This window comes from Micromonospora sp. NPDC005173, from assembly GCF_040608515.1.
GTDB lineage: Bacteria > Actinomycetota > Actinomycetes > Mycobacteriales > Micromonosporaceae > Micromonospora.
Genome location: NZ_JBEXIK010000021.1, coordinates 1 through 54,812, shown reverse-complemented (window position 1 = coordinate 54,812; position 54,812 = coordinate 1). Strand labels below are relative to the sequence as shown.

61 protein-coding genes (1 of these 61 running past the window's edge) are annotated in these 54,812 nt (G+C 71.7%); 33 read left to right on the top strand and 28 right to left on the bottom strand.

Annotation, left to right across the window (positions count from 1 at the left end):
• Positions 1-1,224, bottom strand: the 5' portion of a protein-coding gene (locus tag ABZV00_RS22630) for an ROK family transcriptional regulator (protein ID WP_355609351.1). Its footprint begins 15 nt before the window's first position; only the first 1,224 of its 1,239 coding nucleotides appear in the window; it begins with the start codon at positions 1,222-1,224; its stop codon lies beyond the left edge, outside the window.
• A gap of 87 nt (positions 1,225-1,311) precedes the next feature.
• On the opposite strand from ABZV00_RS22630, the gene xylA reads away from it, so the two are divergent.
• From xylA to ABZV00_RS22615, 3 genes are read left to right on the top strand one after another with little or no spacing between them, the layout of a single operon-like run.
• Positions 1,312-2,499 (top strand): xylose isomerase, encoded by a 1,188-nt coding sequence (gene xylA, locus ABZV00_RS22625; RefSeq protein WP_355609349.1) that lies wholly within the window; start codon positions 1,312-1,314, stop codon positions 2,497-2,499.
• A gap of 8 nt (positions 2,500-2,507) precedes the next feature.
• A complete protein-coding gene (xylB, locus tag ABZV00_RS22620) occupies positions 2,508-3,938 on the top strand; it encodes a xylulokinase (protein WP_355609346.1) in 1,431 nt (476 codons plus the stop codon).
• Positions 3,939-3,995: 57 nt separating this feature from the next.
• Positions 3,996-5,420, top strand: a complete 1,425-nt coding sequence (locus tag ABZV00_RS22615) for an MFS transporter (protein WP_355609344.1) — start codon at positions 3,996-3,998, stop codon at positions 5,418-5,420.
• Between the two features lie 116 nt (positions 5,421-5,536).
• Here ABZV00_RS22615 and ABZV00_RS22610 read toward each other — a convergent pair whose 3' ends face one another.
• The 5 genes from ABZV00_RS22610 to ABZV00_RS22590 all read right to left on the bottom strand — a co-directional run bounded on the left by ABZV00_RS22610 (position 5,537) and on the right by ABZV00_RS22590 (position 11,846).
• Positions 5,537-7,210: a glycoside hydrolase family 13 protein gene (locus ABZV00_RS22610; protein WP_355609459.1), complete on the bottom strand. Its 1,674-nt coding sequence runs from the start codon at positions 7,208-7,210 to the stop codon at positions 5,537-5,539.
• A 95-nt stretch (positions 7,211-7,305) separates the two neighbouring features.
• Positions 7,306-8,352: a LacI family DNA-binding transcriptional regulator gene (locus tag ABZV00_RS22605; RefSeq protein WP_355609341.1), complete on the bottom strand. Its 1,047-nt coding sequence runs from the start codon at positions 8,350-8,352 to the stop codon at positions 7,306-7,308.
• A 67-nt stretch (positions 8,353-8,419) separates the two neighbouring features.
• Positions 8,420-9,388 (bottom strand): carbohydrate ABC transporter permease, encoded by a 969-nt coding sequence (locus ABZV00_RS22600; protein WP_355609339.1) that lies wholly within the window; start codon positions 9,386-9,388, stop codon positions 8,420-8,422.
• Between the two features lies 1 nt (position 9,389).
• Positions 9,390-10,436 carry a sugar ABC transporter permease gene (locus tag ABZV00_RS22595; protein ID WP_355609336.1) on the bottom strand — a complete coding sequence of 349 codons (1,047 nt, stop codon included), beginning with the start codon at positions 10,434-10,436 and terminating at the stop codon, positions 9,390-9,392.
• Between the two features lie 66 nt (positions 10,437-10,502).
• Complete coding sequence (locus ABZV00_RS22590) at positions 10,503-11,846, bottom strand: ABC transporter substrate-binding protein (protein WP_355609333.1); 1,344 nt, start codon at positions 11,844-11,846, stop codon at positions 10,503-10,505.
• 251 nt (positions 11,847-12,097) lie between these two features.
• Between ABZV00_RS22590 and ABZV00_RS22585 the strand changes: the two genes are divergently transcribed.
• Entirely contained in the window at positions 12,098-12,871 is a 774-nt protein-coding gene (locus ABZV00_RS22585; RefSeq protein ID WP_328419705.1) for a peptidoglycan DD-metalloendopeptidase family protein, read from the top strand.
• 49 nt (positions 12,872-12,920) lie between these two features.
• Here the strand turns inward: ABZV00_RS22585 and ABZV00_RS22580 are convergent, their stop codons facing one another.
• The 5 genes from ABZV00_RS22580 to ABZV00_RS22560 all read right to left on the bottom strand — a co-directional run bounded on the left by ABZV00_RS22580 (position 12,921) and on the right by ABZV00_RS22560 (position 15,928).
• Positions 12,921-13,415, bottom strand: a complete 495-nt coding sequence (locus tag ABZV00_RS22580) for a TspO/MBR family protein (RefSeq protein ID WP_355609330.1) — start codon at positions 13,413-13,415, stop codon at positions 12,921-12,923.
• Between the two features lie 693 nt (positions 13,416-14,108).
• The gene (locus ABZV00_RS22575) at positions 14,109-14,252 is read right to left on the bottom strand and encodes a GPGG-motif small membrane protein (RefSeq protein WP_007464364.1); all 144 of its coding nucleotides are present in this window, start codon (positions 14,250-14,252) and stop codon (positions 14,109-14,111) included.
• A complete protein-coding gene (locus ABZV00_RS22570) occupies positions 14,243-15,019 on the bottom strand; it encodes a metallophosphoesterase (protein ID WP_355609327.1) in 777 nt (258 codons plus the stop codon). The genes ABZV00_RS22575 and ABZV00_RS22570 overlap by 10 nt, the downstream gene beginning before the upstream one ends.
• A 10-nt stretch (positions 15,020-15,029) precedes the next feature.
• Complete coding sequence (locus ABZV00_RS22565) at positions 15,030-15,305, bottom strand: hypothetical protein (protein ID WP_328419699.1); 276 nt, start codon at positions 15,303-15,305, stop codon at positions 15,030-15,032.
• Positions 15,302-15,928, bottom strand: a complete 627-nt coding sequence (locus ABZV00_RS22560; protein ID WP_355609457.1) for a nucleotidyltransferase family protein — start codon at positions 15,926-15,928, stop codon at positions 15,302-15,304. Before ABZV00_RS22560 ends, ABZV00_RS22565 begins: the two co-directional genes overlap by 4 nt.
• Positions 15,929-16,069: 141 nt before the next feature.
• Between ABZV00_RS22560 and ABZV00_RS22555 the strand changes: the two genes are divergently transcribed.
• Complete coding sequence (locus ABZV00_RS22555) at positions 16,070-16,870, top strand: dTMP kinase (RefSeq protein ID WP_328426053.1); 801 nt, start codon at positions 16,070-16,072, stop codon at positions 16,868-16,870.
• On the opposite strand, the gene ABZV00_RS22550 is transcribed toward ABZV00_RS22555, so the two are convergent.
• Positions 16,855-17,547 (bottom strand): SDR family NAD(P)-dependent oxidoreductase, encoded by a 693-nt coding sequence (locus tag ABZV00_RS22550; RefSeq protein WP_355609324.1) that lies wholly within the window; start codon positions 17,545-17,547, stop codon positions 16,855-16,857. The genes ABZV00_RS22555 and ABZV00_RS22550 overlap by 16 nt on opposite strands.
• A 104-nt stretch (positions 17,548-17,651) precedes the next feature.
• Here ABZV00_RS22550 and ABZV00_RS22545 point away from each other — a divergent pair, with 104 nt between their 5' ends.
• The 4 genes from ABZV00_RS22545 (at position 17,652) to ABZV00_RS22530 (ending at position 22,014) form a co-directional block, all read left to right on the top strand.
• Entirely contained in the window at positions 17,652-18,668 is a 1,017-nt protein-coding gene (locus ABZV00_RS22545) for an NAD-dependent epimerase/dehydratase family protein (protein ID WP_355609321.1), read from the top strand.
• A gap of 75 nt (positions 18,669-18,743) precedes the next feature.
• Positions 18,744-19,658 carry a MurR/RpiR family transcriptional regulator gene (locus ABZV00_RS22540; RefSeq protein ID WP_328419693.1) on the top strand — a complete coding sequence of 305 codons (915 nt, stop codon included), beginning with the start codon at positions 18,744-18,746 and terminating at the stop codon, positions 19,656-19,658.
• The gene (gene murQ, locus ABZV00_RS22535; protein ID WP_328419691.1) at positions 19,655-20,608 is read left to right on the top strand and encodes an N-acetylmuramic acid 6-phosphate etherase; all 954 of its coding nucleotides are present in this window, start codon (positions 19,655-19,657) and stop codon (positions 20,606-20,608) included. Before ABZV00_RS22540 ends, murQ begins: the two co-directional genes overlap by 4 nt.
• Before the next feature lie 455 nt (positions 20,609-21,063).
• Positions 21,064-22,014: a sigma-70 family RNA polymerase sigma factor gene (locus ABZV00_RS22530; protein ID WP_328419689.1), complete on the top strand. Its 951-nt coding sequence runs from the start codon at positions 21,064-21,066 to the stop codon at positions 22,012-22,014.
• A 71-nt stretch (positions 22,015-22,085) separates the two neighbouring features.
• Here ABZV00_RS22530 and ABZV00_RS22525 read toward each other — a convergent pair whose 3' ends face one another.
• Positions 22,086-23,063, bottom strand: a complete 978-nt coding sequence (locus tag ABZV00_RS22525; RefSeq protein ID WP_355609317.1) for an NlpC/P60 family protein — start codon at positions 23,061-23,063, stop codon at positions 22,086-22,088.
• 539 nt (positions 23,064-23,602) lie between these two features.
• Between ABZV00_RS22525 and ABZV00_RS22520 the strand changes: the two genes are divergently transcribed.
• The 3 genes from ABZV00_RS22520 to ABZV00_RS22510 all read left to right on the top strand — a co-directional run bounded on the left by ABZV00_RS22520 (position 23,603) and on the right by ABZV00_RS22510 (position 24,934).
• Complete coding sequence (locus ABZV00_RS22520; RefSeq protein WP_328419685.1) at positions 23,603-24,085, top strand: DUF6232 family protein; 483 nt, start codon at positions 23,603-23,605, stop codon at positions 24,083-24,085.
• 119 nt (positions 24,086-24,204) lie between these two features.
• A complete protein-coding gene (locus tag ABZV00_RS22515) occupies positions 24,205-24,744 on the top strand; it encodes a DUF3592 domain-containing protein (protein WP_355609313.1) in 540 nt (179 codons plus the stop codon).
• Between the two features lies 1 nt (position 24,745).
• Positions 24,746-24,934 (top strand): hypothetical protein, encoded by a 189-nt coding sequence (locus tag ABZV00_RS22510; RefSeq protein ID WP_355609310.1) that lies wholly within the window; start codon positions 24,746-24,748, stop codon positions 24,932-24,934.
• 37 nt (positions 24,935-24,971) lie between these two features.
• Here the strand turns inward: ABZV00_RS22510 and ABZV00_RS22505 are convergent, their stop codons facing one another.
• Both ABZV00_RS22505 and ABZV00_RS22500 read right to left on the bottom strand, forming a co-directional pair.
• Positions 24,972-25,304: a DUF3817 domain-containing protein gene (locus tag ABZV00_RS22505; RefSeq protein WP_355609307.1), complete on the bottom strand. Its 333-nt coding sequence runs from the start codon at positions 25,302-25,304 to the stop codon at positions 24,972-24,974.
• Between the two features lie 25 nt (positions 25,305-25,329).
• Positions 25,330-25,752: a hypothetical protein gene (locus ABZV00_RS22500; RefSeq protein ID WP_328419677.1), complete on the bottom strand. Its 423-nt coding sequence runs from the start codon at positions 25,750-25,752 to the stop codon at positions 25,330-25,332.
• 131 nt (positions 25,753-25,883) lie between these two features.
• Here ABZV00_RS22500 and ABZV00_RS22495 point away from each other — a divergent pair, with 131 nt between their 5' ends.
• The 3 genes from ABZV00_RS22495 (at position 25,884) to ABZV00_RS22485 (ending at position 27,215) form a co-directional block, all read left to right on the top strand.
• Complete coding sequence (locus tag ABZV00_RS22495; protein ID WP_355609304.1) at positions 25,884-26,228, top strand: DUF6158 family protein; 345 nt, start codon at positions 25,884-25,886, stop codon at positions 26,226-26,228.
• On the top strand, positions 26,228-26,566 hold the full coding sequence (locus tag ABZV00_RS22490; RefSeq protein WP_355609301.1) for an SRPBCC family protein: 339 nt from the start codon (positions 26,228-26,230) through the stop codon (positions 26,564-26,566). Before ABZV00_RS22495 ends, ABZV00_RS22490 begins: the two co-directional genes overlap by 1 nt.
• Before the next feature lie 109 nt (positions 26,567-26,675).
• A complete protein-coding gene (locus ABZV00_RS22485; RefSeq protein WP_355609299.1) occupies positions 26,676-27,215 on the top strand; it encodes a DUF1360 domain-containing protein in 540 nt (179 codons plus the stop codon).
• A gap of 54 nt (positions 27,216-27,269) precedes the next feature.
• Here the strand turns inward: ABZV00_RS22485 and ABZV00_RS22480 are convergent, their stop codons facing one another.
• From ABZV00_RS22480 to ABZV00_RS22470, 3 genes are all read right to left on the bottom strand, one after another.
• Complete coding sequence (locus tag ABZV00_RS22480; protein ID WP_328426051.1) at positions 27,270-27,464, bottom strand: hypothetical protein; 195 nt, start codon at positions 27,462-27,464, stop codon at positions 27,270-27,272.
• Positions 27,465-27,526: 62 nt separating this feature from the next.
• Positions 27,527-27,751, bottom strand: coding sequence for a hypothetical protein (locus ABZV00_RS22475; RefSeq protein WP_328419669.1), 225 nt, complete (start codon positions 27,749-27,751; stop codon positions 27,527-27,529).
• Positions 27,752-28,046: 295 nt separating this feature from the next.
• On the bottom strand, positions 28,047-29,141 hold the full coding sequence (locus tag ABZV00_RS22470) for a 3-deoxy-7-phosphoheptulonate synthase (protein ID WP_328426049.1): 1,095 nt from the start codon (positions 29,139-29,141) through the stop codon (positions 28,047-28,049).
• Positions 29,142-29,414: 273 nt separating this feature from the next.
• On the opposite strand from ABZV00_RS22470, the gene ABZV00_RS22465 reads away from it, so the two are divergent.
• The 6 genes from ABZV00_RS22465 (at position 29,415) to ABZV00_RS22440 (ending at position 34,703) form a co-directional block, all read left to right on the top strand.
• Positions 29,415-29,630: a hypothetical protein gene (locus tag ABZV00_RS22465; protein ID WP_328419667.1), complete on the top strand. Its 216-nt coding sequence runs from the start codon at positions 29,415-29,417 to the stop codon at positions 29,628-29,630.
• A gap of 136 nt (positions 29,631-29,766) precedes the next feature.
• Positions 29,767-31,059 carry a pitrilysin family protein gene (locus tag ABZV00_RS22460; RefSeq protein WP_355609295.1) on the top strand — a complete coding sequence of 431 codons (1,293 nt, stop codon included), beginning with the start codon at positions 29,767-29,769 and terminating at the stop codon, positions 31,057-31,059.
• Positions 31,056-32,399, top strand: a complete 1,344-nt coding sequence (locus tag ABZV00_RS22455; protein WP_355609292.1) for a pitrilysin family protein — start codon at positions 31,056-31,058, stop codon at positions 32,397-32,399. Before ABZV00_RS22460 ends, ABZV00_RS22455 begins: the two co-directional genes overlap by 4 nt.
• Positions 32,400-32,579: 180 nt before the next feature.
• Complete coding sequence (locus ABZV00_RS22450; protein ID WP_355609289.1) at positions 32,580-33,605, top strand: aspartate-semialdehyde dehydrogenase; 1,026 nt, start codon at positions 32,580-32,582, stop codon at positions 33,603-33,605.
• Positions 33,606-33,749: 144 nt separating this feature from the next.
• Entirely contained in the window at positions 33,750-34,190 is a 441-nt protein-coding gene (locus ABZV00_RS22445; protein WP_355609286.1) for a PPOX class F420-dependent oxidoreductase, read from the top strand.
• 96 nt (positions 34,191-34,286) lie between these two features.
• Positions 34,287-34,703 carry a CBS domain-containing protein gene (locus tag ABZV00_RS22440; protein ID WP_328419657.1) on the top strand — a complete coding sequence of 139 codons (417 nt, stop codon included), beginning with the start codon at positions 34,287-34,289 and terminating at the stop codon, positions 34,701-34,703.
• A 65-nt stretch (positions 34,704-34,768) separates the two neighbouring features.
• Here the strand turns inward: ABZV00_RS22440 and ABZV00_RS22435 are convergent, their stop codons facing one another.
• Complete coding sequence (locus ABZV00_RS22435) at positions 34,769-35,875, bottom strand: winged helix DNA-binding domain-containing protein (RefSeq protein WP_355609283.1); 1,107 nt, start codon at positions 35,873-35,875, stop codon at positions 34,769-34,771.
• A 214-nt stretch (positions 35,876-36,089) separates the two neighbouring features.
• Here ABZV00_RS22435 and ABZV00_RS22430 point away from each other — a divergent pair, with 214 nt between their 5' ends.
• The 5 genes from ABZV00_RS22430 to ABZV00_RS22410 all read left to right on the top strand — a co-directional run bounded on the left by ABZV00_RS22430 (position 36,090) and on the right by ABZV00_RS22410 (position 41,056).
• Entirely contained in the window at positions 36,090-36,461 is a 372-nt protein-coding gene (locus ABZV00_RS22430; protein ID WP_355609452.1) for an SCP2 sterol-binding domain-containing protein, read from the top strand.
• Complete coding sequence (locus tag ABZV00_RS22425) at positions 36,461-38,521, top strand: glycogen debranching N-terminal domain-containing protein (protein ID WP_355609280.1); 2,061 nt, start codon at positions 36,461-36,463, stop codon at positions 38,519-38,521. Before ABZV00_RS22430 ends, ABZV00_RS22425 begins: the two co-directional genes overlap by 1 nt.
• 105 nt (positions 38,522-38,626) lie before the next feature.
• On the top strand, positions 38,627-39,379 hold the full coding sequence (locus tag ABZV00_RS22420; RefSeq protein WP_355609277.1) for a lysophospholipid acyltransferase family protein: 753 nt from the start codon (positions 38,627-38,629) through the stop codon (positions 39,377-39,379).
• Positions 39,380-39,462: 83 nt separating this feature from the next.
• Positions 39,463-40,071, top strand: coding sequence for an isochorismatase family protein (locus ABZV00_RS22415; RefSeq protein WP_355609274.1), 609 nt, complete (start codon positions 39,463-39,465; stop codon positions 40,069-40,071).
• Between the two features lie 4 nt (positions 40,072-40,075).
• A complete protein-coding gene (locus ABZV00_RS22410) occupies positions 40,076-41,056 on the top strand; it encodes a DJ-1/PfpI family protein (protein ID WP_355609271.1) in 981 nt (326 codons plus the stop codon).
• Here ABZV00_RS22410 and ABZV00_RS22405 read toward each other — a convergent pair.
• From ABZV00_RS22405 to ABZV00_RS22385, 5 genes are all read right to left on the bottom strand, one after another.
• The gene (locus ABZV00_RS22405; RefSeq protein ID WP_328419645.1) at positions 40,938-41,660 is read right to left on the bottom strand and encodes a hypothetical protein; all 723 of its coding nucleotides are present in this window, start codon (positions 41,658-41,660) and stop codon (positions 40,938-40,940) included. The two genes, ABZV00_RS22410 and ABZV00_RS22405, sit on opposite strands and share 119 nt — an antisense overlap.
• A 72-nt stretch (positions 41,661-41,732) precedes the next feature.
• Positions 41,733-42,446: a response regulator transcription factor gene (locus tag ABZV00_RS22400; protein ID WP_355609268.1), complete on the bottom strand. Its 714-nt coding sequence runs from the start codon at positions 42,444-42,446 to the stop codon at positions 41,733-41,735.
• Entirely contained in the window at positions 42,419-43,531 is a 1,113-nt protein-coding gene (locus ABZV00_RS22395; protein WP_355609449.1) for a hypothetical protein, read from the bottom strand. Before ABZV00_RS22395 ends, ABZV00_RS22400 begins: the two co-directional genes overlap by 28 nt.
• 115 nt (positions 43,532-43,646) lie before the next feature.
• Entirely contained in the window at positions 43,647-44,825 is a 1,179-nt protein-coding gene (locus ABZV00_RS22390; protein ID WP_355609265.1) for an ATP-binding protein, read from the bottom strand.
• Positions 44,826-44,943: 118 nt separating this feature from the next.
• Positions 44,944-45,339, bottom strand: a complete 396-nt coding sequence (locus tag ABZV00_RS22385) for a VOC family protein (RefSeq protein ID WP_355609262.1) — start codon at positions 45,337-45,339, stop codon at positions 44,944-44,946.
• 154 nt (positions 45,340-45,493) lie between these two features.
• Between ABZV00_RS22385 and ABZV00_RS22380 the strand changes: the two genes are divergently transcribed.
• The 5 genes from ABZV00_RS22380 to ABZV00_RS22360 all read left to right on the top strand — a co-directional run bounded on the left by ABZV00_RS22380 (position 45,494) and on the right by ABZV00_RS22360 (position 50,838).
• Positions 45,494-45,943, top strand: coding sequence for a helix-turn-helix transcriptional regulator (locus ABZV00_RS22380; protein ID WP_328419637.1), 450 nt, complete (start codon positions 45,494-45,496; stop codon positions 45,941-45,943).
• A 5-nt stretch (positions 45,944-45,948) separates the two neighbouring features.
• A complete protein-coding gene (locus ABZV00_RS22375; RefSeq protein WP_328419636.1) occupies positions 45,949-46,359 on the top strand; it encodes a VOC family protein in 411 nt (136 codons plus the stop codon).
• A gap of 112 nt (positions 46,360-46,471) precedes the next feature.
• Positions 46,472-48,865, top strand: coding sequence for an excinuclease ABC subunit UvrA (locus ABZV00_RS22370; RefSeq protein WP_355609258.1), 2,394 nt, complete (start codon positions 46,472-46,474; stop codon positions 48,863-48,865).
• A 48-nt stretch (positions 48,866-48,913) separates the two neighbouring features.
• A complete protein-coding gene (locus ABZV00_RS22365) occupies positions 48,914-49,897 on the top strand; it encodes a hypothetical protein (RefSeq protein ID WP_355609256.1) in 984 nt (327 codons plus the stop codon).
• Positions 49,898-49,995: 98 nt separating this feature from the next.
• On the top strand, positions 49,996-50,838 hold the full coding sequence (locus ABZV00_RS22360; RefSeq protein ID WP_355609254.1) for an MBL fold metallo-hydrolase: 843 nt from the start codon (positions 49,996-49,998) through the stop codon (positions 50,836-50,838).
• Between the two features lie 10 nt (positions 50,839-50,848).
• Here the strand turns inward: ABZV00_RS22360 and ABZV00_RS22355 are convergent, their stop codons facing one another.
• Positions 50,849-51,697: a septum formation family protein gene (locus ABZV00_RS22355; RefSeq protein WP_355609251.1), complete on the bottom strand. Its 849-nt coding sequence runs from the start codon at positions 51,695-51,697 to the stop codon at positions 50,849-50,851.
• Between the two features lie 155 nt (positions 51,698-51,852).
• On the bottom strand, positions 51,853-52,077 hold the full coding sequence (locus tag ABZV00_RS22350) for a winged helix-turn-helix domain-containing protein (RefSeq protein WP_355609249.1): 225 nt from the start codon (positions 52,075-52,077) through the stop codon (positions 51,853-51,855).
• A gap of 394 nt (positions 52,078-52,471) precedes the next feature.
• On the opposite strand from ABZV00_RS22350, the gene ABZV00_RS22345 reads away from it, so the two are divergent.
• Entirely contained in the window at positions 52,472-52,771 is a 300-nt protein-coding gene (locus ABZV00_RS22345) for a hypothetical protein (RefSeq protein ID WP_355609246.1), read from the top strand.
• Positions 52,755-53,189 carry a VOC family protein gene (locus tag ABZV00_RS22340; RefSeq protein ID WP_355609243.1) on the top strand — a complete coding sequence of 145 codons (435 nt, stop codon included), beginning with the start codon at positions 52,755-52,757 and terminating at the stop codon, positions 53,187-53,189. The genes ABZV00_RS22345 and ABZV00_RS22340 overlap by 17 nt, the downstream gene beginning before the upstream one ends.
• A 113-nt stretch (positions 53,190-53,302) precedes the next feature.
• Here ABZV00_RS22340 and ABZV00_RS22335 read toward each other — a convergent pair whose 3' ends face one another.
• Together ABZV00_RS22335 and ABZV00_RS22330 are read right to left on the bottom strand one after the other, a co-directional pair.
• Positions 53,303-53,743: a DUF3592 domain-containing protein gene (locus tag ABZV00_RS22335; RefSeq protein WP_355609241.1), complete on the bottom strand. Its 441-nt coding sequence runs from the start codon at positions 53,741-53,743 to the stop codon at positions 53,303-53,305.
• Positions 53,744-54,026: 283 nt separating this feature from the next.
• A complete protein-coding gene (locus ABZV00_RS22330; protein WP_355609238.1) occupies positions 54,027-54,506 on the bottom strand; it encodes a GNAT family N-acetyltransferase in 480 nt (159 codons plus the stop codon).
• Between the last annotated feature and the right edge of the window lie 306 nt (positions 54,507-54,812).

Below are 54,812 nucleotides of genomic sequence, written 5' to 3'. Positions count from 1 at the left end.
CAGCCAGCCGGCGGGCCGGGCGACGATCCGGCGGACCACCGAGCCGGCCGCGCCCACCGCGGCGGCTTCCGCGCCGAGCGTCGCCGGCCGGACCGTGACCGGTGACCAGGCGGCGGTGAGCACCCGGCTGGCGATCTCGGCGAGCACCGGCGGGCACAGCCAGGGCGCCAGCGGTGCGTATCCGCCGCCGAGCACCACGGTGTCCAGGTCCAGCAGGTTGACCACGCCGGCCACCGCGACACCGAGCGCGGTCCCAGCGTCGTGCAGCGCCCGCAGCGCGGCGGCGTCGCCCGCCTCGGCCAACTCGGCCAGGCGCGCGGTCGCGGTGTCCGCGGGAAGCTCCGCCCGGGCCAGCCCGGCGGCGGCCACGATGGCCTCCTGCCCGGCGTACTGCTCCAGGCAGCCCCGCCCGCCGCAGCGGCACGGAAGGCCCTGCGGGTGGACCGGGAGGTGCCCGATCTCGCCGCTCCAACCGCGGACGCCACGGAACAGCGCCCCGTCCAGCACGATCCCGGCGCCGATGCCGACCTCGCCGGAGATGTGCAGGAAGCTGGCCGGGCCGGGCGGCCGGGAGTGCAGCTCGCCGAGCGCCGCGAGGTTGGCCTCGTTGTCCACCACCAGTGCCGGTATGCCGGGCACCTGCTCGGTCAGCGGGGGATGCCCGGCGAGCAGTGCGGGCACCGGCACGTCCCGCCAGCCGAGGTTCGGCGCGAGCCGGACCATCCCGGCGTCGTCCACCAGGCCGGGCACGGCGAGCGCGGCCCCGGCCAGGGTCAGGCCCTGCCGGGCGGCGTCGGCGCGGGCCTGTCCGGCCAGCTCGACCAGTCGGGCCAGGGCGTCGGCGGGGTCGACCGGGCGCAGGTCGGCCCGGTGCACGGTCCGGTGCCGGACCTGGCCGGCGAGGTCCACCACGCAGACCGCCAGGTAGTCGACGTTGACCTCCAGGCCGAGCCCGGCCGGCCCCTGGTCGGCCAGCACCAGACCCCGGGCCGGGCGGCCGGCGCCCGCTCGGGGCGCCGGGTCGGCCTCGCTGACCAGTTGGCCGGCGAGCAGGTCCTCGACCACCGCGGAGACGGTGGCCCGGGTCAGGCCGGTCGCCGTGGCCAAATCGGCCCGGGACGGGGGTCGGTCGGCGGCGGCGATCCGGCCGAGCACCAGGGCGAGGTTGAGCTCGCGCAGGCTGCCCTGACGGACCGCACCGGCAGGGGCGTTGGTGGGGCTCACCCCTTGACAGTGCCATACGTCGCGCAAATAATTCAATCGTTGAACAAATAGTGGACGACACCACCCCACCACCCCCGGAGGTTCCTCATGGCACCCCGTCCCACCCCCGCTGACAAGTTCTCCTTCGGGCTCTGGACCGTGGGTTGGCAGGCCCGCGATCCGTTCGGTGACGCGACCCGTCCCGAGCTGGACCCGGTCGAGGCGGTGCACCGGCTCGCCGAGCTGGGCGCGTACGGGATCACCTTCCACGACGACGACCTGGTCCCGTTCGGGGTCGACGCCGCCACCCGTGACCAGCACATCGCCCGATTCCGCAAGGCTCTCGACGAGACCGGCCTGGTGGTGCCGATGGTCACCACCAACCTCTTCAACCACCCGGTCTTCAAGGACGGCGGCTTCACCAGCAACGACCGCGACGTCCGCCGCTACGCGCTGCGCAAGGTGCTGCGCAACGTCGACCTGGCCGCCGAGCTGGGTGCCAGCACCTTCGTGATGTGGGGCGGCCGGGAGGGCTCCGAGTACGACGTCGCCAAGGACGTCCGTGCCGCGCTGGACCGCTACCGCGAGGCGGTCGACCTGCTCACCCAGTACGTCATCGACCGGGGCTACAACCTGCGCTTCGCGCTGGAGCCCAAGCCCAACGAGCCGCGTGGTGACATCCTGCTGCCCACCATCGGGCACGCATTGGCCTTCATCTCCCAGCTGGCCCACCCGGAGCTGGTCGGCCTCAACCCCGAGGTCGGGCACGAGCAGATGGCCGGGCTCAACTACGCCCACGGCATCGCCCAGGCGCTCTGGCAGGGCAAGCTGTTCCACCTTGACCTCAACGGTCAGCGCGGCATCAAGTACGACCAGGACCTGGTCTTCGGCCACGGCGACCTGCTCAACGCGTTCGCCCTGGTGGATCTGCTGGAAAACGGCGGCCCGGACGGCGGTCCGACCTACGACGGGCCCCGGCACTTCGACTACAAGCCCTCCCGGACCGAGGACATGGCCGGGGTGTGGGCGTCGGCAGCGGCCAACATGAGCACGTACCTGCTGCTCAAGGAGCGGGCCGCGGCGTTCCGCGCGGACCCCGAGGTGGCCGAGGCGCTCGCCGTCAGCAAGGTCGCCGAGCTGACCACCCCGACGCTGAACCCCGGCGAGGGGTACACCGACCTGCTGGCCGACCGGTCCGCCTTCGAGGAGTTCGACGTCGACGCGGTGGCCGCCCGGGGCTTCGGCTTCGTCCGGCTCAACCAACTCGCCGTCGAGCACCTGCTCGGCGCCCGCTGAGGCCCGCCATGCCGCTGGTCGCAGGCGTTGACTCGTCCACCCAGTCCTGCAAGGTGGTGATCCGGGACGCGGAGACCGGTGCCCTGCTCCGGCAGGGCCGGGTGCCGCACCCGGACGGCACCGAGGTCGACCCGGAAGCCTGGTGGCAGGCGCTGGGCAGCGCCGCCGACCAGGCCGGCGGGCTGGCCGACGTGGCGGCGGTCTCCGTCGCCGGCCAGCAGCACGGCATGGTCTGCCTCGACGAGGACGGCCGGGTGGTCCGCCCGGCGCTGCTGTGGAACGACACCCGCTCTGCCGACGCCGCCGCCGAGCTGGTCGAGGAGGCCGGCGGCGACGCGGTCGGACGCCGGTTCTGGGCCGAGGCCACCGGCAGCGTGCCGGTGGCCAGCTTCACCATCACCAAGCTGCGCTGGCTGGCCCGGCACGAGCCGGAGCTGGCGGCCCGGGTGGCCGCCGTCTGCCTGCCGCACGACTGGCTGACCTGGCGGCTGGCCGGCGCGCCGGGGCTGGCCGCGCTGCGTACCGACCGGGGTGACGCCAGCGGCACGGGTTACTGGTCCCCGGCCACCGGCGGCTACCGGCTGGACCTGCTGGAGCGGGCCTTCGGCCGGCGGCTGGCGGTGCCCGAGGTGCTCGGCCCGGCCGAGCCGGCCGGCACGCTGCCGGCCGGGACGCTGGGTGGGCCGGGCGGTGCGCTGCTCGGTGCGGGCACCGGGGACAACGCCGCCGCCGCGCTCGGCGTCGGTGCCGGCCCCGGCGACGTGGTCGTCTCGATCGGCACCTCCGGCACGGTGTTCAGCGTCGCCGACGTGGCGGCCGCCGACGAGAGTGGCGCGGTGGCCGGCTTCGCCGACGCAGCCGGACGATTCCTGCCGCTGGTCTGCACGCTGAACGCCGCCCGGGTGCTGGACGCCGCCGCCGCGATGCTCGGGGTCGGCCTGGACGAGCTGGCCGAGCTGGCGCTGTCCGCGCCAGCGGGGGCGGACGGGCTGGTGATGGTCCCCTACCTGGAGGGGGAGCGGACGCCGAACCGGCCGCTGGCCACCGGCGCGGTGCACGGCCTGACCCTGCGCACCTCGACTCCCGCGCACCTGGCTCGGGCCGCCGTGGAGGGCATGCTCTGCGCGCTCGCCGACGGCCTGGACGCGCTGACGGCTCAGGGCGCCACCGTCCGCCGGGTCATCCTGGTCGGCGGCGGGGCACGGTCGGTCGCGGTGCGCCGGATCGCGCCGCAGGTCTTCGGCTGCCCGGTGGTCGTTCCGCCAGCCGGGGAGTACGTCGCCGACGGCGCCGCCCGGCAGGCCGCCTGGGTCGCCCTGGGCGGTCCGACGCCGCCCGCCTGGGCGGTCGAGGGCACCGAGGAGTACGGCGCCGAGCCCGTCCCCGCCGTCCGTGACCAGTACGCCGCCGCTCGGGGGTTGGTCCTCGACCGCCGCTGACCGGCGGCACCCACCCGCATGACGCACTCGTCGGCGCGGTCTGGTTGGCTGCCGGTCATGACCGTGACCAGTGACGGGCCTCGGCGGGCCAGGGGCGGCAGCCGGGCGCACCGGCTGTACAGCGTCGTGGTGTTCGTGCTGCTCGCCTCGCTGGACAACGTGGCGATCGGGCTGGTCCCGCCGCTGTACGGGCCGATCTCCGACGCGTTCGCCGTGTCGGCGCGGTTGCTCGGCCTGGTCACCGCGGTCAGCTTCCTGGTCAGCGCGGTGGCCGCGGTCGGCTGGGCGTACGTCGGCGACCGGACCAACCGCAAACCCCTGCTCATGGTGGGCACGCTGCTCTGGGCGGCGGGCACCGGAGGCAGTGCGTTCGCCGGCGACTACCTGACATTCCTGGCCGCGCAGATGGTCGCGGCGGTCGGTCTCGGTGCGGTCGGCTCGGTGGGCTTCTCGGTGGTCACCGACCTGATCTCACCGACCCGACGAGGGCTGGTGATGAGCTTCTGGGGGCTGTCCCAGGGCGTCGGCACACTGGCCGGCACGCTGGTCGGCGGGCTGCTCGGCGCGACCGACTGGCGGCGTCCGTTCCTGGTGCTGACCGGCGTGGGCCTGGCCGCCACCATGGCCTACCTGTTCACCTACGACATCCGGCGTGGCCAGAGCGAGCCGGAGCTGGCCGAGGCACTGGAGGCCGGAGCCGAGTACGACTACCGGATCAGCCGGGCCGACCTGCCGCGAATCCTGGCCCGGCGGACCAACCGGTGGCTGATCCTGCAGGGCCTGACCGCGCAGGCCGCCTTCGGCTCGCTGGTCTGGCTGCCGGTGCTCTTCGCCGAGCGGGCCGAGGACCAGGGCTACTCGGAGTCGACAGCGGTGGTGGTGGGCAGTGTCTTCGCCACGCTGTTCCAGCTCGGCGGGGTGCTCTCCATCGTCGGCGGGCTGATCGGCGACGCGGTACAGCGGCGTACCCCGCGGGGCCGGGCACTGGTCGCCGCAGTCGGCATCCTCGCCGCGCTGCCGTTCTACCTGGTGCTGTTCTTCGTGCCGGTGACCATCGACGTGCCAAACGGCGGCAGCACCGGCGCGGTGGTCGGCGCGGTGCTGTCCAGTGTGTTCACCGAGCCGACGGTCGGGCTGAGCCTGCTGACCGCGGTGGTGGCGCTGGCGCTGACCTCGGCAAACTCGCCGAACTGGTTCGCGCTGATCGCCGACGTCAACCCGCCCGAGCACCGGGGCACCGTGTACAGCCTGGGCAACCTGGTCAACGGGGTCGGCCGGGCGGCCGGCAACGGGCTGGTCGGGGCGGCCTTCCAGGGCCTGCGTACGGCGTTCCCGCCGCCGCTGAACTTCGCCGTCGGGCTGGCCGCGTTCCAGCTCTTCTTCATTCCCACCGGCATCATGTACTGGCTCGCCTCGCGGACCTCACCGGCGGACATCGACAACGTGCACGACCTGCTGCACACCCGCGCCGACCGTCTCTGAACCGACCCCGCCCCCCGCGCTCGGCGGCGCCGTCCCGCCGCCCCCGGCCCTCGCCGGCCCATCCCGTCGGCCCGGTCAGGAGCAGGGGTCGACGGGAGGGGCCGGTCGGGTTGAGGTCAGCCGCGCAGCCAGACCGTCACGTCGGTCGGGACCGCACCGTCGTCGTCCAGCGGCGCGCTGGCGGCCAGCAACTCGGCACCGGCCGGAACCGGCACCGGGGCGTCACCGAAGTTGGTCAGCACGGTCAGCCCGCCATTGCGGAAGGTCAGCACCTCGTCGCCGGAGGACAACCACTCCAGCGTGCCGCGACCCAGCCCGTGGGCACGGCGCAACCGCAGGACCGTGCGGTACAGCTCGTACGTCGAGCCGGGCACGTCGCGCTGCCGGTCCAGGGCGTACTCCGCGAACAGCGGTGGCTGCGGCAGCCAGCTGGCGTCGGTCGGGCCGAAGCCGTACGACGGCGCGTCGGCCTCCCACGGGATCGGCACCCGGCAGCCGTCGCGACCACGCTGGGTGTGCCCGCTACGCAGCCAGGTCGGGTCCTGCCGGGCCTCGTCGGGCATCGTGGTGTGCTCGGGCAGCCCCAGCTCCTCGCCCTGGTAGAGGTAGGCCGAGCCGGGCAGGGCCAGCATCAGCAGGGTGGCCGCCCGAGCCCGGCGCAGGCCGAGTGCGGCGTCCGGCTGCGGGTCGCCGATCCCGATGCCGTTGGGCCGGCCGGCGCCGGTCGGCAGGCCGAGCCGGGAGGCGTGCCGCACCACGTCGTGGTTGGACAGCACCCAGGTGGTCGGCGCGCCGACCGAGTCGGTCGCCTCCAGCGAGCGGGTGATCACCGCGTACTGGGCCGGTGCGGTCCAGGAGGCGAGCAGATACTCGAAGTTGAACGCCTGGTGCATCTCGTCCGGGCGGACGTAGCGGGCCAGCCGCTCGGCCGGCTCCACCCACGCCTCGGCGACCAGCACCCGCTCGCCGGGGTAGCTGTCCAGGACCTGCCGCCACTGTCGGTAGATCTCGTGCACGCCCTCCTGGTCCCACATCGGCGGGCGCGGCTTGTCCACCTCGTTGCCGGAGAGGATCTCCTGCGGCTCCTGCCAGTCGGCCAGGTCGGCCTGCTTGACCAGGCCGTGCGCCACGTCGACGCGGAAGCCGTCGACCCCACGGTCCAGCCAGAACCGCAGCACGTCCAGGAACTCCGCGTGCACCTCGGGGTTGTCCCAGTTCAGGTCGGGCTGGCCGGTGTCGAACAGGTGCAGGTACCACTGGCCGGGCCGCCCGTCCGGGTCGACCGTGCGAGTCCAGGCCGGGCCGCCGAAGACGCTCTGCCAGTCGTTCGGCGGCTGGTCGCCGGCCGGGCCGAGGCCGTCACGGAAGATGTACCGCGCCCGCTCCGGGCTGCCGGGTGCGGTGGGCAGCGCGGCCCGGAACCAGCGGTGCGCCGAGGAGGTGTGGTTCGGCACCAGGTCGACGATCACCCGCAGACCGCGGGAGCGGGCCTCGGCGATCAGCTTGTCCGCGTCCGAGAGGGTGCCGAACAGCGGATCGACGTCCCGGTAGTCGGCCACGTCGTAGCCGGCGTCGGCCTGCGGCGACGGGTAGAACGGGGAGAGCCACACCGCGTCCACGCCCAGCTCGACCAGGTGGTCGAGGCGGGCGGTGATGCCCGGCAGGTCGCCGACCCCGTCGCCGTCCGAGTCGGCGAACGAGCGGGGGTAGATCTGGTAGATGGCGGCTTCGGTCCACCAGCCGGTGATCGGGTCGCCGGAGGGGATCTGCTGCGTCGGGTCGGTGTTCAGGGTCGTCTCCCGTGTCGAGCTGTGGGTGGACTGCCGGGCGCTGCTGCTGCCGGCCACGTCGCCGCCAGCCGCCGGCCGGCGGCGGATGGGTCCGTTCAGTGTGCCCGGGGTGGTGCGGTCGAGTCCCGGACCACCAGCCGAGTGGGCAGGATCACCGGGGTCTCGCAGCCGGCGGTCCGCTGACCGACGATCGGGCCCACGCTCCGGGCAGCGAGCGGGTCGAGCAGCATCCGGGCGGCCAGCCGGCCCTGCTCGGCGGCGGGCTGGGCGATGGTGCTGAGCCCGAGCACGCCGGCCAGGTCGTGGTCGTCGATGCCGATCACGCTGACGTCCTGCGGTACCCGCAGCCCGGCGTCGCGCAGCGCGGTCATCGCGCCCATCGCCATCTCGTCGCAGGCCGCGAAGATCGCGGTCGGCGGCTCGCCCCGGGCCAGCAGCTCGGCGGCGGCCCGGTTGCCGCCGTCGATGGTGAACGTCGACTCGACGTCCAGGCTCGGGTCGGGTCGCAGGCCGGCGGCCCGCAGCTCCGCCTGGTAGCCCCGGCGTCGGTCCAGGTGGGTGGTGAAGGCCAGTTCGTCGTCGGGGTCACCGGAGATGTGCGCGATCCGGTGGTGACCGAGGTCGAGCAGGTGCCGGGTGGCGGTCCGGGCGGCGGCCACGTCGTCGATCCGCACGCACGGCCAGTTGGGCACCCTGGTCCCCGAGCTGATGGTCACACCGGGCAGGTCCAGGGTGGCCAGCGCGGTCAGGTCTGCCGGCCGCAGCGGCGTGGCGACCAGCATGATCGCGTCCACCCGCTTGTGCAGGTTGGCGGTGCGCAGCACCCGTTGGCGGACCTGTTCCCGGCCGCCCAGGTTGTACAGCAGCAGGTCGTAGCCGGACTGGTGGAGGAACTCCTCGACCGCCTCGACGATGGTGCTGAAGAACCAGCGGGTGATCCGGGGGACCACCACCGCGACCGTGCCGGTCCGGCCGCCAGCGAGCCGGGACGCACTCGGCGAGACCTCGTAGTCGAGCTGCTCGGCGGCGGCGAGCACCCGGCGCCGGGTGGCCGCCGAGACCGTCGGCAGCCCGCGCAGTGCCCGCGAAACGGTGGCTGTGGACACTCCGGCCAGCCGGGCGACATCATCAATCTTCGTCACGGTTCCCCCGCTCCCTACCCGCACGCCCGCCGCCGCCCGAGGGGCCAGGCGGCGGCGGGCATGCGGGTCAGCCCTTGACGCTGCCGGCGAGCAGACCTCGCACGAAGTAGCGCTGGAGGGACAGGAACACGATGAGCGGTACGACGATCGAGACGAACGCGCCGGCAGTCAGCCGCTGCCACTCGTTGCCCCGGGTGCCGGCCATCTCGGCCAGCCGGACGGTGAGCGGAGCTGTCTCGTTGCCGCCACCAGCGAAGATCAGCGCGACCAGCAGGTCGTTCCAGACCCAGAGGAACTGGAAGATGCCGAACGCGGCCAGCGCCGGCATGATCAGCGGCAGCACGATGCTGCGGAAGATCTTCGGGTGGCTGGCCCCGTCTACCCGGGCCGCCTCCATCAGGTCTCCCGGCAGTTGCGAGATGAAGTTGTGCAGCAGGAAGACGGCGAACGGGAGCGCGAAGCAGGTGTGCGCGAACCACACCTGGGCGAACTTCTGTTCGTCGACCAGATCCCAGGCCGGCATCAGGGTCACGCCGCCGAGGGTGACGCCGGTGGAGAAGAACTTCAGCAGCGGCACCAGGGCCATCTGCAACGGCACGATCTGCAACGCGAAGATCGCGATGTAGAGCCAGTCCCGGCCACGGAAGTTGATCCACGCCAGCGCGTACGCGGCCAGGGCCGCGAAGGCGAGCGGGAAGAGCACCGAGGGGATGGTGATCGCCAACGAGTTGACGAAGTAGCTCGCGAGCTGCCCGGATGACGACGACCGCCCGAACAGGACCTGCTGGTAGTTCTCCAGCGTGAACTGCGGGTTGGTGAAGGCGGTCCACCAGCCGGTGGTCTTGATCTCGTCCTCCGGCCGGAGGGAGGAGATGAACAGGCCGAAGGTCGGGATGGTCCAGACCACCGCGATGACGACCGAGACAAGGGTCGCGGTACGGCTGTTCAGCCGCTTGCGGACCCGCCCGGCGGTGGTGGGCGTGGTGCCGTCGGTCTTCTGGGTGCCGGCGGCCACGGTGGGCGTTGCGGTGGTCATCTCAGCCCTCCCGCTGCTGACGGAGGTTGCGGATCTGGTAGATCACGACCGGGATGACCAGGATGAAGAGGAAGACCGCGAGTGCGGAGCCCTGCCCGTTCTGGCCGTACCGGAACGCCTGGTTGTACATCTCGCTGGCGATCACGTTGGTGTCGTAGTTGCCGTTGGTCGAGGTCCGGACGATGTCGAAGACCTTGAGCGTGGCGATCGTGAGCGTCACCACCACGACGATCAGCGCCGGCCGGATGCTCGGCATGGTGATCCGCCAGAACATCTGCCACGGGCTGACGCCGTCGAGGCGGGCGGCCTCCACGATGTCACCGGGGATGGACTTGATCGCGGCGGAGAGCACCACCATGGCGAAACCGGCCTGGATCCAGACCATGATGACGATCAGCAGCAGCGTGTTCAGCGGTGATTCGAGCAGCCACTGCTTGGGCTCACCGCCGAGGCTGACCACGATCTGGTTGAGCAGACCGATCTGGTCGCCGTCGCCGCGGTAGGCGTAGACGAACTTCCAGATGATGCTGGCACCGACGAAGGAGATCGCCATCGGCAGGAAGATCAGTGATTTGGCCACCGCCTCGAAGCGGGCCTTGTCCACCAGAACGGCGTAGATCAGGCCGAACGCGGTCGCAACCAGCGGGACCAGGACCACCCAGACCAGGGTGTTGATCAGGACCCGGATGATCGAGCCGTCGGAGAACAGCCAGCCGTAGTTGCGCAGCCCGACCCAGTTGTTGCTGCCCGCGTCCATGAAGGACAGCAGTGTGGTGCGGATGGCCGGAACGACCAACCCGACCATGAGCAGCAGCAGCGTGGGCAGCAGGAAGAAGAGCGCGAAGAGTCCCTCCCCCTGCTTGCGCCGGCGGGGGAGCGGGGTGCCGCTGACGGACGCGGCGACCAACTGCGCCTCCCGCCGCCGAGCGAACCAGGCCGGCACCACGTCGAGAAGCAGGAGCAGACCGCCCACCACCGCGACGAAAGCGATCAGCCCGTACATCAGCATGAGGAACTTCGGCTGTTCCTCCGCGAAGTCGAACTCCATCGACCCTCCCAGGTCCGGATCCGCCGGTGGGCCGGCCCGCGGGTGCGGACCGGCCCACCGTTCAGATCACTTCCAGCTGCTCTCGATGCCCTGGAGCACCGGTGCGGTGTCCTTGCCGTTGATCCACTCGACCATGCCCTTCCAGAACGTCCCCGCGCCGACCGCGGCCGGCATCAGGTCGGATCCGTCGAAGCGGAAGACGCCGCTCTTGTCCTGCAGGATCTGGACGGAGAGCTTGTCGATCGGACTGGCGACATTGGCGATGTCCAGCTTGTTGTTCGCCGTGACCCAGTTGCCCAGCTTCGCGCGGCTGTTGACGTACTCGCTGGAGGCGAGGTAGGTCTGCACCGCCTGGACCTCGGGGCGGTCGGCGTAGGCGACGACGAACTCGCCCGCGCCCAGCACCGGCTTGCCCTTGGCGGGGTCGATGGCCGGGAAGTAGAACGCGAACGCGTCACCGTCCTCGGCCACCTTGGTGCCCTCGGGGAACTGGTTGGCGTAGAAGGACGCCTGCCGGTGCATGGCGCACTTGCCGGTGGTGACGGGCAGGCCGGCCTCACCGAAGGCGGTGGTGCCGATGCTCTTCACGCCGCCGAAGCCGCCGTTCATGTACTTCTCGTTCTTCAGGATGGTGCCGGCCCGGTTGACCGCGTCGACGATCCGCGGGTCGTTGAACGGGATGGCGTGGGTCGTCCACTGGTCGTAGACCTCGGGGGTCTGCGTCCGCAGCAGCACGTCCTCGATCCAGTCCGTGGCCGGCCAGCCGGTGGCGTCACCGGACTCGATACCGGCGCACCACGGCTTGACGCCGCTCGCAGCGATCGTGTCGCTGAGCTTGATCATGTCGTCCCAGCTGGTCGGGACCGCCCAGCCCTTCTCCTTGAAGAGCTTCGGCGAGTACCAGACGAAGGACTTCACGTTGGCGCCGAGTGGCACACCGTAGAGGGTGCCGTTGACGGTGCCGTACTTCAGCCAGTCGGCCGGCAGGTTCTGCTCGGCCATCGTCTTGGTGTCGGCACCGAGGGACTTCAGCTTGCCCGCGTCGGCGAACCGCTTGACCAGACCCGGCTGGGGCACGAACGCCAGGTCGGGCGCGTTGCCGCCGTCGACCCGGACCGGGAGCTGCGCCTCGAACTCGGCGTTGCCCTCGTAGTCGATCTCGATGCCGGTGCACTCGGTGAACTGCGACCACGACCGCTCCAGCAGGTCGGCCTCGGCGTCACGGATGGACGCGTAGATGGAGACCTTCTTGCCGTCGTGGCCCTCGTACTTGTCGTATGCGGCACACTCCGCGGAGCCCGCGTTGTCGCTCTTCTTGTCGTCGCCGGTACCGCAAGCGGTGGCGCTGAGCGCCAGCCCGAGTACACCGGCGATCGCGAAGGCCTGGCGTGGTCTGGTAAAGACCGCCATGCCGTCCTCCTTTCTAGCCGGCGCGGTCGTGCTCAAAGGCCCGGCGCCGGTCCCGATGGGCGTGCACACATGTAAGCGCTTGCATCGGGTTCGGTCCAGCCCCTGTCAGACACGAGCGAGTAACAATCCGGAAACCTCCGGGCTGCCTCGTGGGCGCGCTCCCGGGCCAGATCTTCGACTCTTTCGAAGGATGACGATATCTGTCAGGCTGAGTACCACGCATCGAAGGTTTTCGACATAGGAGGAGCTGTATGCGTAAGCGGTGGATCAGCCTGCTGGTGACGGGTCTGCTCGTCGGGGGAGTCCTGGCCCCGGCGAGCCCGGCGCTGGCCGCGCCGACCTTCAAAGTGCCGTTCCCGTGCGGCCAGTCCTGGACCGGGCAGACCCGGACGAACCACAGCCCGGCGAACGCCGTCGACTTCAACCGCACCGACGACCTCGGTGACCCGGTGGTGGCCAGCGCGCCCGGCACCGTCGATCGGGTGACCGACCTCGGTGGCACCAGCTACGGCAAGTACGTCCGAATCAACCACGGTGGCGGTTACAGCACGTACTACGCCCACCTCAACGGCTTCAACGTCTCGGTCGGGCAGACGGTCGCCTACGGCAAGGTGCTCGGCTGGGTCGGCAGCACCGGCGGCTCGACCGGCCCGCACCTGCACTACGAGCAGCGCCTCAACGGCAGCGACATCCAGGTCCGCTTCAACGGCACCCTCGCGCTGTACTGGGGCAGCAGGAGCTACACCAGCGACAACGGTTGCAGCTCGGGCGCCGGTTCCGGCACGGTCGACACCAGCGGCACCCCGCTGACCGTCCGCTCCGGCCCCGGCACCGGGTACGCCTCGGTGGGGACCGTCGCCGACGGCACCCGGGTGACCATCGCCTGCCAGACCAGCGGCACCACGGTCACCGGCACCTACGGCACCAGCTCGATCTGGGACCGGATCGGCAGTGGCCGCTACATCGCCGACGCGTACGTGTACACGGGTCACGACGGCTACATCCCCAACGTGCCCCGCTGCTGACCGGGAACGGCACGGTCCCCGGCGGGCGCCGCCGCCGGGGACCGGTAGGTCAGGAGTTCAGCCGCCAGATCGACAGGTTCAGTGCGGCAGCGAAGGTGACCCAGGCCCAGTAGGGCAGCAACAGCGCCGCCGCGACCCGCGAGACCCGGGCGAACAACACCACCGTGAGCCCGATGGCCAGCCACATCGCCACGATCTCGGCGAACGCCAGCCCGTACTGCCCCGCGCCGAAGAACAGCGGGGTCCAGATCGCGTTGAGCACCAGCTGGGCGGTCCACGCCCAGAGCGGCGGGGAGAAGCCGACCCGGCGCCAGACCAGCCAGCCGGCCACCGCGATCAGCGCGTAGAGCAGCGACCAGGCCGGGCCGAACAGCCACGAGGGCGGCGCCCAGCTGGGCTGCCGCAGGCTCGCGTACTCCTCGGTGGTGCCCTGCACCCCCAACCCGCCGATCGCGGCCGCGACGAAGACGGCCGCCACGAAGCCGACCAACGCCCAGCGCGACCGTCGGTTGGAGGTTGGACGCACGTCCTGCGATCTCTTCACGGTCAAGATGTTTCCGTCTGGTCGGCGGTCAAACGCTGCACCGGCCCAGGCAGGGCTCGCGCCCAGGTTGCCGCCGCCGGTGCCCGCGCCAGCGCGGTCCTGTCGAGCTGCCCCAGATCTGGACCGGTCTGCGCCGTGACCGTACTCGTGCGGATACGCCCTCGTGGGCCGAACCGCTGTGCAGCCCTCGCCGTGGCCGAACCGGTGGGCGCGGATGGCGTTGCGGCGCGGTCGTGGCTGAACCGGGGGTGGGGGTGGTGTTGCGGGGCGGTCGTGGCTGAACCGGGGGTGGGGGTGGTGTTGCGGGGCGGTCGTGGCTGAACCGGGGGTGGGGGTGGTGTTGGGGCGCGGTCGTGGCCGAGCCGGTCGGTGTGGGTGGCGTTGCGGCGCGGTCGGGGGTTCGCGGGTGGGCGGGGACGCCGTCGTGGCCCGACTGGTGCGCTCACGTCGTGGCGGCCAACTGGCGCGGACATGCTGTAACTGGTGCTGGCTCCGGCGCCCCATATCTGGGGCAGCTCGATAGGGACTGAAGCGGGCACCCGGGCGGGGGCGGCGGGGCGGGACGCCTCCGCCTGGATGCTCAGACCCTCGGACAGCACAGCGCCGGGGTCGCCGCGGGCGGTGCTCCTGTCGGGAGGACGGAGCTCCGGTCGCGGCGACCCCGGCGGGTCCCGGTGTTACGAGATGCGAACGTCAATTGAAGATGCTGACACCACCCGGGCCGACCAACAGCCCGACGACGATGAGGACGATGCCCCACAGGATCTGCCGGCGGAACAGCGCGAGAATGCCGGCGACCACGAGTACGACTGCGAGAATCCAGAGAATCAGCTCCATGACCTCTGACTACCCGACCCGCCGATTGGGGAAACCTGGTCGGTGTCAAGTTGATCGCCCACGTGGAAGACGCTGTACGCCTGCTTGATCACCGGGTGCGCGACGTTGCGTACGCGTACCCCGCCGGGGGTGGTGCCGCGCTCGGTGCCGGCGTGCGCGTGCCCGTGCAGGGCGAGCGCGGTGGGGGCCGAGTCGATCGACTGCCCCAGCTGGTACGAGCCGAGGAACGGGTAGATCTCCAGCGGCTCGCCGGCCAGCGTGTCCGGCACCGGTGAGTAGTGGGTGAGCGCGACCAGCATGTCGCAGTCCAGCGAGCGCAGTGCGTCACCGAGCCGGTCCGCGCTGTCGTTGGTGGTTTGGACGAACGCCTTCATCTCCGGCTCGCCGAAGTCGCTCGCACACCGACCGGCGAACCCGCCGCCGAACCCCTTGACGCCGGCGATGCCGAGCCGCCCGCCCGCGCAGTCCAGCACGACGCCGTTGCCCTCCAGCACGGTGATGCCCGCGTCCTCGAGCACCTTGACCACCTGCGGCACCTGGTCACACTGGTGGTCGTGGTTGCCCAGCACGGTCACCACGGGCACGGCCAACCCGCCGAACTCCTGCGCGACGCAGCGCGCCTCGGCCTCGGTGCCGTGCCGGGTCAGATCCCCGGCCAACAGCAGCACGTCGGCGCACTCTGGCAGCTCCTCCAGCGCGGGGCGGAACCGGCCGACCACGTCCTCGTCCAGATGCACGTCGCCCACGGCGGCGATCCGGATCACCATGGAACCTCCCTCAGGGCAGTTGCTCGATCTCCGTGGGCGCCTGAACACGGATCACCCCGATGTCGCTGGTGATCGGCACGTCCGGGAAACGCTCGGCCACCCGGCGCAGGATCTCCTCGCGCCGGTGCGGGCTCTCCACCTCGCCGTAGAGCACGAGGGCGCGTTCCCGCCGCACCACGGTGATCCCCTGTTCGGCGACGGCCGGGTCCTCGGCCAGCAGCCGGTGGATCTCCGCCTCGACGTACTCGTCCGGCGGCCCGGCGCCGCTGTCGCGATGGTGGGTCACGGTGTCCCCTCTCCTGCCTGGGTGCCGGCTTCCGGCACCACCTCCAGCCGGTCCAGCAGCACCAGGAACGCCTCGGCGTACGGCGAGTGCTGCGTCTCCTTGCGTACCCGTTCCCAGTCGATCTGCTCCCGCAGCGACCGGGCCAGCGGCAGGCCGCGGGCGAAGTCGCAGTAGTGCTGGGAGAAGCTGAGCAGCTTGTGCACCATCAGCTGGGTGGCGGACAGAACCGGCATGTGAATCGCGTCGACCGGCCGGATGACCGTGTCGCCGAACGTCTCCTCGGTCACCGGCGTCTCGATCGGCCGGTGGATCAGGTCCACCATCCGCCCGTCGTCGAAGACCTTCACCAGCCAGTCCTCTGGGGGGCGCTCGGCGACGAAGCCGGCGGCCACCAGGGCCTCCAGCGACCGTTCGACGTCGGCCTCCCGGATCAGGAAGTCGACGTCGTGGTCGCTGGAGTGGCCACCGTGGGCGTAGACGGCGAAGCTGCCGCCGAGCGCGAACGGGATCTCGGACTGCTTGAGCACGGCGGCGACCTTCTTGAGGGTGTGCACCAGACTCTCGTCCCCGCGCTCAGCCATCTGGTTCTCCCGTCGGTCAGGTCGGTGGACAGGCGGTTGGATTTGAATCTCCCGTACCCGGCATTCCGGTCGGCCACACCTGGTCCGGTCGCGGGCGGGTGCCAACCGGGATGAAGCACCATAAACCTCGCCGAGTCGGAGCGCGGGTCGGATAACCTGTCGAGGGTGGCCAGATCAACGGGGATGCGACGCAGCAGGGCCCGGTTGCGCACCGTCGCCCTGATCGGCATTGACGGTTCGGGCAAGACCACCCAGGCGCACCGGCTGGCCGACGCGTTGACCGCCGCTGGCCGCCCGGCCAAGTACCGGCGCAACGCGAGCGGGCGCCGCTGGCTCGGCCGGGTCGCCCACCGGTTCGGCCGCCCCGACGCCCAGCGACTTGTCGGGCGCGACGGCATGCTGGCGGTGGAGTCCGTGCTTCGCTGGCTCGCCATCGCAGCCGCGCTGCTCAGCTGCCTGCTCACCGGCCGGACGGCGGTGATGGACCGGTACTCGGCCTGCCAGTACGCCAGCATCCGGGCCCATGGCGGGCACCGCTGGGAGCGGCTGGCCCGGGCCGGCTACCGGTGCTTCCCGACGCCCCAGGTGACCTTCCTGCTCGCCGTCGACCCGGCCGAGGCGTACCGACGGATCGAACAGCGCGGCACCGACCACGAGACGATGGGCTGGCTGACCGCGGCCGACACCGCCTACCGCGCCCTACCCGAGTACCCGACCTTCGTGTTGGTGGACGCGGGCCGCCCGGCCGAGGAGGTGACCGAGCAGATTCAGGCGCACCTGGCGACCTGGCTGCCGCCCGACGCCCGTCCCGACCCCGCCCGTCCGTCGGCCGTCCCGCCGCCGTCCGACGTGCCGCCTGAGCCGTCCGTGCCGGAGCCGTCGGCGTCGCCGCCACCCGTCGTGACCACGTCCGCCGAGCCGGCGGCGGGGGAGCAGAGCGGTCGCTATCCCGCCGGGCCGCTGGTGGCTCAGGCCCGCCCGTAGACCGGGACGGTGGCGCCGCTGGTCGGTGCGGACTCCGCCGACGCGAGGAAGTGGATCACCGGCGCGATCTCGGCCGGGGTCACCCAGCGGGAGTGGTCGGCGTCGGGCTGCGCGGCCCGGTTCGCCGGGGTGTCGATGACGCTGGGCAGAATGGTGTTGCAGCGCACATTGCGGGACCGGTACTCCACGGCGACCGCGTTGGCGAAGGCGAGCACGGCCGCCTTGGCCGTGACATAGCCGGCCGCACCGGGAAACGGGGCGACTGCCGCGCGGGCCGAGACACAGACCACCGCGCCGCCGCCAGCCGCCACCAGGTGCGGCAGCGCGGCCTGGGTGACCAGGTAGGTCGGCCGCAGGTTGGCGGTGAGCATCCGCTCGAACTCCTCGACCGGTGTCTCGTGCACCAGCCCGCCGCTGGCGTACCCCCCGACCAGGTTGACCACCGCCCGCAGTGGCGCCACCGGCTCACCGGCGGCGGCCTCGACCGCCCGTGCCGCGCCGGCCGGGTCGGTCAGGTCCGCGACCAGCCGGACCGGCCCGTCCACTGCCGGCTCCGACCGGGGCCGGGCTTCCCGCTCCGGTACGACCACCCGCCAGCCGGCCGTCAAGAAGGTGGCGACAACCGCCCCGCCGAGCCCGCCCGTACCTCCGGTCACCAGCACACTGCGATCTGCCATGCGCCCACGCTAGCGGCCACGCCGGCTGCGGGCCGGCTGCGGGAGTGCTCTGCCGAGAGCAGAGCGGCTTGGTGAACAGCCCGCTCGCAGCGCAGCATCAGCGGATGCGGATCCTCATTCTCGGTGGCACCCGGTTCCTCGGCCGGGCACTGGCCCAGTTCGCCGTCGCGCAGGGGCACGACGTGACCTGCGCCGCCCGGGGCGTCTCCGGCACTGCCCCGGCCGAGGCCCGGTTCGTGCCGGTCGACCGGGACGACCCGGACGGCCTGGCGCCGCTCGCCAGGGAGGGCTTCGACGCGGTGGTGGACGTGACCCGCCAGGTCAGTCATGCCCGGCACGCGCTGGCCGCGCTGGCCGACCAGGTCGGCCACTGGTCGTTCGTGTCGACGGTTTCGGTGTACGCCGACAACACCACCCCCGGCCAGAACGTGGCGGACGCGCCGGTGCTGGCACCCGCCCCGCCGGACGTGGACGGGCCGGTCGGCGCGGACAACCGCTGGTACGGCGAGTGCAAGGTGAGCATCGAGCGGCTGGTCCGGGAGCGGATGGGCGAGGACCGCTCGTTCATCTGCCGGGCGGGGCTGATCGTGGGGGCGGAGGACCCGAGCGACCGCTTTCCGTACTGGGTGCGGCGGCTGTCGGCCGGTGGGGAGGTGCTCGCGCCCGGACGCCCGACCGACCGCGTGCAGTTCGTGGACGTCGCCGATCTGGCGGCCTGGCTACTGCACGCCGCCGGCACCCGCCTCACCGGCACGTACGACGGCAGCGGTCCGGCGCTGTCCCGGGCTGAACTGTTGGCCGGGGTGGCCGCCGGGCTGGGCGTCGCCGATCCGCTCCTCACCTGGGTCGACCAGGATTTTCTACTGGCCCGGGACATACGCGAGTGGTCGGGGGAGCGGGCACTACCGCTGTGGGTGCGGCTGCCGGAGTGGGGCGGCCTGATGGACCGGGACGTCCGACCGGCGCTCGACGCCGGACTGGCGGTCCGGCCGCTGTCCGACACCGTTCGGGCGACCGCGACCTGGATGGCCGCACAACCAGCCGCCGTCCGGCAGGGCGGACTGGACCCGGCGGATGAGGCGGCGCTCCTGGGGGAGTGGCACGCTGTGCAGGACGGGTGATCCCGATCGACGGTACTTTTCCCATCACGGCCAGTCATGGTTGACGCTCACGCCTCATGAAAGTAAGTTTCATCCGTGGCGAAGAGTCCGAAGATTTCCGCGAGTCACGAGCCCGGTGGGCTGATCGTCCACATCAGTGGCCTGCTTCCGTCGCTGTCGCCAGCCGAACAGCGGGTGGCCCGTCTGGTCGTGTCCGACCCGGCGGCCGCCGCCCGGCGGACCATCACCGACCTCGCCACCGCGGCCGAGACATCCGAGGCGACCGTCATCCGGTTCTGCCGGTCGGTCGGCATGGACGGCTACCCGCAGCTGCGCATCCGGCTCGCCGCGGAGGCCGCGCGCCGGATCGAGCCGCCGGACGCCCGGGTGGTTGGCGGTGACATCCCGCCCGGCGCCGACCTCGCCCAGATCATCGCCACCATCGCCTTCAACGACGCACGCGCGGTGGAGGAGACTGCCGAGCAACTCGACCCGGCCGTCTGTGAGCAGGTGGTCGAGGCGATCGCCAACGCCGGCCGGATCGACATCTACGGCGCCGGGGCCAGCGGGTTCGTCGCCTCCGACTTCCAACAGAAGCTGCACCGCATCGGCCGGATCGCCTTCTACTTCCCGGACGTGCACACCGCGCTGACCTCGGCGGCCCTGCTCGGTCGCGGCGACGTGGCGATCGGCATCTCGCACACCGGCACCACCTCCGACGTGATCGAGGTGCTGGAGCAGGCCCGGACGCGGGGCGCCGCCACCGTGGCACTGACCAACTTCCCGCGCTCGCCGATCACCGACGTGGCCGACTTCGTGTTGACCACCGCCGCCCGCGAGACCACCTACCGTTCCGGCGCGACGGCCAGCCGACTGGCCCAGCTCACGGTGGTCGACTGCCTCTTCGTGGGCGTGGCCGCCCGCAACCGGTCCAAGGCGCGTAAGGCCCTCGAGGCGACGGCGGAAGCGGTCCAGTCGCACCGGGTGGGCGCCAACCGGAGGCGGGGATGACGGCCGGCGTCGAGCCCGACGAGGACACGCCAGCACGCCCCGCCCGCCCGACGGTCCGGGTGGGTGCCCCGACCGAACGGCGCAACCCGCTGAGCGTCGACCTCGACCTGATGTCGACCCGTGACGTGCTCACCGTTATCAACGAGGCCGACCGACGGGTACCGGCGGCGGTCGCCGCGGTGCTCGACGAGATCGCCGCAACGGTCGATCTGGCGGTCGCGGCGCTGCGTGGCGGCCATCGGGTGCACTACTTCGGGGCCGGCACCTCTGGCCGCCTGGGTGTGCTCGACGCGGCCGAGCTGGCACCGACCTTCAACTCGCCCCGGCACTGGTTCTGCTCCCACCTCGCCGGTGGGCCGGACGCGATGTGGCGGGCCGTGGAGGACGCCGAGGACGACGAGCGGGGCGGCGCGGTCGATGCGGCCGGGTGTGTGCACGCCGGCGACCTGGTGGTCGGTCTGGCCGCCAGCGGACGCACCCCGTACGTCCTCGGGGCGCTCGCCGCGTCCCGCGCCACGGGTGCCTCGACGGTGCTGCTCTGCGCCAATCCGGAGGCGGAGGCCGCCCGGTCGGTCGACGTGTTCATTGGGGTGGACACCGGACCGGAGGTGGTCACCGGGTCGACCCGGATGAAGGCGGGCACCGCGCAGAAGTTGGTGCTCAACACGTTCTCCACCGCCGTCATGGTGCGCCTGGGACGGGTCTACTCGAACCTCATGATCGACATGGTGGCCACCAACGCGAAACTCCGCGGGCGGATGATTTCGATCCTGGTCGAGGCCACCGGCTGCTCGGAGGAGATCTCCAGGCGGGCCCTCAACGAGGCCGACGGCGATCTGAAGACCGCGCTGGTCTCGCTGGTCTCCGGTGCCGAGGTCGCCGCCGCCCGGGCCGCTCTGGCCCGCTCTGCCGACCAGGTTCGCGGCGCGCTGGCCCTGCTCGCCTCCTAGCCCCCAAACCCCGTACCGACGGATGGGAAGCGAACGGGGCTCCGGATTGTTCATCTGGCCGGGGGGTAATACCACCTCCGTAGATGAACCGACCGGTCCACCGGTGCGTATCTGGCAGTGACCAGGATCGCAGCTCGGTGGTGACCCGGGTCGCTGTGCCCCCGCGGCGGGCGGTGTTGCCATAGTTGCGGGCGTTCGGCGATTCGTCGACCCGCCAACCCGTACGTGGTGCCCAGAGGCGCGCCACCCGGCGGGTGCTGACAGCAAACGTGGACCGTGCTCTCAGCTACTACTCAGGCATTCGTGACACTTTCGACTCTGGACATGGAATCCCTGACACGTCTCATCTGTTGTGTAGGTGTCAGCACCGGTGGGCACAGCAGAAGGTTACCGGGGAAGGGCTGACGGACGTGGGGACGGCAAGGAACCGGGCAACCGGCGCGAGCGAGGGGACCGTGGGCAACGTGGACAAGAACATCGGCATGCGCACCGACGAGGTTGCCGAGGAGCGCGACCTGGTCGGCGTCTACCTGCACGAGATCTCCCGGACGCCACTGCTGGACGCCGCCAAGGAGGTCGATCTCTCCAAGGCGATCGAGACCGGCCTCTACGCTGAGCACCTGCTCGGCGAGGACCGCGTCCCCGCCGGTGTCGACCGGGCTGACCTGGAGTGGCTGGTCGTCGAGGGGGAGCGCGCGAAGGACCTCTTCATCCGCGCCAACCTGCGACTGGTCGTGTCAATCGCCCGCCGTTACGTGCGCTCGGGCATGCCCATGCTGGATCTGATCCAGGAGGGCAACACCGGCCTCGTCCGGGCGGTCGAGAAGTTCGACTACGAGCGCGGCTACAAGTTCTCCACCTACGCCACCTGGTGGATCCGCCAGGCCATCAGCCGGGCGATCGCCCAGCAGGAGCGCACGGTCCGTCTTCCGGTGCACCTGGTCGAGGACGTCAACCGGATGCGCAACGTGGCCCGGCAGCTCACCCGTGAGCTGGGTGGCGACCCGGAGCCGGACCAGATCGCCGCCGCCCTCGGCGTCACCGTCGAGCGGGTCAACGAGCTACGCCGCTGGTCGCAGGACACCGTCTCGCTGGACACCCCGGTGGGCGACGACGGCGACACGAACCTCGGCGACCTGGTCGCCGACAGTGACGCGCCGTCGCCGGAGGACATCGTCCTCAGCGGCCTGGAGCGGCAGCGCATCGAGGGGCTGCTGAACCACCTCGACGACCGGTCGGCCGGCATCATGCGGGCCCGGTACGGGCTTGAGGACGGCCGCGAGCACTCGCTCACCGAGGTCGCGTCCCGGTTCTCCCTGTCCCGCGAACGGATCCGGCAGCTGGAGATCCAGGCCCTCGGCCGGCTCCGTGAGCTGGCCCGGGCAGAGGGGCTGCAGGCAGCCTGACCTGCCAGTAATGACGGCGAACGGCCGGCGTCCGATAGGGGGACGCCGGCCGTTCGCCGTATCCGGTCCGGCTAGCGGACCCGGCCGTAGCCCTGGATGGACATCATGTTCATGCCCCGTTTGAGCACGTTGCGGCCGGCGCTCGGTGCGTCGATCACCTGGCCGCCGCCGACGTAGAGGGCGACGTGCCCGAGCCCGCTGTAGAAGACCAGATCTCCCGGGCTTAGGTCGCCCCGACCGATGTGGGCGACCGCACCCCACTGCATCCGGGTGTTGTGCGGCAGCGACTTCCCAGCCGCCCGCCAGGCCGCCGAGGTCAGCCCGGAGCAGTCGTAGCCGTTCGGCCCGTCGGCCGCCCAGACGTACGGCTTGCCCAGCGCGCCGAAGGCGTAGCGCACCGCGACGCCGGCCGCACCGGCGACGGCGGGTACGTTCGCGGCCTCGGTGGCCGCCGCCCTGGGCGCGGGTTGCTCGGTGGCCGCCCCGTACGCCTGCCGGCGCAGCTCGTACAGGTTGGCCAGGTCCTTCTCGATCTGCTTCTTGGCCGCCGAGAGTTGGCGGGCCTGCGCGGCCTGCCGGGTCAGCGTGGCGTCCAGGCGGCTCTTCTCATCGAGCAGCCGTTGCTGGGTGGCGGTGAAGCCCGAGATGCGTTCCTGCCGTTGGCGGGTCAGTTGATCGAGCGCGCCGAGCCGGTCCAGCAGCGCCGCCGAGCCGCCGGGACGCAGCAGCGCGTCCGCGGTCCGCAGACCACCACTCTTGTACGCGGTCGTGGCCAGCTCGGCGACGTCAGTCCGGCTCTGCTCGGCCTGCTGTTCGAGCGGGCCGATGCGGGCCTGTAATCGGCCCGCTGCCGTCTTGTTGGTCTTGATCTCCTCGCGGAGCTTGTTGTATGACTCGACGACCCGCTCCAGCTCGGCCGAGGACGTCTCGATCCGGCGGGTCAGGTCAGCGGGTGACGGCTCGGCGTATGCCGCCGCCGTCGGTGCGATCAGCGCGGCCGACATGCCGACCAGCGCCACGGTACGCAGCAGGTTTCTCAGGGATGACAAGAGCGGAAGGCTCCTCTCCCACGGCCGCCGACGGGGCTGCTGATGCCCTCGGCGACACCGGCCGGGGCCACCCGGGCGGACGGCACTGGGCCGGACCGGCCCGCCCAACCTAACCCGGGACGGATGTCGCCCGCAGTTGAAGCAGGGGCGAATGTTGGCAAAGTGGCGGGAAGTAGCGCTGCGGCAGGTGGCTTTAGCGGGGCTGCTGACGCGCGACGAGTCTTCCGGCGCGATCCCTTTCTGGGTCGATTGACGGATATACGACCTTCGTCGTTCCGGGCGTATGACGCCGGATAGCAGTGCGCCATAACCGATAAAACCTGAAATGGATGCTGTTTCGCGACGATGTCCCCCGGCCGGGTGAGCTGTCGGGAGGCCGTAACTTGCCCGGTGGGCTGGCGGCGCCACAACACAATGAAGGCCGGAGCCGGGAATCCCGTCGACAGGCAACGATGCCTCACCCGCAGACCAGCCCGGCGAACCGCCCCGCGGGAGGAACCGTGAATCGTGAAGGCGCAAAGACGCGACCGTCGCGAACGGTGCCGGGCGCAAGGTCGACCCTGCTGTACGCGCGACCCGGCATCATCGTGACCGTCGACCGGTTCACCGTCGGCCGGACGAGTTACCGGGTCGCCGACCTGACCCATCTGCGCACCACCCGGGGCCCCCACGACCGGATCGCCGTCCGGGCCGTCGCGATCACCGCCGCCATGATCGGCGGTGTCGGGCTGCTGCTCGGCTTCACCGGCGGCCTGCAGCGGCTGACCGCCGGGGCGTACCTCATCCTCGGTGCGGTGTTCCTGCTGCCGGCGGCGCTGGCCCTGGTCGGCGACCGCTGGCGGCCACCGCCGTACGAGTTGTGGGGGTGGCACCGGGGTGCCGAGGTGCTGCTGTTCAGCGCCGACGACGAGCGGCAGTTCGGCCAGGTCACCCGGGCGCTGCTGCGCGCCCGGGAGGTGAACCGGTACGGCGGCTGGGTGGACCCGCTCGCTTCGGCCGACCCGTGGCGGCCCAGCCGCTGATCTGGCGCGGGCAGCGGTTACCCCCAACCGACCGCAATTCGATTGTTGATCCAGTCGAATACGCTGATCTTCGATATTGAAGGTTGCGGGCCTTGGCTGGATGGTCGACGGGGGATGTCGTGACGAAGAAGCGGCGGCCGGTTTCCGGCGCGCCATCCAGCGAGCAAGCAGCAGCCCGGCGACAGACGGCCCGCGGAGGGCTGGCCATGTTCCTGGTCGGTCTGGGCTTGGCCGTGGGTTCGCTCGGCTACCGGTGGTGGGACTCCTCCGAGGCGGACCGGCTGCGCGTCGAGGGCGTGCAGGTCCCGGCCACGCTCGCCGACCGGGCCGGTGGCAGTGCCCGAGGCAGCGGCATCGACCGGATCGAGGTCTACTACATGTACGACGGGGAGCAGCACCACGACTGGATCCCCTGCGCCAAGCTGGCAGCCTGCCGCAGCGAGCCGCCCCAGGCATTGACCATCTGGGTGGATCCGAGCGATCCGGAGCACTTCGTGGCGGAGAACGACCGGACCGACGCCTCGCTGTTCCCCCTGATGTCCTGGTCCCTCGTTCCGGTCGGCGTGCTCTTTGTCATCGCGGGCGGCCTGATGCTCGCCCTGGTGAGATCCGACAAGCGGAGCCAGACGCACCGGCCCACCGACCACAAAGGGAGATGACATGACGAAACCGGTCAAACGAGTTGGGTGGCGACCGTCCGCTGCCCGCAACCCAAAGGCGTACGCCTTGTCGGTAGCGGGTGCGGTGCTGATTCTGGTGGGACTGGTGGCGGTCGACTCGGTCCTACTGGTTGCGGTCGGTGCCGCGCTGGCCCTGGCCGGCTGGCTGCTCGCCCGCCGCGCGGCGTGAAGGTCGGAACACCCCGACCGTCAAGCCGTGCGCACCGTCATCGGGGGAGAACCGGCTCCGGGGTCTGCTCCTGCCGCGGTGCGGCCAGCCACCCGGTGACCCGGCGCTCGGCGTAGAACGAGACGAACGGCACGGTGCCGGCCAGCATCACCAGAAGCATCCGCTTCAGCGGCCACTCGGCCCGACGGCTCAGGTCGAACGCGGCCAGCAGGTAGACCATGTAGAGGAAGCCGTGCGCCTGCCCCACCGTCTCGACCACGACCGGATTGTCGAACGCGTACTTCAGCGGCATGCCGATCACGACCAGCAGGATCAGTGCCACGCCCACGATCCAGGCGATCACGCGGTACCGGGTAAGGGCTGCGCCCACCTTCGTCCGTCCTTCCGAGCCCGGCTCAGCCGGGATAGTCACCGGGTCGAGCGCCCGGGTTGGCGTTCAACCATGACAGGTAGTGGTTGTAGGCGGCCAGGTCCGAGTCGTCGACGGCCTCGCCGCCGGCCGGCACCCGGGACACCCGCACCGGTCGGCGTACCGCCGGTCGGGACCCGGCGGTGACGGTCGGCTCAGGTTCGGCGGCCGGGTCAACCGGCGGCGCGTCGGCCGCTGCGGCGGCCCGGTGGGCCAGCCGCACCTCGCGCCACCAGACGTAGACCACGAAGCCGGCGAAGATCGGCCACTCGACCGCGTACCCCCAGCTGATGCTGTTGCCGGCGGTGGCCCGGCTGATCTGCCACCAGCCCAGCCCGAGGAAGCCCACGACCAGCACGACCATGGCCACGTGACGCGCGATCCACGCCGGGGTCCAGAGCCACCTCATGGCATCGAGGGTACCGGGCACGCTGCCGCTCTCCGACACCGTGTCGTAGTTGTCGCACGGCGGGGGATGGTTTGGCATTACCCGGTGTGGGCATCCGTCTAGACGCCAGCCCAAACGAGACCAGGGGGGCGATGATGACCGGATCGGTACGCGAGGACGGCTTTCCGTCCAGCGGTAACAGGGATATGAGCCCGGAGCAGCGGGTGCCCGAGTGGGGCGGTGACCACCTCGCCGACCCGGCGGGCGACGGCCCGGATCCCGACGGCGACCTGCTCGGCGTCGACCCGACGGAGCTGACCGACGAGGATCTGATCCGCGAGATGCACAGCCTGCACCGCACCCGGCTGGACACCCTCCGACACGCGGCGGACTCCGCGCTCGCCAACCACCTGCGGCGTACGGCGGAGCTCGAAACCGAGTACCTGGCCCGGCACCCGGGCCGGGAGATCGACCCGAGCCGCCTGCGGGGCGTGTGATGCCGGCGCGTGCGGTGCGCGGCATGTCCGCGCCGCCCGAGGTGGTCTTCAACACGGCCACCGACCCCGCCCGCGCGTCGGCGTGGTTGCCGGAGCCGCTGCGCGGCGACGGCAGTCCCGCGGCGGAGATCAGTGGCGAGGAACTGCGGGCCCGCTGGGGCGACGGCGACGACGCCGACTGGTCCGCCGAGATCCGGGTGGAGCCGGCGGACTCCGGCGGCGCCCGGATCCAGCTCGACCTGGTTGACAGGTCGGGCGGGCCGGAGCCGGACCAGCTGGCCGACGAGGCGCTGAGCAACCTGATCCGCGAGGTCGCCGACAACCTCCAGGCCGGCTGAGACCTTCGCCGGCCCGAACCCGGCCGGCGCCCCGGTAGCGGGCCTGCGATCCCCGACCAGCCGCGCGGGACGGCCAAGCGCGCACCACCACGACACGCGAGGAGACCGGGTGACCCCCACTGGCCTGCGACAAAAGGTGGCGCGACTGCGCCGGGCGTACGCGCCGCACGAGCATCGCCCGCTCGGCGGCTACCTGGTGGCGATGGGCACCTATGCCGGGGTCACCGGGGCGCTCGCCGGCCTGGTGAAGGCGACCGGGCGGCCGGTGCCCGAGCGTCCCGCCCCGGCCGACGTGGTGCTGCTCTCCATCGCCACGCACAAGCTCAGCCGGCTGCTGTCCAAGGACGCGGTGACCAGCCCGCTGCGGGCGCCGTTCACCCGGTACGACCGCCCGATCGGCAGCGGCGAGGTGATGGAGCAGGTCCGCGACTCGGGCAGCTCCACCCGGCACGCCATCGGGGAGCTGCTGAGCTGCCCGTTCTGTCTGGCGGTCTGGGTCGCCACCGGGCTGACCGGGGGCCTGGTGCTCGCGCCCCGGCTGACCCGGCTGGTGGCCACCGCGCTGACCGCGATCGCCGCGTCCGATTTCCTCCAGATGGCGTACGCGACGGCGCAGCAGGCCGCCGAGGGCGGGCACGACGACGACTGACCCCAACAGAGCGCAGCGGGGGCCGGCGGTTGCCGGCCCCCGCTGTCGTACGCGTCAGCGCTGCATGCCGGACCAGCCGTGCGGCGACTCCGGCTCCCGTTCGTCCTCGTCGGCCCCGGTGATGATGTCCCGGTCCACCGCCGTCTTGTCATGTTCGTTGGCGAAGTCCGGTTCGGGCGTGGTGTCCCTGCCCTTCGGCGGTTGGGCCAGCGCCGCCACCTTCTCGTCGTGGTCCTCGTGGTGCGTCATGTCGGTGTCCCTCCAGAGGTCGTCGGCGCGCTCGGGGTCGGGGTGCGAGGTGGCGGGCGCGCTCACCCGACGGAGCCGCCCAGCAGGTCGCTGACCTCGTCCACCGCGTACTCGCCCTCGGGCAGCGAGTCGATCCGGGCCAGCAGGTCCGGCGGGAGCTCGGCGGCCACCGCCCGGCGGTAGATCTCCGCCTGGGTGACCCGTTCCTGACCCCGGTAGATGTCGTCGAGCAGGTCGTCGAGGGCCTGGGTGTCCGGCTCGCCGGCCACGGATGCGTCGTCGGTCACGCCGATCAGCTACCCGGGCCGTAATCGGTCAAACGTCGCGCCAAATGGCCCCGCGCTTGGCCGTGGCGGACATACGACAGCGCCGCCCCCGGCCGGTGGGCCGGGGGCGGCGCTGGTGTCGGTGTGCAGGTCGCCTCTCGGCGAGTGGCACTACGCGGCTCCAGCCGGACGGTATTCCGCGAAGGCTATTTAGGTGAGGCCCGGGGACACTGGACACACCGACACCCCAGTCAACGAGCGGACCCCCACCGCTGTTCCGCCCTTTCCTGTGGTCGCCGTCACAGCGACCGGCAGGTCAGGCCGGGGTCGGCAGGGTGGCCCGCCGGGCCCGGACGGCGGTGGCCAGGTGATCGAGCACCTCGGCGGTGTCGTCCCAGCCGAGGCAGGCGTCGGTGACCGAGCGGCCGTACTCCAGCTCCCGGGTCGGGTCGAGGTCCTGGCGGCCGGGCAGCAGGAACGACTCCAGCATCACGCCGGTGATCCCGCGCTGGCCGGCGGCCAGTTGGGCGGCCACATCGGCGGCGACCAGCGGTTGGTTGCGGTGGTCCTTGCCGCTGTTGGCGTGGCTGGCATCGATCACGAGCCGCTCCGGCAGCCCGGCGGCGCGGAGCAGGTCGAGCGCGCCGGCCACCGACTCCGCGTCGTAGTTGGGCCGGCCACCCCCGCCGCGCAGCACCAGATGCCCGTCGGTGTTACCCCGGGTGTGCATGATCGCCGGGGTGCCGGAGAAGTCGATGCCGGGGAAGACGTGCGGGACGCCGGCGGCGCGGATCGCGTCCACGGCGGTGCCGATGCTGCCGTCCGGGCGGTTCTTCATGCCGATCGGCATGGAGAGGCCGGAGGCGAGCTGCCGGTGCACCTGGCTCTCCACCGTGCGCGCTCCGATCGCGCCCCAAGCCACCGTGTCCGCGATGTACTGCGGGGTGATCGGGTCGAGGAACTCGCAGCCCACCGGCAGGCCGAGGCGCAGCACGTCGAGCAGCAGTGCCCGTGCCCGCCGCAGGCCGGTGTTGACGTCCCCACTGCCGTCTAGCCCCGGGTCGTTGATCAGGCCCTTCCAGCCCACCGTGGACCGCGGCTTCTCGAAGTAGACCCGCATGACGATCAGCAGGTCGTCGGCGACCCGGTCGGCGGCGACGCGGAGCCGCTGGGCGTAGTCGAGGGCGGCAACCGGGTCGTGCACCGAGCAGGGGCCGACCACCACCAGCAGGCGGTCGTCCTCGCGGTCCAGCACGCGACCCACCGCGCGTCGGCCGGTCAGCACGGCCGAGGCGAGCGGGGCGTCCAGGGGCAGCTCGTGGTGCAGCAGTGCGGGCGTGGTCAGCGGCACGACACGGTCGATCCGCTGATCGCTGACCCGATCGGTCTCCGGGGTCGTCACGGTGGGAATCCTTCCGCCGACCGTGCCCGGGGCCGGTGCCCGGGACGAGCCGGCTGCTCGTACGCAAAAGGGCAGGAACGATAGCTCCTGCCCAGCCGGCTCGGTCCGTGGTGACGTCAGATCATGGTGAAGTCACCGGCGTGCGAGCCGGCTGCCTAAACCATCGATACGAACGCGTCACGGGCCCAGCGTACCCGACCGGGCCGTGAAGCTGAGCGGGTCGTCCCAGAAGGCTGGACGATCACCGCGTGGCAGGGCCGAGGCGGGGGTAACAGGGGTGCCATGACAGAAGAGCAGAGCGATCAGGACCGGGTCGAGTCCCGGGCGCACCTCCTACCCGAGGAGGCGGCGGTTGGCAGCGACGACGCGGAGGCGCAGGCGGAGGCCATCCTCACCGAGTCGGATATTCGCGAGGCGGACCAGAACGCGGCCCCGGACACGGTGCTGGAGCACCGCACCTCGGATCAGACGGTGGTCGCCGTCGAGCCGCCGGACTGACCGACCGCCACGGCCCACGCGGACGCGACCGCGAGCACCAGGCGCGGCGCGTCCGCCCCGGGCCGCGGTGGCGCGGTCGGCTCGCCGACCCACCACGCGTCACCTTTCCGCCCGCGAGATCGGATAGCGTCGTGCCATGCCCGACAGCGGTTACCCCTGGCCCATCGAGACGTCCCGACTGGATAACGGCCTGCGCGTGGTGGTGAGCGAGGACCGCACCGCGCCGGCCGTGGCCGTCAACCTCTGGTACGACGTCGGCTCCCGGCACGAGCCCGAAGGGCAGACCGGCTTCGCCCACCTCTTCGAGCACCTGATGTTCGAGGGCTCGGTGAACGTGGCGAAGACCGAGCACATGAAGCTGATCCAGGGCTCGGGCGGCTCGCTCAACGCCACCACCAACCCGGACCGGACCAACTACTTCGAGACGGTCCCGGCCGAGCACCTGGAGCTGGCGCTCTGGTTGGAGGCCGACCGGATGGGCGGCCTGGTCCCCGCGCTCACCCAGGAAACCCTGGACAACCAGCGCGACGTGGTAAAGAACGAGCGCCGGCAGCGATACGAGAACGTCCCGTACGGTGACGCCTGGCTGCGGCTGTTGCCGCTGCTCTACCCGCCGGGGCACCCGTACCACCACTCGACGATCGGCTCGATGGCCGACCTGAACGCCGCCGACCTCGCCACCTTCCAGGCGTTCCACGAGACGCACTACGCGCCCAACAACGCGGTGCTCACCGTGGTCGGCGACGCCGCGGCCGCCGAGGTGTTCGCGCTGGCCGACAAGTACTTCGGCGCGCTGCCCGCCCGCGACGACATCCCGCTGGCCCCGGACGGCCGGAGCGTCCCGGCGACCGGGCGACCCGCCGCCGAGACGGTGACCACCGACGTGCCGGCCCCCCGGGTGTACGTGGCGCACCGCGGCTACCCGTTCGGCAGCCCGGGGTACGACGTGCTCACGGTGCTCGCCACCGTGCTCGGCAGCGGCCGGGGCAGCCGCCTCTACCAGCGGCTCGCCGATGGTGAGCGGATCGCCCAACCGGACCTGGTCGGGGCGTACGGCGTGGACCTCGCGCACGCCCCGGCGCCGCTGATCGCCACCGCCACCGCCCGCCCCGGGGTGAGCGCCGAGCGGCTGGCCGAAGGGCTGGCCGAGGTCGTCGACGAGCTGGCCACCGTGCCGGTCACTGCCGCCGAGCTGGACCGGGCCAAGGCGTTGCTGAGCACCGCGTGGTGGCGGCAGATGTCGACGGTGGACGGCCGCGCCGACACGCTCGGCCGGTACGCCACCCAGTTCGGTGACCCGGCACGGGCCGCCGACCGGCTGCCCAGCTGGCTCGCGGTGACCGCCGAGCAGATCGCCGAGGCCGCCGCCGAAGTGCTGGACGCCGCCAACCGGGTGACCCTGACCTACCTGCCCGAGGAGACCCCATGACGCTGATCGCCGTCCGTCCCGGCCCGGGTGCCGCTCGCCCGTACCGGTTCCCGCCGGTGGTCCGCCGCGCCGTGGCCGGCGGTCAGGTGGTCGCCGCTCACCTGCCCGGGCAGAACCTCGCCGTCGCGCTGCTGCTGCTCGACGCCGGCGCCGGCCGAGAGTCGACCGGCAAGGAAGGGCTGGGCGGGGTGCTGGCCAAGGCGCTGGAGGAGGGCACCGCGCAGCGGGACGCCACCGCGTTCGCGCTGGCCATCGAGGCGCTCGGCACCGAGCTGGTGACCGGGCTGGACTGGGATTCGTTCCAGGTCAGCGTCCAGGTGCCGGTGGACCGGCTGACCGCCGCGGTGCAGCTGCTCGCCGAGGCCGTCCGGACGCCCCGCGTGGACCCGGCCGATGTCAGCCGGGTCCGTGACGACGAGGCGACCGCGCTGCGGATGGACTGGGCCAACCCCGGCCCGCGCGCCGACGCCGCGCTGCGCGCGGACCTGTTCGGCGCGGAGAACCGCTGGGGGCGCCCGATGTACGGCGACCCGGAGTCGGTGGCCGGGCTGGACGTGGAGGACGTGACGGTCTTCCACTCCGAGTGGTTCCTGCGGCCGGGCACCCTGATCGTCGCCGGTGACCTGGACCGGATCGACCTGGACGCGCTGGCCGCCGCGGCGTTCGCCGGCACCGGTGGGGGCGCGGCCGATCGGGGTGGCCCGATCGACGTGCCGCTGCACAGCGGTCGGCGGATCATCCTGGTGGACCGCCCCGGCTCGGTGCAGTCCACGCTGCGGCTCGGCCACCCGTCGCCGCACCGGTCGCACCCCGACCACGTGCCGATGACGCTCGCCGGCACGGTGCTCGGCGGGGCGTTCACCTCCCGGCTCAACCACCTGATCCGCGAGGTGCGCGGCTACACGTACGGCATTCGGGGCGACTTCGCCTCGTCGCGGCGGTTCGGCCGGTTCGCGGTCAGCTCCGGCGTGCAGACCGCGGTGACCACGCCGGCCCTGGTCGAGGCGGTCGGCGAGATCACCCGTACCCAGGTCGCCGGGGTGACCGAGGACGAGCTGGCGGTGGCCCGATCCTGGCGGGCCGGGCAGCTCTCGGTCGAGTTGCAGAGCCCTCGGGCGATCGCCTCCGCGCTGACCACGCTGGTGGTCCACGACCTGCCGGACGACTACCACGCACGGCTGCGTGAGGCGCTGCTCGCCGCCGACGTGGACCAGGTCTCCGCAGCGGCGGCCACCCACCTGCACCCGGACGCGCTGACCCTGGTCGTCGAGGGCGACGCCGCCATCATCCGCGACGAGCTAACCGCCGCCAACCTCGGCGAACTGATCACCCACCCCTGATTCCGCGCTGATCATGGGGTTGACGGGGAGTTCGATCACCGAACACCCCGCCAACCCCATGATCACCGGAGCGGGCGGGGGAGGGCCGGTGGGCCGGGGGTCTGGGTTGGGTGTGATGCGGGACCCGGGGGGTGGGAAAGGGCTCCCGGTTGTGGGGGCGGGCTGGGTAGCCTCGCGGGCATGAGGATCGGCATTGTGGGGGCCACCGGCCAGGTCGGTGGCGTGATGCGGCAGGTGCTGGCGGAACGGGAGTTCCCGGCGGAGCAGGTGCGGTTGTTCGCCTCGGCGCGGTCCGCCGGGCGGACGCTGCCCTGGCGTGACGGCGAGGTGACCGTCGAGGACGCCGCGACCGCGGACTACTCCGGGCTGGACATCGTGCTCTTCTCGGCCGGTAAGGGGACGGCCCGGGAGCTGGCCCCCCGAGTCGCCGAGGCCGGTGCCGTGGTGATCGACAACTCCTCGGCGTTCCGGATGGACCCGCTGGTGCCGCTGGTGGTGGCCGAGGTCAACCCGCACGCCGTCACCGAGCGCCCCAAGGGCATCATCGCCAACCCCAACTGCACCACGATGGCCGCGATGCCGGTGCTGCGTCCGCTGCACGCCGAGGCCGGCCTGGTCGGCCTGGTCGTCTCGACGTACCAGGCGGTCTCCGGCGCCGGGCTGGCCGGCGTCGCCGAGCTGGACGAGCAGGTCCGCAAGGTCGCCGAGCACGCCGCCGCGCTCGCCTTCGACGGATCGGCCGTGGAGTTTCCCGCGCCGCGCTCGTTCGCCGAACCGATCGCCTTCAACGTGCTCCCGCTGGCCGGCTCGATCGTCGACGACGGCTCGTTCGAGACCGACGAGGAGCAGAAGCTGCGCAACGAGAGCCGCAAGATCCTGGAGATCCCCGACCTGAAGGTCTCCGGCACCTGCGTCCGGGTGCCGGTCTTCACCGGCCACTCGCTCCAGATCAACGCCCGGTTCGCCCGGTCGCTCACCCCGCAGCGTGCCCACGAACTGCTCGCCGACGCCCCGGGGGTGGCGCTGACCGACGTCCCGACGCCGTTGCAGGCAGCCGGGAAGGACCCGAGCTACGTGGGGCGGATCCGCGCGGACGAGACCGTCGAGTACGGGCTGGCCCTGTTCTGCTCCAACGACAACCTGCGTAAGGGCGCCGCGCTCAACGCGGTGCAGATCGCCGAGCTGGTCGCCGCCGAGCGTCGCTGACCGTCGGTGTCACCCGAGGCCCGCGCCGGCAACCGGCGGGGGCCTCGGGTCGTTTCAGGGGATGTCGCCGGTCGGCCATCGGGCGCGACGGGCAGCCGGTCGTGCTTGGATGGACGAAGCTGACCGTGCCACCTGGAGGAAGCCGTGCCGGACGACCGCACCCAGCAGGCGTTGACCGACCTGATCGCCGGCCGCTCGATGGGCGTGCTGGCGACGCTCAAGCGCGACGGGCGGCCACAACTGTCCACAGTGGTCTATTCGTTCGATCGGGAGGCGGGGCTGATCCGGGTCTCGGTCACCGACGGCCGCGCCAAGACCGCCAATCTCCGCCGGGACCCGCGGGCCAGCTTCCACGTCGGCAGCGAGGACGGCTGGGCCTACGCGGTGGTCGAGGGGCGCGCCGAGCTGACCGCCCCGGCCAGCGAGCCCGGCGACGAGACCGTCGAGGAGTTGGTGGCGGTCTACCGGTCGCTGCGTGGCGAACACCCGGACTGGGACGAATACCGCGAAGCCATGGTCGCCGAGCGGCGGCTGGTGCTGCGCCTGCCCGTGGAGCGGATCTACGGCGCGCCGCCCCGAGGCTGACGCTCGCCCGTCGTCCTACGGTCGGCCGGCCACCCCGCGTTACCCCGCCCCGAGCGGCGGGTAGACGGGCCGTGCCGACACCGAGAGGGGAGCACCATGACAACGGTCGGAGAGTTCATGACGACCCGGTTGGTGACGATGGACGGCAACGACACACTCATCGCAGCCGCGCAGGAGATGCGCGACAGCGCGATTGGTGATGTGGTGGTGACCGACGGCGACAGTGTGGTCGGCATCGTCACGGACCGGGACATCACGGTCCGGGGTGTCGCCGAGAACATGGACCCGGGCTCGACCCGGTTGAACCAGGTCACCACCCGAGATGTGGTGACCGTGAGCCAGTACGACGACGCGGTGGCCGCCGCAGACCTGATGCGCACCTACGCCGTACGCCGGCTGCCGGTGATCGACGACGGGCGGCTGGTCGGCCTGGTCTCGATGGGCGACCTCGCGGTCGAGCGCGAACCACAGTCGGTGCTGGCAGACATCAGCGCCGACGATCCGAACAACTGACCGTCCGCCGCAAGCGCGCCGGCTCTCCCCGCACGGGAGGGCCGGCGCTGCGCCGTTCCGGGACGTCAGGTCGACTCGACCTGGACCCGCACGTCGGTGGCGGCGCGAGCGGAGGCCACCGTCGCGGCCTCGGCGTCGACCTCCCGTCGGACCCGGGCCGACAACGCCGACCACGGGCTGACCGTCAGCTCCAGCCGCCCCTTTCCGGCCTGCCGCGCCCGCCAGGTGCCGACCACCTCGCCGTTCACCAGCAGGGCGCCGGGATTGCCGATCGCCCGCCACAGCTGCTGCTGGTGCTCCCGCTCCGGCACCAGCAGGTCACGGTCGCGGCCGGCGAGGAAGGGGTCGCCCGGCGGCAGCAGCCGCACCAGCCGTGGCGGGGCAGCGCCGGTCAACGCGTCGAGCGCGTCGGCCGGCAGCCAGGCGGCCCGGCCGTCGACCCGTACCTCGGCCAGGCCGGCCGGCCAGACCCGGCGCAGCTCCGTCGCGGTGGAGCCCAGGAAGCCGGCCGCGTCGGCGGGGGTGGCCGGGCCGAGCAGCCGCAGGTAGGTCGTGATCAGCTCGGCGGTGTGCGCCGCCTCGGCAGGTGGGCCGGGCCAGTCGGGCAGCGGGGCGAGCCGGGCGGCCCGCCCAACGACCACCAGGCGCACCCCGCCGGCGAGCCCGACCTGCTGGAACACCGCCCCGGAGATGTGCCGCGCCTGGCACGTCCGGCAGTCGTAGGTCAACTCCGCGGGCACCCGGTCGGAAACCGCCCGGCTGACTACGCCGCGTTCCAACTCGCTGGTGACCACCGCCTGGAACGCCTCGGCTGTGGCCCGGAACGCGGCCAGCCCGAGCCGGGCACCCGCGCCGATCTGCCCGGGGATCCGCCGGGTGGCGTCGGCGTCACTGAGCGGCCAGATGGCCGCGGCCAGCGTCGGCAGCTCGGCGCGCCGGTGCAGATGCGGGGCGCCCCGCATCGACCAGACCAGCTCCAGCCGGTCGTCCGGCTCGGTCGCGCCGCGCGCCGCCAGCGCCTGCCGGGCCGTGCCGTAGGGCGTGTCCTGCACGCCGAGGGCCAGCACCGCCAGGTCGCCGGGACGCCGGCCGCCGGAGCGGTCGAGCTGCTGGGCCCCGACCCGGTAGGCGAGCACCTGCCGGCGGTCGACCTCTGGCGTCTGCACCGTCATCTGCCCCTCCGTCCCGGACGTCCCGTCGCGCCCACCCCGGTGCCCGGCACGCTACCCGGCCTATCCGACACCACCCGGCGGCTCACCCGATTCGGGCGAGGTTGACCGGAGGACCGGCGGGGACCCGTGCGGGGACGTGCGAAGCCGGCCGCGCGTGCGACGCGAGCACGCCGGGTGGGATCCCGGCCCGGCCAACTGGGGAGGAGTGGACCCGATGGTGGACGCGACCACGAGGTTCTTCGAGGACCTGGACCGGCGGGGGTACGAACCCCTGCTGGCGAAGGCATCCGGGACACTGCGCATCGACCTGCAGGAGGGGGCGCAGACCAGGCACTGGCTGCTGCGGATCGACCACGGCCGGGTGGACGTGAGCCAGGAGGACCGGGAGGCCGACACGGTCCTCGGGACCAGCCCGGCGCTCTTCGAGGACATCGCCGCGGGCCGCGAGCACGGACTGGCCGCCCTGTTCCGGGGGGACATGACGGTGCTGGGTGACGCCCGGCTGGTGGTGCAGGTGGAGCGGGTCTTCCCGGGTTCCCCGGACGCCCGCGGGCCGCGCCGGCGCTTCGCGGGGGAGGTGCACTGATGGGCCAGAGCAACACGGTCCGGATCCTGGACGGCAACACGTTCGTGGTCTGCGAGGACACCGGTGACATCGAGGCGACGCCGAGCGAGCCGACCGGGCTGTTCTCCATCGACACCCGGTTTCTGTCCACCTGGGTGCTGACCGTGAACGGCGAGCGGCTCAACTCGCTCTCCTTCGACGACCTCCAGTACTTCGAGTCGCGCTTCTTCCTGGTGCCGGGGATGGCCACGCACTACATCGACGCCAAGTTGTCGATCATCAGGGAGCGTGCGGTCGGCGGGAGCTTCCGCGAGCAGCTCACCATCCTCAACCACGACGAGAAGCCGGTGGACCTGGAAATCCGAATGGACGCGGCGTCGGACTTCGCCGACCTGTTCCAGGTCAAGGACGAGATCCTGAACAAGAAGGGCGAGATCTACACCGAGGTCGAGGCGGACCGGCTGCGGTTGGGCTACCGCCGGGGCAACTTCAAACGGGAGACGGTCATCTCCTCGTCGGTGGCGGCCCGCTACGACAGCACGGGATTCGTGTACACCGTCCACCTGGAGCCCAACGAGCAGTGGGAAGCGGCGATCGACGTCCAGACCAACGCGGTCGGGCCCGGCGGCCGGGACCTGCGCTTCGGACTGCGGGTGCACGGCAACGAACGGCTCGCCCTCCAGCACGACCTGGAGAAGTGGATCGCGGACGCCCCCAAGGTCAACAGTGAGCACGGTCGGGTAGCCAGCACGTACCAGCGCAGCCTGATCGACCTGGCGGCGCTGCGCTTCTCGCCGCTGTCGCTCGGCGGCGCCACCCTGCCGGCCGCCGGCCTGCCCTGGTTCATGACGATGTTCGGCCGGGACAGCATTCTCACCTGCCTGCAGACGCTGCCGTTCACCCCGCAACTGTCGAAGACCACGCTCCGCGTCCTGGCCTCCCTGCAGGGCAGCCGGTTCGACGACTTCCGGGACGAGGACCCCGGGCGGATCCTGCACGAGATGCGCTACGGCGAGACCGCCGCGTTCGAGGAGCAGCCGCACTCGCCGTACTACGGCTCGGTGGACGCCACACCGCTGTTCGTCGTGCTGCTCGACGAGTACGAGCGGTGGACCGGTGACGTGGCGCTGGTCAAGGAGTTGGAGCAGGAGTCCCGGGCGGCGCTGCGGTGGATCGACAACTACGCCGACCTGGTCGGCAACGGCTACATCTGGTACGAGCGGCGCAACACCGACACCGGCCTGGAGAACCAGTGCTGGAAGGACTCCTGGGACTCGATCTCCTACCGGGACGGCACGCTGCCGCCGTTCCCCCGGGCCACCTGCGAGGTGCAGGGGTACGCGTACGACGCGAAGATCCGGGCGGCCCGGATGGCCCGGCTGTTCTGGGGTGACCCGGAGTTCGCCGACCAGTTGGAGCGGGAGGCGGCTGAGCTGAAGGTGCGGTTCAACCGGGACTGGTGGGTGGACGACGGCGAGTACTTCGCCCTGGCCCTGGACCCGGACGGCCGCCAGTGCGACACCCTCAGCTCCAACATCGGCCACCTGCTGTGGAGCGGGATCGTCGATCCGGAGCGGGCCGAGAAGATCGCGCAGCACCTGGTGGGGCCGCGGCTCTTCACCGGGTGGGGGGTGCGGACGCTGGCCGAGGGGGAGGTCCGGTACAACCCGATCGGCTACCACAACGGCACGATTTGGCCGTTCGACAACTCCTTCATCGCCTGGGGCCTGCGCCGGTACGGCTTCGCCGAGGAGGCCGCCGCCATCGCCAGCGGCATCCTGGACGCCGCCACCTACTTCGACGGCCGGTTGCCGGAGGCGTTCGGCGGCTACCCGCGGGAGCTGACCAAGTTCCCGGTGGAGTACCCGACGGCGTGCAGCCCGCAGGCCTGGTCGACCGGTACGCCGCTGCTGCTGCTGCGCACCATGCTCGGCCTGGAGCCGCACGAGGGGCACCTCGCGGTCGAACCACGGCTGCCGGTGGGGATGGGCCGGATCGAGGTGCTGGACATTCCGGGCCGCTGGGGTCGGGTGGACGCGTTCGCCCGGGGCCGGCTGGACCTCCACAACCTCGCCGACTGACCCGACCGGCCGGCCGAGCCGGTGAATCGGCGGCGACGCGCAGCCCGGCGTCGCCGCCCGGTCTCCACCCAGGCGACCCACAGACGGGCAGGGTAGATTCTGCGAATGCCGGAGCTCGTGTACCCGCCCGTTATCGCCGCCGCCAAGACGATGTTCCGGGTCCTCGACCTGAAGATCACGATCGAGGGCGCCCATCACGTACCCCGCACCGGCGGGGCAGTGCTGGCCAGCAACCACGTCAGCTACCTCGACTTCATCTTCGCCGGCCTGGGTGCACACGCGTCGCACCGGCTGGTCCGGTTCATGGCCAAGCAGTCCGTCTTCGGGCACCGGATCGGCGGTTTTTTGATGCGCGGGATGAAGCACATCCCGGTGGACCGGCAGGCTGGCGCGGCCTCGTTCCGCACGGCCGTGGACGCGCTCAAGCGCGGCGAGGTGGTGGGCGTCTTCCCCGAGGCGACGATCAGCCGGTCGTTCACCGTCAAGGAGCTCAAGAGCGGCACGGTCCGGATGGCCCGCTCGGCGAAGGTGCCGGTGCTGCCGGTCGCGGTGTGGGGCACCCAGCGGCTCTGGACGAAGGGTCGCCCACGCACCCTCACCCGCCGGCACACCCCGATCACCATCCTGATCGGCGAGCCGATCGACCCGGCGGACTATACGGACGTGAACGTGCTGTCCGCCGAGCTGACCACCAGGCTCAGCGCGCTCGTCGACCGGGCGCAGCGGGAGTACCCGGACTCGCCGGCCGGCCCGGACGACACCTGGTGGCAGCCGGCACACCTGGGCGGCAGCGCACCGACACTGGAGGAGGCCGCCGCCCTGGACGCCGCTGGTGAGCACCGCGCCCCCACCGTGTGACCTGGCGACGGTGACCGGATCGTTCCGCAACCGGGCATGATGGTGTCTGCCATCGCGGCCGCCATCTGGCCAGGATCAGAGACATGAGCAGAGCAGCACTCGTCGTTGTCGACGTCCAGGAGTCCTTCCGCCAGCGCCCGATCTGGGCGTGCGGCTCCAACCCCGACCTGGTCCGGCAGGTCGACCGGCTGGTCGCCGCCGCCCGCCAGCGCGGCGACCTGGTGGTCTGGGTCCTGCACTCCGAGCCCGGCACGGGCGGGGTGTTCGACCCGGCCCTCGGGCACGTGCGGCTGATCGACGGTCTGGTCCCTGCCGAGGGTGAACCGACGCTGGTCAAGACCGCGCACAACGCGTTCAGCACCACCAACCTCCAGCAACTGCTCACCCTGGCCGGCATCCACGACCTCACCGTCTGCGGCATCCGGACCGAGCAGTGCGTCGAGACCACCACCCGGGTCGGCGCGGACCTCGGCTACCGGATGACGTTCGTCACCGACGCCACGCTGACCTTCCCCACCCCGCACCGGGACCTGCCGGAGACCGCCACCGTCGAGGAGATCCTCGCCGACCCGCGCACCCTCTCGGCCGAGGAGATGGTCACCCGCACCGAGTACGCGCTGGCCGGCCGCTTCGCGACCATCCGCACGGTGGACGAGTTGACGGGTGCGACCCTGACCGGCGTCCGGGGCTGACCAGGTGACCCGGGTCGTCTTCCTGCTGGTCCCGCAGCTGCACCTGCTGGACCTCGCCGGGCCGGCCCAGGTCTTCTCCAGCGCCGCCGACCTCGGGTACGACTACCGGCTGCACTACGTCGCCGAGCGGGAGCAGGTGCCCAGCGTGCAGGGCGTACCGCTGGTCGCCGAGACCCGATGGCCCGAGCTGACCCCGGACGACCTGGTGCTGGTACCCGGTTGGCGACCGTCGGCGCACGGCCCGCAGGGACCGGTGTCGGCGACCGACCTGCGGCGGCTCGCCGAGCACCACGCGGCCGGCGGCACGGTGGCCAGCGTCTGCGCCGGTGCGTACGCCCTCGGTCGGGCCGGGTTGCTCGACGGCCGGCGCTGCACCACCCACCACGAGGTGCAGGACGACCTGGCCCGCCGGTACCCGGCGGCCCGGGTGGCCCGCGACGTGCTGTACGTGGTCGACGACCGGGTGGTCACCTCGGCCGGCATCGCCAGCGGCATCGACGTGGCGCTGCACCTGGTGGCCACCCGGCACGGCCCGGCGACCGCCGCCCGGATCGCCCGCACGCTGGTCGTCTACGCCCGGCGCAACGGGCACGAGCCGCAGGCCAGCGCGATGATGCGGCATCGCTCGCACCTGTCCGACGCGGTGCACCGGGTGCAGGACCTGATCGACGGCCGGTACGCCGAGCCGCTGCCGCTCGCCGACCTGGCCGCTGCCGGCGGCGTGGCGGAACGGACGCTGACCCGGCTGTTCCGCGCGACCACCGGGCTCACCCCGCTCGGCTACCAGCAGTTGCTACGGGTGGAACGCGCCGAGCACCTGATCGGGCACGGCGCGACGGTGGAGGCCGCCGCGCGGACGGTCGGCTTCACCGACGCCCGGATGCTGCGCCGCCTGCGAGCCCGCTCCACGAGGTCGGCTCCGGCACCGAACGGTAGTAGTCGTCCCGGGACCGGAACTCCACTGGCAGCGAGCCCGGCAGGGTGACCCGGGTGTTTCCGGCGAGCCACCCGGAACCGGCCCGCAGCAGCAGCACGTCCCGCTCCTGCGCGGAGAGGTCGACCAGTTGCGGGTGGATGAGCCGGAACGTGGCCACCGCCCGACGGACCTGCCGGGCCAGCGCGATGACCTCTACGGTCGACCCGCCGAGGGCCAGCGCCGGCTGCTGAATGGTGCGCAGCGCGTCGCAGACGATCAGCAGCTGCGCCACGCCGTCCGGGTCGGCCGGGGGCAGCTCCAACCGGGACGGCCACTGCCAGCGGATCTGACCGCTCATCAGGCCGGTCAGCCGACCCGCCGGCCGAAGGCCGGACGTGTCGTCGGCGACCAGGGAAAACTGCGAGCCGCTGCTCACCCAGCACATCCGCTGGTCGGTGACGGTCACCGACACCGGCCCGGGCAGCCGCCAGCCACGCTGCGACTCCGTCGGCCCGAGCAGGTAACCCGCGACCAGCAGCCGGTACCGGCCGAGCACCCGCTCGCCGGGCACCGGGCGCAGGTCGTAGCGGCGATCCAGGGTCGGCCTGACATCGTCGTCCGGCGCATCGAACCGGTGGGGGCCGATGAAGAACGGGGACGCGTCGGCGTGCATCGTCACGACCTCCCGGTCAGCTGGCTGTGGTGTGAAGCCTGGTGGATCAGCGAGCCGCTGTCATGACGCCCGTTAGGGGGTCGGCCGGTCGTGCGTCGCCTGTGACCGGTAGATGCCGATCTCCTCCGGGCGGACTAGGCCGTCCTCGATCGCCCGGGCGAGCAGCGCCGCCTTTGTGGCGGCCGGCCGCCCCGCCCGGGTGTACTTGATCCGCGCACGGTCGACATACTGCTTGACCGTGTGCTCGCTGATCCGCATCCGGCGAGCCACCGACGCCTTGGACATCGACTGGAACCAGAGCAGCAGCGCTTCGCGCTCCTTGTCGGACAGCATCGGCCGGTCCGGTCGCGGGTCGCCGACCATCGCGCCGGCCAGCGCCGGCGGCACGTACGCGCGGTCGCTCGCCGCAGCCAGCACGGTCGCCACACAGTGCTCCCGGCCCTCGTGCTTGGCCAGGAACGCCACCGCCCCGGCGTCCAACGCGGCGAGCATCGTCTCCGGGTCGGTGTGCTCCGAGTAGACCACCACCCGCCGCCCGGTGGCGCTCAGCTCGGCCAGCTTGTCCAGCACCATCCGACCGTGCAGGCGGAGGTCGAGCAGGACCACGTCGGCGTCCGGCGCCGCCCGCAGCACCTCGTCCGGGTCGTCCCCGGTGGCCAGCACGGTCAGCCTCGGCTCGGTGGCGAGCCAGGCGCGCACCCCGTCGACCACCACCGGGTGGTCGTCGACGATCGCCACCCCGACCGGCCGGTCGCCGGTCACTTCCGCCACCGGGTCTGCGCCCATCTGATGTCCCCGTCCCGCTCGTAGAGGTGCTGTACCGGCCCGTCGTCGTGCTCCCCGAGCGGCGGGCCGGCCGCCACAGGCCCCTCCCGGTCCGGCGTGACCAGGCTGATCACCACCTCGTCAGGACCGGAAACCACGGTCAGTCGGGCCCAGCCCCGCGCGTCGGCGAGGACGCCGGTGAGCGGGTCGGCCAGCCGGCGGCGGATCTCCACCGGCAGCGGCGGCGGACTGCCGATGGTGACCAGATCGATCGGCAGTCCGTTACGTTCGGCCAGGTCGGCGGCGGCCCGCAGCTCGTGCAGCAGCGGATCGGGCACGTCGTCGGATTCGGCGATGAGGCGGCGCAGCCGGGCCGCGGCCAGCATGCAGCGGCGCTGCACCTCCGGGTCGTCCGGATCGGCCTGCCCGGCGGCCAGGTCCCCGAGCACCCGCCCGGCCGCCGCGCCGACCAGGGCGAGGCGGTCGCGGCGTTCCCGAAGGGCCCGCTCGGCGGCGTCCCGCTCCGCGGCCATCGCGTGACCGGCGGCTGCGGTGGCTGCCCGGTCCCGGGCCAGGCCGACGATCGCCGCGCTGCCCATGAACACCGCCACCGGCAGCGAGAAGGTGCCGTAGACGTACATCACGTAGCGGGCCAGGTCGGCCGTGTCAGGGCCGTGCCAGAGCACGGCGGCCAACGCGATCAACGCGTGCGTGGCGAGCAGCGCGAGCAGCCCGGTGACCCGCCGGCCCCACATCGCCAGCAGGAAGAACCAGCCGAGCGTGCTCCACACCCAGTTGCCGGCGGTGAACAGCTGCCGTTCGCCGGCTGCGGCGAAGACCGCCACGTCGACGGCGACCAGCAGCGCGGCGAGTGGCCATGGCGGCAGCTGCGCGCCGCGCAGCAGCCGTACCCCGGCCACCGCGCCGGCCACGGCGACCAGCGCCCAGCCGCCGAGCACCACCGCTGGCGCGGCGAACTCCGTGCGGGCGCCCAGCACCGCCGGCAGCCCGATGGCGGCATGCCAGGCCAGCGCGATGGCGACGGCGGCGATCCGGGCACCCCGGTCGGAGGCGTGTGCCACTGCCGCCGGCGCGGCGAGCACCATCGTCGGAGCCGGGTTTCTGGGCCCCGGAACGCTGGTCAGGCCGGGCTGGAGCGCCGGCCCCGGGGCGCGGAGGGTTGCCTCCGGTGCTCCGGGGCGCTCCGCCGGGGCACCGAGGTCAGCCGACACCGGGCCACTCCAGCCGGATCACGGTGCCCGCGCCGGGCGCCGAGCGCACCTCGGCCCGCCCACCGATCGCCGCCATCCGGCCACGGACCGACTCGCGCAGCCCGTACCGGTGCGGTGGGACGCTGGCCGGGTCGAAGCCGGGGCCGTCGTCGGCCACCTCGACCACGATGGCGACCGCGTCCCGGGTCAACCGCAGCGTTGCCCGTGCGCCCGGCGCGTGCCGGACCACGTTGGACAGCGCGGCGTAGGCGCTGTCGGTGATCGCGTCGGCCACGCTGGCGGGCACCGCGCACGACGCCAGCTCCAGGCTCACCCGCAGCTCCGGCAGCCGGTCGGGCACCGTCCGCAGCCGCCCGTCCAGCGGCACCGGACCGTCGCCCGGCACCGGGCCGCCGTCGGTCAGCGCGACGAGGGCACGCAGGTCAGCGGCGCACCGTTCGCTGAACATGGCCGACCGCCCGGGCACCGCGCCGAGCCCCACCATGGTCAGCGTGCCGAGCACCGTGTCGTGCAGGTCGCGGTTCTGCCGGCGTTCGGCCTCCCGGGCGGCCCGGGCGACCAACGCGTCCCGGGTCAGCCGCTGGTGCTCGGCGAACGCCTGGTCCGCCCGCCCGATCCGGCGGCGCATCACGGCCGTCATCATCGCCGTGCAGGCGGTCTGCACCAGCAGGGTGGCCGCGTGCGCCCGGGCCTCGGTGGGATTGCCGGCCCCCTGCGCCCCGGCCGCGTACGCGGCGGTGACCAGCAGCCCGGCCGGGATGGACCAGCGTGCCGGGGCGGTGGCCTGCGTGTTGATCACTGTGGTGCTGGCCAGCACCGCGATCCAGCTGCCCTCGCCGGGCAGCACCCCGGGCGCCACCAGGCGGGGGATGAGCAGGCAGGCCACCGCGGTGACCGCGACGTCACCGGCGACCAGGGCCGGGGAAATCCCGTGGCGCAGGGCGCGGGCGGCGTACCAGACGGACCAGCCGGTCAGTGCGGCCACGCCGGGCAGCAGCAGGGCCGGCTCGACCGGCGGGGTACGCACCGACAGCGCCACCACCGCGCCGACCAGCCCGCAGGTCAGCCGCAGCAGTGCCGGCAACGTGGTGAAGATGAGGCCGAACGCGCCGCCGGCCGGATTGTCCAGCGCGGGCGGCGGCGCGGTCGGAGTGGCAACGGCCGGCATCGGGAGGTGTCCTTCCGACAACGACCCGGTCCGGGTCCGCGCGGCAGAGATCGACATCGGAGAATAACATGACCGGTGACAGTCGATCACCCCCCATGCGCGGAGTGTCGTCGACGCGTCACCCTGTGCTGCGAGGCTGGAGCAGGTCCCACCGGTTGCCGTACAGGTCGGCGAAGACCGCGACCGAGCCGTACGCCTCGTGCCGCGGCTCCTCCAGGAACCGCACCCCGGCCGCGACCATCCGGGCATGGTCCCGGGCGAAGTCCTCGGTGTACAGGAACAGGCCGACCCGGCCGCCGGTCTGGTCGCCGATCCGGGCCTGCTGCTCCGCACTGCTCGGCCGGGCCAGCAGCAGCGCCGTCTCCCGGGCGCCCGGCGGGCGGACCACCACCCAGCGGGAGCCGCCCGGGCGGGCGGTGTCCTCCACCAACTCGAAGCCGAGGCCGCCGACGTAGAAGTCGATCGCCTCGTCGTACTCCCGTACCAGCAGCGCGACCAGTCCCAGATGTGCCATCCGGTCATCATGCCGGCGGTCGCGCCGGCCCCGGCCGGCAGTGTCCTCCCGCTCGGCGGGGTCGCGCAGCCGGTCAGCCTCGCGAAGCCGATCCTGATCGACCGGACGCGTCACGCTCGACCGTTGGCCCCTGCTTTGTGGCACGATTTCGCAGGTGACCAGCAAACCCGACGCGGCGCAGCGCCTGAGCGACCTGGCGCGGCTGCGCCGCGTCCGCGACCGGATCGACCGGGAGTACGCACAGCCGCTGGACGTCGAGGCGCTCGCCCGTGGCGCGCACATGTCCGCCGGGCACCTCAGCCGCGAGTTCCGGCTCGCCTACGGCGAGTCGCCGTACAGCTATCTCATGACGCGGCGCATCGAGCGGGCGATGGCCATGCTGCGCCGTGGCGACCTCAGCGTCACCGAAGTCTGTTTCGCGGTCGGCTGCTCGTCACTGGGCACCTTCAGCACCCGCTTCACTGAGCTGGTCGGTGTGCCGCCCAGCACCTACCGGCGTGAGGCGGCGGCCGCGACGGCGGGGATGCCGTCCTGCGTGGCGAAACAGGTGACCAGACCGGTCAGGAATCGAGAAGCGCCGGCTCCCGGGCCGCGCCTAGCGTGACCGTCATGCAGATCACCATTCACTCGAGCTTCCTCCCGCACACCGACCCGGACGCCTCGCTGGCCTTCTACCGCGACACCCTCGGCTTCGAGGTTCGGAACGACGTCGGATACGAGGGGATGCGCTGGATCACCGTCGGCCCCGCCGACCAGCCCGACACGTCCATCGTCCTGCACCCGCCGACCGCCAGCCCCGGCATCACCGACGACGAGCGGCGCACCATCCTTGAGCTGATGGCCAAGGGCAGCTACTTCGGCGTCAACCTGGCCACCGCCGACCTCGACGCCACCTTCGCCAAGCTGGAGGCCAGCGACGCCGAGGTCGTCCAGGAGCCGACCGAGCAGCCGTACGGCGTCCGCGACTGCGCCTTCCGCGACCCCGCGGGCAACATGGTCCGCATCCAGGAACTGCGCTAGACCGACCGTCCGGCAGGAGCGGGTGACCGGTCGGTCCGACGCCCCAACCGGCTGAGCCAGCGGACGCCGACGGAGACCGTGACGGCGGTCCCGCCCAACAGATGGAGACACGATGAGCAAGGCCACGGGGAAGGCCACGCAGTCGCCTGAGCTGCACGCTGCCGACCGCCACGATCTGATCCGCGTGCAGGGCGCCCGCGTGAACAACCTCAAGGACGTCAGCGTCGAGCTGCCGAAGCGCCGGTTGACGGTGTTCACCGGCGTCTCCGGCTCCGGCAAGAGCTCGCTGGTGTTCGGCACGATCGCCGCGGAGTCACAGCGGATGATCAACGAGACGTACAGCGCCTTCGTGCAGGGCTTCATGCCGACGCTGGCGCGGCCCGAGGTCGACGTGCTCGACGGGCTGACGACCGCGATCATCGTCGACCAGCAGCGGATGGGTGGCGACGCCCGCTCCACGGTCGGCACCGCCACCGACGCCAACGCGATGCTGCGCATCCTCTTCAGCCGACTCGGGCAGCCGCACGTCGGCTCGCCCCAGGCCTTCTCCTTCAACGTCGCCTCGATCAGTGGTGCGGGTGCGGTCACCCTGGAGCGAGCCGGGAAGACCGTCAAGGAACGTCGCGAATTCAGCATCACCGGCGGCATGTGTCCGCGCTGCGAGGGCCGGGGCAACGTCTCCGACATCGACCTCACCCAGCTCTACGACGACTCGAAGTCGATCGCCGAGGGCGCGTTCACCATCCCCGGCTGGAAGTCGGACAGCTTCTGGACGGTGCGGACCTACGCCGAGTCGGGCCTCCTCGACCCGAACAAGCCGATCCGCACGTTCACCAAGAAGGAGATGCACGACTTCCTGTACCGGGAGCCGACCAAGGTGAAGGTCGAGGGCGTGAACCTCACCTACGAGGGTCTGATCCCGAAGATCCAGAAGTCGTTCCTGTCCAAGGACGTCGACACGCTGCAGCCGCACATCCGCGCCTTCGTGGAGCGGGCGGTGACGTTTACCGCCTGCCCCGAGTGCGGTGGCACCCGGCTCAGCGAGGTGGCTCGGTCGTCGAAGATCGACGGGGTCAACATCGCCGACGCGTGCGCCATGCAGATCAGCGACCTCGCCAAGTGGGTACGCGGTCTGGACAAGCCATCCGTCGCACCGCTGCTGGCGAAGCTGCAACACACGCTCGACTCGTTCGTGGAGATCGGGCTGGGCTATCTCAGCCTCGACCGGTCGTCCGGGACCCTGTCGGGCGGCGAGGCCCAGCGGACCAAGATGATCCGCCACCTCGGGTCGTCGCTCACCGACGTCACCTACGTGTTCGACGAGCCGACGATCGGGCTGCACCCGCACGACATCCAGCGGATGAACGACCTGCTGCTGCGGTTGCGGGACAAGGGCAACACCGTGCTGGTCGTGGAGCACAAGCCGGAGGCGATCGCGATCGCCGACCACGTCGTCGACCTCGGCCCGGGCGCCGGCACCGAGGGCGGTGAGGTGGTGTTCGAGGGCACCGTCGAGGGGCTGCGGACCAGTGGCACCCGCACCGGGCAGCACCTGGACGACCGCGCCTCCCTGAAGTCGTCGATGCGGACGCCGTCGGGGGCACTGGAGGTACGCGGCGCCAGCACCCACAACCTGCAGGACGTCGACGTCGACATCCCGCTCGGCGTCCTGGTCGTCCTCACCGGGGTGGCGGGCTCGGGCAAGAGTTCGCTGATCCACGGCTCGGTGTCGGGCCGGGACGGCGTGGTGTCGGTCGACCAGGCGGCGATCAAGGGCTCGCGGCGCAGCAACCCGGCGACGTACACCGGGCTGTTGGACCCGATCCGCAAGGCGTTCGCGAAGGCCAACGGTGTGAAGCCCGCGCTGTTCAGCGCCAACTCCGAGGGGGCCTGCCCCGCCTGCAACGGTGCCGGCGTCATCTACACCGATCTGGGGATCATGGCCGGCGTCGCCACCCTCTGCGAGGAGTGCGAGGGAAAGCGGTTCCAGGCATCGGTGCTGGAGTACCACCTCGGCGGCCGTGACATCAGCGAGGTGCTGGCGATGTCGGTGACCGAGGCCGAGAAGTTCTTCGGCTCCGGCGACGCACACACGCCGGCCGCGCACGCCATCCTCGACCGGCTCGCCGACGTCGGGCTCGGCTACCTCAGCCTCGGCCAGCCGCTCACCACGCTGTCCGGCGGCGAGCGGCAGCGGCTCAAGCTGGCCACTCGGATGGCCGAGAAGGGCGGCGTCTACATCCTCGACGAGCCGACCACCGGTCTGCACCTCGCCGACGTCGAGCAGTTGCTCGGCCTGCTGGACCGGCTCGTCGACTCCGGCAAGTCGGTCATCGTCGTCGAGCACCACCAGGCGGTCATGGCGCACGCCGACTGGATCATCGACCTTGGCCCCGGCGCTGGACACGACGGCGGCCGGGTCGTCTTCGAGGGCACACCCGCCGACCTCGTCGCCGCCCGCTCCACTCTCACCGGCGAGCACCTCGCGGCCTACGTCGGCACCTGAGGGAACCGGGGGCGGTGACCGCCCGTCCCATCGCCTGGTGGAGAGGTGGTGAGCCGGGTGCGATCGGGCGGGACGGTACTGGCGGTGGCGCTGCTCGCCGTGGCGCTGGTCGGCTGTGCGGGCCGGAGCGCCGGGCCGGGGGTGGTGGAGGATCCCGGCCCGGCCCGGATCGTCGAGAAGTGGACCTCGTGCGCCGAGGCGGCCCCGCAGTCCGGTGAGCTGCCGGCGCCGGGCGGCGACGACCCGGCGATCGGGCGGATCGACCCGGCGTTCACCCCGGTCACCGCCGTGCTGTGCGGCCGGGAGGTCCGGCCACGCCCCGGCGGCGGTCGGGAGCAGGTGGCCACCGAACGGCGGGCCGAGGAGATCGGTCCGCTGATCGCCGCCCTGCGCCTCCCCGACCAGCAGGCGGACGGGGAGATCGCCTGCACCCTCGACATGGTCATCCCGCCATGGCTGGCACTACTGGACGAACGGGGCCGCTGGCTGCGGCCGTACCTGCCGGTGAACGAATGCCGCAAGCCTCGTCCCGAGGTACTGGCGGCCCTGGACGCGCTGCGACTGACCACGGTGGACACCCGTACCGTCGGGGAGGTCGAATCCGCGGCGGCGGAGGCCGCCGGCTGCGAGCAGCGGTGGGCGGACATGGTGTGGGTGGAGACGACGATCGGACGGCCCGGGCCGCCCGCACCGGCGGTCCCGGACGCGGAGCCGCTGCGCTTCTGCGTCTACCAGGTGCCCGCGTCGCAGCAGGGTGGCGGCAAACCGGCCGGTGACTTCGCGTACGGCGGGCCGCTACCGCCGGACCGGCAGGCCGCCGTGCTCGGCAAACTGGCAGCCGCTCGGCCGGCGACCGAGTGCGCCACCCCGGCGTCCGGCTTCGCCGTGCTGCGCCCGCTCGACGGCACCGGCGGACCCGATCGGTACGTGGAACTCGACGGCTGCCTGCGCTTCCTGGTCGTGGCACCGACCGGTGGGTCGCAGCTCGGGCAGGGCGACGCCGCGCTGGCCGAGCTGCTGGAGCGCCGCTGAGCCACCCCCGGTTCGCTCTTTCCGCGATCCCGCCCAGAGCGCCGTGGTGGTCTGCTGCACTGGGTGTCGGGGAGCGCGCCGGGCGGTGAGGAGCAACCATGGGACGGTTGACCTGGTCAACCCATGTCGCCCCGGCCAAGCCGGTCGTGTCGACGAACCTGCCGCCGGGCGAGAGCCGCGAGCTGTGGTCGCCCACCAGCTCGACGCTGATCTACGGCGATCGCGACGCCGTCCTGGTCGACGCGTTACTGACCGTCGACGAGGGCCGGGCCCTGGCCGACTGGGTAGCGGCGAACGGCAGGAACCTCACGACGATCTACATCACGCACGGCCACGGCGACCACTTCTTCGGCGCGGCAGCCGTGCTGGAGCGCTTTCCTCAGGCGCGGATGGTGGCACCTCGCGGCGTGGTGGAGAAGATGCGCGTTCAGCTCGGGGAGCAGTGGCTCGACGGTGTCTGGCGCAAGGGTTTCCCCGACCAGCTCGCCGAGCATCCACCGATGGCGGAGCCGTTGGCCGGTAACACGATCGATCTTGAGGGCGAGCAGTTGGTCGCCGTCGAGGCGGGCCACACCGACACCGACAGGACGACCGTGCTGCACGTACCGTCGCTCGGTCTCGTCGTCGCAGGCGACGTGGTCTACAACGACGTCCACCTGTACCTCGCCGAGGCGGGCAACGACGGCATTCAGAGCTGGTACGCGGCCCTCAAGATGGTCAACTCGTTGCGGCCGTGTGTGGTGATCGCCGGGCACAAACGTGACGGCGCGGACGACGATTTGACCAACGTCGAGGAGACCCGCCGCTACCTGGAGGAGGTCGAGGCCGCCGCGCAGCGTACGGGAACTGCCGAGGAACTGTACGCGGCGATCATCGAGCGCTACCCGGACCGGATCAACCGTGCCGTGGCCTGGAAATCCGCCCAGGCGCTCAAGAGCTGACGAACCCGGCTCAGTTGACCGGCAACACCGCCGGGCCGCCGCCGGCGATGGACCGGGTGAGCTTGGGACCACCGGACCAGAAGTAGCAGCGCACCCCCCGGTCGCCGCGCGCCCACAGCTCCGGCGAGGGGAAGCGGTACGAGGTGCCGGTGCGGTAGCGCAGCTTGGCGTCGACGGGCACCTTGGCGTAGCGGGCGACCGCGGTGCGGCAGGCGGAATGCACCGAGTCCTCGTCCCGGCCGGCGTCCTCGTAGGAGCGGTCCGGGGCGGTCCAGATGCCGACGAACTCGTACTGGTGCGCGGTGGTGCAGCCGGCCGGGCGAAGTCGACCCCACTCATCCTCGTTCATGCAGCCGTACGTCAGCGGCGAGCGGCTACCCACCGCGTTGCGCAGCGTGGCGGCGCGGTGGATCGCCCGTTCGCCGTCGCCGTTGGCGCCGTCCACCTCGTCCAGCTCGAAGATGTCGCACCGGTACCAACGGCTGCCGCCCGTCCAACCGGCCGGTGAGGTGGGCGCGACCTGCACCGACAGTCGGGCCGTGCGCCAGTCGCCACCGACGAACTCCTTGGCCCGGGTGTCACAGTCGGTGAAGACGGCGCGCATGGCCGCCGACTCCACCTTGGGCGGGGCGGTCCGCGCCGCCAGGGCGCCGGTGAAGGTGCCGACGTGGAACGTCTCCACCAGGTGGGTCTTCGCGCAGTCCACCGGCGCGTAGCTGGCGAGGTACGCGGTCGGTTCGGGGATCACGTGGCACTCGCCGGCCTTCGGGCTGAACTGCTGCGCCTGGGCCATCGGCTTCCAGTCGTCGGACAGGTCACCGTCCGTGCCGGCCGGCGTGCCGCAGCCCGCCAGCGTCATCGTGATGAGCGCAGCCGTGACCGCTGCCCTGGTGTGGCGTCGCAAGTGTTTCTCCCCGTGGCCCCGTGCCGACGCGCGCAGCATATGGCACCGGGGGAAAGATCCGGCACCTGCTTTTCGGGCGGACCGGCGCCATCAGGGCAGCGCGGTTGCCGCTACTTCTGGCCAGCGACGTAGACGCCGCGTCCGGGTTGGCCCACGACCAGGTCGCGGTCGTGCAGGAGCGAGACCGCGCGGTAGGCGGTGGCGACGCTGACCCCGAACTGATCGGCCAGCTCGCTCGTGCTGGGCAGCTTCGTCCCTGGCGCGAGATCGCCACTCTTGATCTTCGCGGTCAACTCGTCGGCGATACGCCGATATTCGGCAGGTGCAGAGGGCATGAGGTCCGGTTCCCTTGGTTCGGCCCTGCCATCTGACCATGGCCCAACCTCCGTCAGCAAGTGATGTAAGAGGATCAAGCACGGTGGGTTTACCTACATCAGATAGTGACGTAGGTTGTGGATGGCTGCTCCCTTGGTTCGGCAAACCGGTGGTCAGCCCCGTCAGGGCGGCGTGGATCCCGTCGCCCTGACGGCTGTCCCTTGGGCTTGACGCAGGAGTGCCTATGAACCGGATCCGTTACGACGACTACCTGCTCGCCACGGCGTTGACGCTCGCTCGGCAGCACCGACCCGTGTGGAGTTGGACGCGTTGGCGGCGGGTCTGCCGCTGCGGTTCGGAGCTGCCCTGCCATATACGGCACCGCGTCCCGATCAGCCGGGGCCACTGGCCGTCGTGAGCGTCCCGGCCACGGGCGACGTCGTGCTCATCGGCGCCGCCGCCAGCGTCCAGTTCGCCGGTGACCGTGCTCTCCGGCTCCGCATCTCCGCGGTGAACCTGGGTCCGACCTACCACGGTTGGATCTGGCTGACCGGCTACGTTCTTGACAAGCGCGGGCAGGCGGTCGACCGGCGTGAGATCTACGTGCAGGAGGCAGGCGTCGAGATCCTCAGCGCCGACGCCATTCCGGCGAGGCACGCCTTGGGTGAAAGTCAGAGGTGCGGGCTACGGTCCCGGCATGGCAGCCAGCATTGACCTGACGCTTGACTCCACGGACGCCCAGGTGCTCGCCGCGTTCTGGAAGACGGCCCTGGGCTATGTCGACGAGCCGCCGCCCGCACCCTTCGCCACGCGGGAGGAGTGGCTCGCGCAGTTCGACCTACCGGAGGACGACCTCCCGGAGCACGCTGCATGGCTGTGCGATCCCGATGGCGTCGGCCCCCGCCTGTCCATCCTCAACGTCCCCGAACCCAAGACGGCGAAGAACCGGCTCCACATCGACATCCGGGTGCCGGGCCACGGCAGCCCCGACGAGCGGTGGGCACGGATCAGGGCAGAGTCGCAGCGCCTGGTGAAGGCAGGCGGGAGAGTCCTGGAGGAAGTCGACGAGCACCACGTGGTGATGGCCGACCCGGAGGGCAACGAGTTCTGCGTGGCCGCAACCTCAGCGTGAGAGGCCGCGGCCCAGGAGGGCCAGCCAACAGGCGACCGCCAGTCGCAGGCTTCGTCATGCTGGTTATCTCGGTTGTTGTAGGCCTTCGAGGGTCGCGTCCGCCGGGGCTGTCGCTATTTCCACTTGTCGTCCTTGAATCGAACGACCAACACCAGTAGCACGGTTCCGATCGCGGCGAAGAACAGTCCACCCGGAATCGTGGTCCAGGACATCAGGAACGACAGCGAGCCGGACGTGTGCCCGTTCTCCGCAACGAACTTCCCCGGGTCGGTCGGGTCCACCCAGACCGCCATCCTCGGTCCGGGAGTCTTGTGGCAGCCGGTTACACCGGCGCAGGGGATCCAGGTGCTGTACTGCCTCGACTCGTACAGGTAGGAGACCTCGATCCGGTCGATACCGCTGCCCCGACCGCCACCCCCGGCCCGGTCGGAGACATACGCGGTCACCGGTACGCCGTCAGACCGCAACCGATCCGCCTCCGAGGACACGTGCCAGCGGTAGGCCAGGGCACCGCCGGCCAGACCCAGGCCCGCCAGCAGGATGATCAGCCCCATTAGCAGCACCTTCCTGCGTGGACGGATGCCACTGGCAGGCGGTGCGAGCGAAACGCGCCGTTGCTTCTTCACCGGCTCACCCTCCCTGGAGGGGCACAAACCTATTGCCCGGCTGAGGATCGGGCCATCCTCGAACTGGTCAGCCCGTGCAGCGTTTCAGTTGCGGGCGTACCTGGGTTGCGATTACAGGGCCCGGCAAAGCGCGATAACCGGCCTGCGCGTGCACCCGCCCACTGGCACTACTCCGCACTCACCTGACGACTATGCCGGGGCCCTGCCCAGGTCACACAGACGAATCTACGCGGCTCCGCAACAGGATTCGCGCCTCAGCAACGCCATCGGTGAGGTCGACCTTGGCGCCTAACCCATGCATGATGCGCAGAGCTCGTGCGTTGCCCGGTTCGATCCAGGCTGCCAGAGCCTGAATACTCAGAGAGCTTGCGATGGAGGCGAGGTGGTTGACTACCGCCGTTCCGATACCGAGGTTCTGCCAACGGTCTTCAATTAGTAGTGCTATCTCGGCCTCGGAATCCGGCAGATGCATCAGACTGGCGAAGCCTATGGCACGCCCACGATCATTGTTCGCCCTGAGCAACACGGTCGAACCTCGTTCCGGATCGGTCAGCCTCCTCCATTCGGCGGGTCGGAGGCCATCGCGCGGGCCGTGATAACGGGCTCGCCGGGCTTCTCGCGAGCAGCGCTTGTGCAGGTCGTTGACGGCTGCCAAGTCGCAAAGACGGGCGGTTTGAACAAGTACCTGCACGTCCCACCGCCTGGCGATTCTCAGTGATCCTTCCGCCGCACATAAACTTGCAGCCAACTTGCCTCCCCCATTGTGGTCACGCATTCGGTGAAGCAGGGGCATCGGCATCGGCGGCCGGTCACTGAAGCTCTCCAGGCTGACCCAGCCTGCACGAATGCTGACACCGGTGCGGCCATCGCTTCACCAATCCGATCAGTTGCGTGCCCACTAGCCTCGGCCCTTCAGTAAGGGCTGGTGGTGGTGACGCTCGGGAACGCGAAAGTGCCTTCTGATCTGGGATGATCTGACTTGTCTAGGGTCAAGATC

Bases quoted from the DNA above. Each gene is read 5' to 3' on its own strand.
- xylA (WP_355609349.1), top strand. From the start codon at position 1,312: ATGGCACCCCGTCCCACCCCCGCTGACAAGTTCTCCTTCGGGCTCTGG.
- xylB (WP_355609346.1), top strand. From the start codon at position 2,508: ATGCCGCTGGTCGCAGGCGTTGACTCGTCCACCCAGTCCTGCAAGGTG.
- ABZV00_RS22615 (WP_355609344.1), top strand. From the start codon at position 3,996: ATGACCGTGACCAGTGACGGGCCTCGGCGGGCCAGGGGCGGCAGCCGG.
- ABZV00_RS22600 (WP_355609339.1), bottom strand. From the start codon at position 9,388: ATGACCACCGCAACGCCCACCGTGGCCGCCGGCACCCAGAAGACCGAC.
- ABZV00_RS22595 (WP_355609336.1), bottom strand. From the start codon at position 10,436: ATGGAGTTCGACTTCGCGGAGGAACAGCCGAAGTTCCTCATGCTGATG.
- ABZV00_RS22590 (WP_355609333.1), bottom strand. From the start codon at position 11,846: ATGGCGGTCTTTACCAGACCACGCCAGGCCTTCGCGATCGCCGGTGTA.
- ABZV00_RS22585 (WP_328419705.1), top strand. From the start codon at position 12,098: ATGCGTAAGCGGTGGATCAGCCTGCTGGTGACGGGTCTGCTCGTCGGG.
- ABZV00_RS22575 (WP_007464364.1), bottom strand. From the start codon at position 14,252: ATGGAGCTGATTCTCTGGATTCTCGCAGTCGTACTCGTGGTCGCCGGC.
- ABZV00_RS22570 (WP_355609327.1), bottom strand. From the start codon at position 15,019: ATGGTGATCCGGATCGCCGCCGTGGGCGACGTGCATCTGGACGAGGAC.
- ABZV00_RS22555 (WP_328426053.1), top strand. From the start codon at position 16,070: ATGCGACGCAGCAGGGCCCGGTTGCGCACCGTCGCCCTGATCGGCATT.
- ABZV00_RS22550 (WP_355609324.1), bottom strand. From the start codon at position 17,547: ATGGCAGATCGCAGTGTGCTGGTGACCGGAGGTACGGGCGGGCTCGGC.
- ABZV00_RS22545 (WP_355609321.1), top strand. From the start codon at position 17,652: ATGCGGATCCTCATTCTCGGTGGCACCCGGTTCCTCGGCCGGGCACTG.
- murQ (WP_328419691.1), top strand. From the start codon at position 19,655: ATGACGGCCGGCGTCGAGCCCGACGAGGACACGCCAGCACGCCCCGCC.
- ABZV00_RS22510 (WP_355609310.1), top strand. From the start codon at position 24,746: ATGACGAAACCGGTCAAACGAGTTGGGTGGCGACCGTCCGCTGCCCGC.
- ABZV00_RS22500 (WP_328419677.1), bottom strand. From the start codon at position 25,752: ATGAGGTGGCTCTGGACCCCGGCGTGGATCGCGCGTCACGTGGCCATG.
- ABZV00_RS22495 (WP_355609304.1), top strand. From the start codon at position 25,884: ATGATGACCGGATCGGTACGCGAGGACGGCTTTCCGTCCAGCGGTAAC.
- ABZV00_RS22490 (WP_355609301.1), top strand. From the start codon at position 26,228: ATGCCGGCGCGTGCGGTGCGCGGCATGTCCGCGCCGCCCGAGGTGGTC.
- ABZV00_RS22480 (WP_328426051.1), bottom strand. From the start codon at position 27,464: ATGACGCACCACGAGGACCACGACGAGAAGGTGGCGGCGCTGGCCCAA.
- ABZV00_RS22465 (WP_328419667.1), top strand. From the start codon at position 29,415: ATGACAGAAGAGCAGAGCGATCAGGACCGGGTCGAGTCCCGGGCGCAC.
- ABZV00_RS22460 (WP_355609295.1), top strand. From the start codon at position 29,767: ATGCCCGACAGCGGTTACCCCTGGCCCATCGAGACGTCCCGACTGGAT.
- ABZV00_RS22455 (WP_355609292.1), top strand. From the start codon at position 31,056: ATGACGCTGATCGCCGTCCGTCCCGGCCCGGGTGCCGCTCGCCCGTAC.
- ABZV00_RS22450 (WP_355609289.1), top strand. From the start codon at position 32,580: ATGAGGATCGGCATTGTGGGGGCCACCGGCCAGGTCGGTGGCGTGATG.
- ABZV00_RS22440 (WP_328419657.1), top strand. From the start codon at position 34,287: ATGACAACGGTCGGAGAGTTCATGACGACCCGGTTGGTGACGATGGAC.
- ABZV00_RS22435 (WP_355609283.1), bottom strand. From the start codon at position 35,875: ATGACGGTGCAGACGCCAGAGGTCGACCGCCGGCAGGTGCTCGCCTAC.
- ABZV00_RS22430 (WP_355609452.1), top strand. From the start codon at position 36,090: ATGGTGGACGCGACCACGAGGTTCTTCGAGGACCTGGACCGGCGGGGG.
- ABZV00_RS22425 (WP_355609280.1), top strand. From the start codon at position 36,461: ATGGGCCAGAGCAACACGGTCCGGATCCTGGACGGCAACACGTTCGTG.
- ABZV00_RS22420 (WP_355609277.1), top strand. From the start codon at position 38,627: ATGCCGGAGCTCGTGTACCCGCCCGTTATCGCCGCCGCCAAGACGATG.
- ABZV00_RS22415 (WP_355609274.1), top strand. From the start codon at position 39,463: ATGAGCAGAGCAGCACTCGTCGTTGTCGACGTCCAGGAGTCCTTCCGC.
- ABZV00_RS22405 (WP_328419645.1), bottom strand. From the start codon at position 41,660: ATGCACGCCGACGCGTCCCCGTTCTTCATCGGCCCCCACCGGTTCGAT.
- ABZV00_RS22400 (WP_355609268.1), bottom strand. From the start codon at position 42,446: ATGGGCGCAGACCCGGTGGCGGAAGTGACCGGCGACCGGCCGGTCGGG.
- ABZV00_RS22395 (WP_355609449.1), bottom strand. From the start codon at position 43,531: ATGGTGCTCGCCGCGCCGGCGGCAGTGGCACACGCCTCCGACCGGGGT.
- ABZV00_RS22390 (WP_355609265.1), bottom strand. From the start codon at position 44,825: ATGCCGGCCGTTGCCACTCCGACCGCGCCGCCGCCCGCGCTGGACAAT.
- ABZV00_RS22385 (WP_355609262.1), bottom strand. From the start codon at position 45,339: ATGGCACATCTGGGACTGGTCGCGCTGCTGGTACGGGAGTACGACGAG.
- ABZV00_RS22375 (WP_328419636.1), top strand. From the start codon at position 45,949: ATGCAGATCACCATTCACTCGAGCTTCCTCCCGCACACCGACCCGGAC.
- ABZV00_RS22370 (WP_355609258.1), top strand. From the start codon at position 46,472: ATGAGCAAGGCCACGGGGAAGGCCACGCAGTCGCCTGAGCTGCACGCT.
- ABZV00_RS22360 (WP_355609254.1), top strand. From the start codon at position 49,996: ATGGGACGGTTGACCTGGTCAACCCATGTCGCCCCGGCCAAGCCGGTC.
- ABZV00_RS22355 (WP_355609251.1), bottom strand. From the start codon at position 51,697: ATGACGCTGGCGGGCTGCGGCACGCCGGCCGGCACGGACGGTGACCTG.
- ABZV00_RS22350 (WP_355609249.1), bottom strand. From the start codon at position 52,077: ATGCCCTCTGCACCTGCCGAATATCGGCGTATCGCCGACGAGTTGACC.
- ABZV00_RS22340 (WP_355609243.1), top strand. From the start codon at position 52,755: ATGGCAGCCAGCATTGACCTGACGCTTGACTCCACGGACGCCCAGGTG.
- ABZV00_RS22335 (WP_355609241.1), bottom strand. From the start codon at position 53,743: ATGGGGCTGATCATCCTGCTGGCGGGCCTGGGTCTGGCCGGCGGTGCC.